The organism is Streptomyces sp. NPDC126499 (assembly GCF_040302485.1).
Classification (GTDB): Bacteria; Actinomycetota; Actinomycetes; order Streptomycetales; family Streptomycetaceae; genus Streptomyces.
Genome location: NZ_JBEOUO010000005.1, coordinates 336,617 through 389,502 on the forward strand (window position 1 = coordinate 336,617; position 52,886 = coordinate 389,502).

At 72.6% G+C, this 52,886-nt stretch carries 43 protein-coding genes and 1 pseudogene (1 of these 44 cut by a window edge); 17 read left to right on the plus strand and 27 right to left on the minus strand.

The features are described 5' to 3' along the window. A protein-coding gene (locus ABTZ91_RS10050; protein ID WP_352076654.1) for a lipoyl protein ligase domain-containing protein crosses the window boundary here: on the plus strand, positions 1-576 show its 3' portion. It extends 480 nt beyond the left edge of the window; the window shows 576 of its 1,056 coding nt (coding positions 481-1,056); its start codon lies beyond the left edge, outside the window; its stop codon occupies positions 574-576. 57 nt (positions 577-633) lie between these two features. Next, positions 634-1,524: a hypothetical protein gene (locus ABTZ91_RS10055; RefSeq protein ID WP_352076655.1), complete on the plus strand. Its 891-nt coding sequence runs from the start codon at positions 634-636 to the stop codon at positions 1,522-1,524. Positions 1,525-1,527: 3 nt separating this feature from the next. On the opposite strand, the gene ABTZ91_RS10060 is transcribed toward ABTZ91_RS10055, so the two are convergent. Next, complete coding sequence (locus ABTZ91_RS10060; RefSeq protein ID WP_352076656.1) at positions 1,528-2,124, minus strand: class I SAM-dependent methyltransferase; 597 nt, start codon at positions 2,122-2,124, stop codon at positions 1,528-1,530. Positions 2,125-2,310: 186 nt separating this feature from the next. Next, positions 2,311-2,571: a hypothetical protein gene (locus tag ABTZ91_RS10065; protein ID WP_352076657.1), complete on the minus strand. Its 261-nt coding sequence runs from the start codon at positions 2,569-2,571 to the stop codon at positions 2,311-2,313. 29 nt (positions 2,572-2,600) lie between these two features. On the opposite strand from ABTZ91_RS10065, the gene ABTZ91_RS10070 reads away from it, so the two are divergent. The 4 genes from ABTZ91_RS10070 to ABTZ91_RS10085 all read left to right on the plus strand — a co-directional run bounded on the left by ABTZ91_RS10070 (position 2,601) and on the right by ABTZ91_RS10085 (position 6,126). Continuing rightward, positions 2,601-3,245: a dihydrofolate reductase family protein gene (locus ABTZ91_RS10070; protein WP_352076707.1), complete on the plus strand. Its 645-nt coding sequence runs from the start codon at positions 2,601-2,603 to the stop codon at positions 3,243-3,245. A gap of 212 nt (positions 3,246-3,457) precedes the next feature. Continuing rightward, a complete protein-coding gene (locus ABTZ91_RS10075; RefSeq protein ID WP_352076658.1) occupies positions 3,458-3,871 on the plus strand; it encodes a hypothetical protein in 414 nt (137 codons plus the stop codon). Positions 3,872-3,940: 69 nt separating this feature from the next. Then, the gene (locus ABTZ91_RS10080; RefSeq protein ID WP_352076659.1) at positions 3,941-4,522 is read left to right on the plus strand and encodes a carbonic anhydrase; all 582 of its coding nucleotides are present in this window, start codon (positions 3,941-3,943) and stop codon (positions 4,520-4,522) included. A gap of 14 nt (positions 4,523-4,536) precedes the next feature. Continuing rightward, positions 4,537-6,126, plus strand: a complete 1,590-nt coding sequence (locus ABTZ91_RS10085; RefSeq protein WP_352076660.1) for a SulP family inorganic anion transporter — start codon at positions 4,537-4,539, stop codon at positions 6,124-6,126. Between the two features lie 207 nt (positions 6,127-6,333). On the opposite strand, the gene ABTZ91_RS10090 is transcribed toward ABTZ91_RS10085, so the two are convergent. Genes ABTZ91_RS10090 through ABTZ91_RS10100 form a run of 3 tightly spaced genes read right to left on the minus strand, consistent with a single transcriptional unit; the run spans position 6,334 to position 8,196 of the window. Beyond that, complete coding sequence (locus tag ABTZ91_RS10090) at positions 6,334-7,365, minus strand: NAD(P)/FAD-dependent oxidoreductase (protein ID WP_352076661.1); 1,032 nt, start codon at positions 7,363-7,365, stop codon at positions 6,334-6,336. Further along, positions 7,362-7,898: an isoprenylcysteine carboxyl methyltransferase family protein gene (locus tag ABTZ91_RS10095; RefSeq protein ID WP_352076708.1), complete on the minus strand. Its 537-nt coding sequence runs from the start codon at positions 7,896-7,898 to the stop codon at positions 7,362-7,364. Before ABTZ91_RS10095 ends, ABTZ91_RS10090 begins: the two co-directional genes overlap by 4 nt. A 25-nt stretch (positions 7,899-7,923) precedes the next feature. Beyond that, complete coding sequence (locus ABTZ91_RS10100) at positions 7,924-8,196, minus strand: hypothetical protein (RefSeq protein WP_352076662.1); 273 nt, start codon at positions 8,194-8,196, stop codon at positions 7,924-7,926. Positions 8,197-8,410: 214 nt separating this feature from the next. On the opposite strand from ABTZ91_RS10100, the gene ABTZ91_RS10105 reads away from it, so the two are divergent. Next, positions 8,411-9,322, plus strand: coding sequence for a UbiA family prenyltransferase (locus ABTZ91_RS10105; protein WP_352076663.1), 912 nt, complete (start codon positions 8,411-8,413; stop codon positions 9,320-9,322). A 282-nt stretch (positions 9,323-9,604) separates the two neighbouring features. Here the strand turns inward: ABTZ91_RS10105 and ABTZ91_RS10110 are convergent, their stop codons facing one another. Continuing rightward, positions 9,605-10,477 (minus strand): glycosyltransferase, encoded by an 873-nt coding sequence (locus ABTZ91_RS10110; RefSeq protein WP_352076664.1) that lies wholly within the window; start codon positions 10,475-10,477, stop codon positions 9,605-9,607. Positions 10,478-10,664: 187 nt separating this feature from the next. Between ABTZ91_RS10110 and ABTZ91_RS10115 the strand changes: the two genes are divergently transcribed. Further along, positions 10,665-11,156 carry an ATP-binding protein gene (locus ABTZ91_RS10115; RefSeq protein ID WP_352076665.1) on the plus strand — a complete coding sequence of 164 codons (492 nt, stop codon included), beginning with the start codon at positions 10,665-10,667 and terminating at the stop codon, positions 11,154-11,156. Between the two features lie 162 nt (positions 11,157-11,318). Here ABTZ91_RS10115 and ABTZ91_RS10120 read toward each other — a convergent pair whose 3' ends face one another. Then, complete coding sequence (locus ABTZ91_RS10120; RefSeq protein ID WP_407077927.1) at positions 11,319-11,879, minus strand: DM13 domain-containing protein; 561 nt, start codon at positions 11,877-11,879, stop codon at positions 11,319-11,321. A gap of 37 nt (positions 11,880-11,916) precedes the next feature. Next, the gene (locus ABTZ91_RS10125) at positions 11,917-12,060 is read right to left on the minus strand and encodes a hypothetical protein (RefSeq protein WP_352076666.1); all 144 of its coding nucleotides are present in this window, start codon (positions 12,058-12,060) and stop codon (positions 11,917-11,919) included. 165 nt (positions 12,061-12,225) lie between these two features. Here ABTZ91_RS10125 and ABTZ91_RS10130 point away from each other — a divergent pair, with 165 nt between their 5' ends. Together ABTZ91_RS10130 and ABTZ91_RS10135 are read left to right on the plus strand one after the other, a co-directional pair. Continuing rightward, positions 12,226-14,064, plus strand: coding sequence for an NAD-binding protein (locus ABTZ91_RS10130; RefSeq protein WP_352076710.1), 1,839 nt, complete (start codon positions 12,226-12,228; stop codon positions 14,062-14,064). A gap of 142 nt (positions 14,065-14,206) precedes the next feature. Beyond that, the gene (locus ABTZ91_RS10135) at positions 14,207-15,259 is read left to right on the plus strand and encodes a methyltransferase (RefSeq protein WP_352076667.1); all 1,053 of its coding nucleotides are present in this window, start codon (positions 14,207-14,209) and stop codon (positions 15,257-15,259) included. A 3-nt stretch (positions 15,260-15,262) separates the two neighbouring features. Here ABTZ91_RS10135 and ABTZ91_RS10140 read toward each other — a convergent pair whose 3' ends face one another. The 5 genes from ABTZ91_RS10140 to ABTZ91_RS10160 are packed head-to-tail and all read right to left on the minus strand — an operon-like array spanning position 15,263 to position 30,512. Continuing rightward, positions 15,263-16,318 carry an NADP-dependent oxidoreductase gene (locus ABTZ91_RS10140; protein ID WP_352076668.1) on the minus strand — a complete coding sequence of 352 codons (1,056 nt, stop codon included), beginning with the start codon at positions 16,316-16,318 and terminating at the stop codon, positions 15,263-15,265. Beyond that, entirely contained in the window at positions 16,315-18,066 is a 1,752-nt protein-coding gene (locus ABTZ91_RS10145; protein ID WP_352076669.1) for an NAD(P)/FAD-dependent oxidoreductase, read from the minus strand. The genes ABTZ91_RS10140 and ABTZ91_RS10145 overlap by 4 nt, the downstream gene beginning before the upstream one ends. Before the next feature lie 14 nt (positions 18,067-18,080). After that, positions 18,081-19,769, minus strand: a complete 1,689-nt coding sequence (locus ABTZ91_RS10150; protein ID WP_352076670.1) for an NAD(P)/FAD-dependent oxidoreductase — start codon at positions 19,767-19,769, stop codon at positions 18,081-18,083. Continuing rightward, on the minus strand, positions 19,766-21,049 hold the full coding sequence (locus tag ABTZ91_RS10155) for a cytochrome P450 (protein ID WP_352076671.1): 1,284 nt from the start codon (positions 21,047-21,049) through the stop codon (positions 19,766-19,768). The genes ABTZ91_RS10150 and ABTZ91_RS10155 overlap by 4 nt, the downstream gene beginning before the upstream one ends. Further along, a complete protein-coding gene (locus tag ABTZ91_RS10160) occupies positions 21,039-30,512 on the minus strand; it encodes a non-ribosomal peptide synthetase/type I polyketide synthase (protein ID WP_352076672.1) in 9,474 nt (3,157 codons plus the stop codon). Before ABTZ91_RS10160 ends, ABTZ91_RS10155 begins: the two co-directional genes overlap by 11 nt. Positions 30,513-31,117: 605 nt before the next feature. Between ABTZ91_RS10160 and ABTZ91_RS10165 the strand changes: the two genes are divergently transcribed. Together ABTZ91_RS10165 and ABTZ91_RS10170 are read left to right on the plus strand one after the other, a co-directional pair. Then, on the plus strand, positions 31,118-31,759 hold the full coding sequence (locus tag ABTZ91_RS10165; protein ID WP_352076673.1) for a MerR family transcriptional regulator: 642 nt from the start codon (positions 31,118-31,120) through the stop codon (positions 31,757-31,759). Positions 31,760-31,788: 29 nt separating this feature from the next. Next, on the plus strand, positions 31,789-32,892 hold the full coding sequence (locus ABTZ91_RS10170) for a Rieske 2Fe-2S domain-containing protein (RefSeq protein WP_352076674.1): 1,104 nt from the start codon (positions 31,789-31,791) through the stop codon (positions 32,890-32,892). Here the strand turns inward: ABTZ91_RS10170 and ABTZ91_RS10175 are convergent. The 7 genes from ABTZ91_RS10175 to ABTZ91_RS10205 form a co-directional block, all read right to left on the minus strand. After that, the gene (locus tag ABTZ91_RS10175) at positions 32,873-33,886 is read right to left on the minus strand and encodes a TIGR03842 family LLM class F420-dependent oxidoreductase (protein WP_352076675.1); all 1,014 of its coding nucleotides are present in this window, start codon (positions 33,884-33,886) and stop codon (positions 32,873-32,875) included. The two genes, ABTZ91_RS10170 and ABTZ91_RS10175, sit on opposite strands and share 20 nt — an antisense overlap. Before the next feature lie 11 nt (positions 33,887-33,897). Beyond that, positions 33,898-35,301: a dihydropyrimidinase gene (gene hydA / locus ABTZ91_RS10180; protein ID WP_352076676.1), complete on the minus strand. Its 1,404-nt coding sequence runs from the start codon at positions 35,299-35,301 to the stop codon at positions 33,898-33,900. Positions 35,302-35,305: 4 nt separating this feature from the next. Then, complete coding sequence (locus tag ABTZ91_RS10185; RefSeq protein WP_352076677.1) at positions 35,306-36,601, minus strand: aspartate aminotransferase family protein; 1,296 nt, start codon at positions 36,599-36,601, stop codon at positions 35,306-35,308. After that, positions 36,598-37,440 (minus strand): nitrilase-related carbon-nitrogen hydrolase, encoded by an 843-nt coding sequence (locus ABTZ91_RS10190; protein ID WP_352076678.1) that lies wholly within the window; start codon positions 37,438-37,440, stop codon positions 36,598-36,600. The genes ABTZ91_RS10185 and ABTZ91_RS10190 overlap by 4 nt, the downstream gene beginning before the upstream one ends. Before the next feature lie 267 nt (positions 37,441-37,707). Then, the gene (locus ABTZ91_RS10195; RefSeq protein ID WP_352076679.1) at positions 37,708-39,042 is read right to left on the minus strand and encodes a UL36 very large tegument protein; all 1,335 of its coding nucleotides are present in this window, start codon (positions 39,040-39,042) and stop codon (positions 37,708-37,710) included. 71 nt (positions 39,043-39,113) lie between these two features. Beyond that, positions 39,114-39,500, minus strand: coding sequence for a PPOX class F420-dependent oxidoreductase (locus ABTZ91_RS10200; RefSeq protein WP_352076711.1), 387 nt, complete (start codon positions 39,498-39,500; stop codon positions 39,114-39,116). Positions 39,501-39,748: 248 nt separating this feature from the next. Continuing rightward, positions 39,749-40,000 (minus strand): helix-turn-helix transcriptional regulator, encoded by a 252-nt coding sequence (locus ABTZ91_RS10205; RefSeq protein WP_352076680.1) that lies wholly within the window; start codon positions 39,998-40,000, stop codon positions 39,749-39,751. Between the two features lie 33 nt (positions 40,001-40,033). Between ABTZ91_RS10205 and map the strand changes: the two genes are divergently transcribed. Beyond that, entirely contained in the window at positions 40,034-40,801 is a 768-nt protein-coding gene (gene map, locus ABTZ91_RS10210; RefSeq protein WP_352076681.1) for a type I methionyl aminopeptidase, read from the plus strand. 13 nt (positions 40,802-40,814) lie between these two features. On the opposite strand, the gene ggt is transcribed toward map, so the two are convergent. After that, complete coding sequence (gene ggt / locus ABTZ91_RS10215; protein ID WP_352076682.1) at positions 40,815-42,662, minus strand: gamma-glutamyltransferase; 1,848 nt, start codon at positions 42,660-42,662, stop codon at positions 40,815-40,817. Positions 42,663-42,767: 105 nt separating this feature from the next. On the opposite strand from ggt, the gene ABTZ91_RS10220 reads away from it, so the two are divergent. Continuing rightward, positions 42,768-43,499 carry a hypothetical protein gene (locus ABTZ91_RS10220; RefSeq protein ID WP_352076683.1) on the plus strand — a complete coding sequence of 244 codons (732 nt, stop codon included), beginning with the start codon at positions 42,768-42,770 and terminating at the stop codon, positions 43,497-43,499. On the opposite strand, the gene ABTZ91_RS10225 is transcribed toward ABTZ91_RS10220, so the two are convergent. After that, entirely contained in the window at positions 43,453-44,736 is a 1,284-nt protein-coding gene (locus tag ABTZ91_RS10225) for a cytochrome P450 (RefSeq protein ID WP_352076684.1), read from the minus strand. The genes ABTZ91_RS10220 and ABTZ91_RS10225 overlap by 47 nt on opposite strands. A 123-nt stretch (positions 44,737-44,859) precedes the next feature. Here ABTZ91_RS10225 and ABTZ91_RS10230 point away from each other — a divergent pair, with 123 nt between their 5' ends. The 3 genes from ABTZ91_RS10230 (at position 44,860) to ABTZ91_RS10240 (ending at position 49,065) form a co-directional block, all read left to right on the plus strand. Beyond that, positions 44,860-46,080 (plus strand): hypothetical protein, encoded by a 1,221-nt coding sequence (locus tag ABTZ91_RS10230; RefSeq protein ID WP_352076685.1) that lies wholly within the window; start codon positions 44,860-44,862, stop codon positions 46,078-46,080. A 123-nt stretch (positions 46,081-46,203) separates the two neighbouring features. Next, positions 46,204-47,376 (plus strand): Ig-like domain-containing protein, encoded by a 1,173-nt coding sequence (locus tag ABTZ91_RS10235; protein WP_407077928.1) that lies wholly within the window; start codon positions 46,204-46,206, stop codon positions 47,374-47,376. A gap of 135 nt (positions 47,377-47,511) precedes the next feature. After that, complete coding sequence (locus tag ABTZ91_RS10240) at positions 47,512-49,065, plus strand: alpha/beta fold hydrolase (RefSeq protein WP_352076686.1); 1,554 nt, start codon at positions 47,512-47,514, stop codon at positions 49,063-49,065. 52 nt (positions 49,066-49,117) lie between these two features. On the opposite strand, the gene ABTZ91_RS10245 is transcribed toward ABTZ91_RS10240, so the two are convergent. From ABTZ91_RS10245 to ABTZ91_RS10265, 5 genes and pseudogenes are all read right to left on the minus strand, one after another. Then, the gene (locus tag ABTZ91_RS10245; RefSeq protein ID WP_352076687.1) at positions 49,118-49,978 is read right to left on the minus strand and encodes an amino acid ABC transporter permease; all 861 of its coding nucleotides are present in this window, start codon (positions 49,976-49,978) and stop codon (positions 49,118-49,120) included. Continuing rightward, on the minus strand, positions 49,975-50,619 hold the full coding sequence (locus ABTZ91_RS10250; protein WP_352076688.1) for an amino acid ABC transporter permease: 645 nt from the start codon (positions 50,617-50,619) through the stop codon (positions 49,975-49,977). The genes ABTZ91_RS10245 and ABTZ91_RS10250 overlap by 4 nt, the downstream gene beginning before the upstream one ends. 20 nt (positions 50,620-50,639) lie before the next feature. Further along, positions 50,640-51,557, minus strand: coding sequence for a glutamate ABC transporter substrate-binding protein (locus tag ABTZ91_RS10255; protein WP_352076689.1), 918 nt, complete (start codon positions 51,555-51,557; stop codon positions 50,640-50,642). 13 nt (positions 51,558-51,570) lie between these two features. Beyond that, positions 51,571-52,323 carry an amino acid ABC transporter ATP-binding protein gene (locus ABTZ91_RS10260; protein ID WP_352076690.1) on the minus strand — a complete coding sequence of 251 codons (753 nt, stop codon included), beginning with the start codon at positions 52,321-52,323 and terminating at the stop codon, positions 51,571-51,573. Between the two features lie 155 nt (positions 52,324-52,478). After that, positions 52,479-52,787, minus strand: a pseudogene (locus ABTZ91_RS10265) (DUF6278 family protein); the annotation flags it as partial. Between the last annotated feature and the right edge of the window lie 99 nt (positions 52,788-52,886).

A 52,886-nucleotide genomic window follows, 5' to 3' on the forward strand; every position in this document is an offset into this window, starting at 1 on the left:
GCCGGGCGGCACGGCATCGAGGTGGTCCGCCGGATCAGCGGGGGCGGCGCCATGTTCATCGAGCCGGGCAACACCATCACGTACTCCCTGTCGGTCCCCGACGCCCTGGTGCAGGGTCTCTCCTTCACCGACAGCTACGCGTACCTCGACGACTGGGTGCTCGGCGCGCTCGGCGACCTGGGGATCAGAGCCTGGTACCAGCCGCTGAACGACATCGCCACCGAGGCAGGCAAGATCGCGGGCGCCGCACAGAAGCGCATGGTCGCGGGCGAGGGCGCGGTGCTGCACCACGTGACCATGGCGTACGACATCGACGCCGACAAGATGACGGACGTGCTGCGGATCGGCCGCGAGAAGCTGTCCGACAAGGGCACCAGGAGCGCCAAGAAGCGCGTGGACCCGCTGCGCCGCCAGACCGGTCTGCCGCGCGAGGCCGTCATCGACCGCATGATCGCCTCCTTCCGGGGCCGGTACGGCCTGACGGAGGGCCGGGTCACGGAGGAGGAGCTGGCACTGGCGAAGGGGCTGGCGGAGAGCAAGTTCGCGACCAGGGAGTGGACGGCGCGGGTGCCGTAGCGCTCGCGGGCGGATGCCCCCTGGCCGCCTGCGACGGGCACCCCCTACGCTCCGCGTATGCGGATCGATCACCCGGTGCGGCCGGGGCTGCGGGTGGAGTGTGCCGACGGCGGGCGGCTGGTGCTGGTGCAGGGTGGCCGGCCCGTGCTGTTCGCGCGCCAGCGCGCCGGCCATCGCGGGGTGCACTACGCGCGCACCGGCGCGTACCGCTCGCCGCTGGCGCCGGGGCGCGCGGACACGGCCCGAGCGGTCGCAGCGTCCGCCCCGGCCGGTTCGGACGCCTGGACCGAGCGCTGGGCGGCCCACGCGGCGGCGCGGCTGCGCCGGGCGGACGAGGGGCCGCTGCACGAGGGCGAGTGGAATCTGGGCCCGATGACGCCGGGCTGGTTCGTGGACCGCAACTGGGCCAAGCTGCTCGCGCACGATCCCGACCGGGGGCACCTCACCTGGTTCGGGTACGGCGACCCGGACGAGGACGCCCGCGATCTGCTGCCGCTGCGGGCGCTGTCCGCCCCGGACAGCGCCCGGGTGAAGGCGTACCGCCGCCAGTACCGGGAGGGCGTGCTGCCGCCGGTCCTGCTGTGGTGGGTCAGCGGGCTGAATTCACCGGTCGTCCTCGACGGACACGACCGGCTGGTCGCGGCCCTCGCGGAGGACGGCCGGCCGGAGATCCTCATGCTGTCGCGACGGGTCGACGCCGCCTGTGTGGCGATGTGCTCGGCCCGGCCGGTCGAGGAGTACGAGTCCCGGACGGCGGCGCTCGACGCCGGCGATCCGCTGGCCGGTGTGAAGGCCGCCGCGGCGAGCCGTCGGCTCGCGGACGCCCTGCGGACGATCGAGCGGGCCCCGGAGATCACGCGGGCGTGGCCGGTCGCCGGGGGCGTGGGCGCCTGGGAGCGTTCCGTGGCGGCCCATGTGCCCGGCTGGGGCCCGCTGCCCCTCCCCTGAGGCTCAGGCGGCGGGGGTCCGGGCGACGAGGATGAACTCGTTGTACGGGAAGGCCTTGCCGACCGACCGGGCGAACGGGAACGAGTAGGTGCGCTCCACCGTCAGGCCGGCCTTCTCGGCGTGGGCGCGAAGGCCGTCGAAGTCGACGAACCGCACATGCGTGGCATCCGTCTTGTATCCGGCCTCCTGCGGACAGATCAGGACGACCGAACCGCCCGGTTTCACCAGCGGCAGGTACTGCTCCAGGATCGAGTTCCCGAGCTCCTCGTCCATGTGCTCCAGGACGTGCGCGCACAGCAGGCTGTCGAAGGACCCGGGGCCGCAGTCGGCGGCCTGGGCGAGCTCGTCGGGCGTGTAGGCGGTGAGGCCGCGCTCACGGCAGGTGGCGACGGAGGTGGCGTTGTGGTCGACGCCGACGCTGTTGGGGCCGCAGTTCAGCAGATTGCGGCCGATGCCGCAGCCCACGTCCAGCACCCGGCCGAGGGCGAGCCGCTTCAGGTTCCAGCGGTACGGCGCCTGGGTCGGCAGCAGCCTCTTGATCCCCGAGCTCTCCAGCCGCGCCAGCCGCTGGGTGTAGTCGGAGGATTCCGTGCCGGACATCGACGACCGCCTTCTGTTGTGCTCTGAGCCGTGCTGCTGTGAACGTGGTGATCCGAACATGGCGCTGCGCTCCGGCCGGCCGTGATCGCGTGAGCCATGATCGCGTGACCTGCCGTGAGTTGATCCGCGTCGTGGAAGGCTATGCCATCGCGTCGAGCCGGTAAAGATCGGCCGCGTTCTCTCACCCTACGACGCGGCCGAGAACCCTCCTCGGCGGCCGCTCAGGAGCGGGGTGACGCATGTGTACGGGGCCAGGGCACCGCCCGCGATCAGCACGGCGGCCGCCAGGGCGGCACCGCCCATGATCAGCACGGCGGCCGCCGGGGCGAGCCACAGCCGGCCCTGCCGCGGCGCGCGGGCCTCGGCCGTACCGAGATCCCGGGCCGTACCGCCGGCCGGGAGGCGGCGGCCGAGGAGCGATGAGTTCTGCCCTGCCGGACGGTCCACCCCTCGTCGTCGACACCCTGGAGGAACACATGGGTCAGCTGCTGAGGGTCCAGAACTTCTGCGTCTCGAGTGACGGGATCGCCGCCGGAGAGGACCAGAGCCTGGAGCGGCCGTTCGGTCACGTCGCTCCCGAGCGGCTGTTCTCGTGGGCGGGGGCCACGGCGAGCTGGCCCATGCGCGCGGACGGCGGGGGAAGCAGGGGGCTGGACGACTACTTCACCCGGGACTTCGCGCGGAACATCGGTGCCGAGATCATGGGCCGCAACAAGTTCGGGCCGCAGCGCGGCCCCTGGCAGGACCACGCGTGGCGCGGCTGGTGGGGTGACGAGCCCCCGTTCCGTACGCCGGTGTTCGTCATGACCCATCACCCGCGCCCTTCGTTCACGCTCTCCGACACGACCTTCCACTTCGTGGACGGCGCCCCGGCCACGGTCCTGGAGCGGGCGCGGGAGGCGGCCGGGGGCAAGGACGTCCGGCTCGGCGGCGGGGTGACGACCATCCGGCAGTTCCTCGACGCCGACCTCGTCGACACCCTGCACGTGGCGGTCTCGCCGGTGAAGCTCGGGTCGGGGCTGCGGTTGTGGGAGTCCCCCGAGGAACTGCTCGACCGGTTCCGTCTGGAGGTCGTGCCGAGCCCGAGCGGGGTGACGCACCACCTCTTCTGGCGGAAGTGAGGCGGAGCGGTTCCCGGGGGGACGCTCCACGCGAACGGGTGCGCGGGCTCCGGTCCGGGCACCCGTTCGCGTCAATTTGCGGCTGATTCCATTCGAAAAGCCCTCGCACTGACGGGTGTTGTGGGCTGTCGTTCACATGACCCCATTACTCTCCATTGACCTGCCCTTGAACGTGTCTTGGGGCATCGGTGACGGTGACGGAGGGAGGGCCCATGCCGGCGACAGCCCTCGTCCGCGTGTCCTCGGCCCTGCGCGCGACCGCGGCCCTCCTCCTCGCGCTCACTCTCGCCCTGCTCTGCGGCGCCTGCGCCGTCTCGGCGCCGGCCGACACCGGCAGGGGTGGCTCGCCCCCGCCGCCGCGCGTCCAGCAGCTCGGGGGCGGGCCGGGCACCGCGTACGAGATCCGACTCCACGCGGACGGCGAGCTCGACGTCCCGAGCGGCACCGCCCACCGTGACCGACGCCGTACCGCGCTCGCACCGGCCGGTCCGCCGGGGCCGCCCGCGGACGCCGCCCACGTGGCGGTCCGCACCGATCCCCCGGCCGGGCGCCGGGGCGTCCCGGACAGCCGGCCGAGACCCACCACCGCGGCCGGGCCCGCCGTGCTCCAGGTGTTCCTGTGCTGACAGGAGAAACGTCCATGCGCCGACCTGTCAGCCCGACGCGCCCCCACGGCGCGCCAGGAGGAAACATCCATGCAGCCCCTCATCGACAACGCCCGCCGATTCGGACAGCGCCCTGAGGAGTTCGCCCCGCTGGCCGCGGGTCAGTCCCCGGCCGTCCTGTTCATCACCTGCTCCGACTCCCGGGTCGTCCCCGCCCTCATCACCGGAGCCCGGCCCGGGCAGCTCTTCGAGCTGCGCACGGCGGGCAACATCGTGCCCCCGTACGACAACGGCAGCCCCACCGGGGAAGCCGCCACCATCGAGTACGCGGTCGAGGTCCTCGGCGTCCAGGACGTCGTCGTCTGCGGCCACTCCCACTGCGGCGCCGTCGGCGCCCTCGTCCGGGGCGACGACCTCGACGCCGTACCCGCCGTACGGGACTGGCTCGCCCACGCCGCGCCGGAGGGCGCCGACGGGCGCCCCGACGACCCGGCCGTCGCCGACGCCGTACGCGGCCACGTCCTCACCCAGCTGCTCCGCCTGCGCTCCTACCCCTGCGTCGAGCGGCGCCTGGCGGACGACCGGCTGCGGCTGCGCGGCTGGTACTACGAGGTGCACACCGGGGCCGTGCACGAGTACCGCCCCGAGACCGACTCCTTCGAGACCCTGTGAGGGGGCGGATCCGTATGTCGCTTCCCGCCTCCGTCCGCCGCTTCCCGCACCTGCGGCAGGACTTCGCCGCCTCGCTCGTCGTCTTCCTCGTCGCCCTTCCGCTGTGCATCGGCGTGGCCGTCGCCTCCGGCGTGCCCGCCGAGCTCGGCCTGATCACCGGCATCGTCGGCGGTGTGGTCACCGGCATGATGCGCGGCAGCAGCCTGCAGGTCTCGGGTCCCGCCGCCGGCCTCACGGTCCTCGTCCTGGAAGCGGTCCGCGCCTTCGGGCTGCCCGCCCTGGGCGTGATCGTGCTGCTCTCCGGTCTCCTCCAGATCGCCGTGGGCCTCCTGCGCTGGGGACGCTGGTTCCGGGCCATCTCCCTCTCCGTCGTCGAGGGAATGCTCGCCGGCATCGGTCTCGTCATCATCGCCGGACAGCTCTACGCGGCGGCCGGCGTCCCGGCTCCCGCCTCCGGAGTCGACAAGCTGGTCGGCCTGCCGGCCGCTCTGGTGGAGGCCGTCGGCAACACGACGGCCCTCGCCTCCCTCGCCGTCGCCGCCGGCACCATCCTCGTCGTGGTGCTCTGGCGCCGGCTGCCCCGCCGGGCGCGGGCGGTTCCCGGGGCGCTGGCGGCGGTCGTCCTGGCCGCCCTGGTCACCGCGCTGGCGGACCTGCCGGTGGCGACCATCCGGGTGAGCGGGGTCTTCGACGCCGTGCAGCTGCCGGGCGCGGACGCCTTCTCCTCGCTCGCGAACCCGGCCGTGCTCGGCACGGTCCTCGCGTTCGCGCTGATCGCCTCCGCCGAGTCGCTGTTCTGCGCGGCGGCCGTCGACCAGATGCACCCCGGGCCGCGTACCGACTACGACAAGGAGCTCGTCTCCCAGGGGGCGGGCAACGCCCTGAGCGGACTGCTCGGCGCCCTGCCGCTGACCGCGGTGATCGTGCGCAGCTCCGCGAACGTCGAGGCGGGCGCCCGCACCAAGGCGTCCCGCGTGCTCCACGGGCTGTGGCTGCTGCTCTTCGCCGCCCTGCTGCCCGCCGTCCTCGCGTACATCCCGCTCGCGGCCCTCGCCGGGATCCTCGTCCACGCCGGCTGGAAGCTGATCCCGTTCAAGAGGGTGGCGACCCTGTGGCGCGCCCACCGCGGCGAGGCACTGGTCCTCGTCTCGACGGCGGTCGCGATCGTCGCGATCGGCATGTTCGAAGGAGTGCTGGTCGGTCTCGTCCTTTCGGTGGCGAAGGCCGCCTGGGAGGCCTCCCACCTCCGGGTGGAGCACAGCGACGACGGTGCGGGGACGGTGCGGGTGAGGATCCTCGGGACCGTCACCTTCCTGAAGCTGCCGCAGATACTCGACACCCTGGAGGCCCTGCCCCAGGACCGCCGGATCGTGCTCGACCTCTCCGGGGCGCACCACCTGGACCACGCCTGCCGTTCGGCCCTGGAGGCCTGGGCGGAACGGCACGGCGGGAACGGGCCGGGACTTCGGGACGGCGGCCCTGACGACGACTCCGTTCAGGACCGTGACCCGGTTCGGGACCGTGACCCGGTTCGGGACCGTGATCCTCTTCAGGACCGTGACCCGGATCCGGATCCGGCAGGGCCGGTGAGCGCACCGCGCTGACCGGCGGGACTCCGCTCAGGGGGCATCGTGGCCGCGGCCGCGGTGCCCCCTCCGCGCGGGTGCCCCGCCGGTGCGGAGGACGGTGACCCCTGATCGCCGTCGCCGGCCGGAGTCCGGTGCGCTCCTCGCCGCGGCCACGACGATGACCGACCTGGTGATCAGCCCTCCCCCACCCGGAAGGAGACGGGCCGGGGCAGGACGCGACGCTCAGGCGAGCAGGTTCACGGCGCTCCGGAACAGGCCGGGGAAGCGGGCCGCGGCCGGTGTGATCAGCGGGGCCAGTGGGGGCTGGTTGCGGACCCACAGGAGGGACCTCGTCAGGAGGCGGTAGCTGCGGGACATGCGGCACCAGGCCGGTTCGTATGCCTGCGGGCGGCCCTCGCCGAGGCAGCGGACGAGGGTGTCCGCCGCCGTCAGGGCGAGGGTGAGGCCCTCACCGGTCAGCGCGTCGACGTACCCGGCGGCGTCGCCGACGAACAGGACCCGGCCGGCCACCCGGGTGCGGGCCTGCTGGCGCAGCGGCCCGGCGCCCCTGACCGGTGTCCTGTCGGAGTCGCGCAGACGGGCGGCCAGGACGGGGAAGCGGGTCAGCTGCTCGTCGAAGGGCAGGTGGTGCGAGGTGAGGATGGCGACACCGAGCTGCCGGGGTCCGAGCGGGGTGACGTACGCCTCGCAGTCGGCGGACCAGTGCACCTCGACCAGGTCGGTCCACGGCTCGACGGTGTAGTGGCGCCGCAGACCGTAGCGGAGCGCGGGGCGCCGGCCGGCGGCCGGGCGTACGGTCAGGCCGAGCGCGCGCCGGATGGGCGAGTGCAGTCCGTCGGCCGCCACGAGATAGCGGGCGGTGATCCCGTCGGCGGTCACGTACGTGTCGGACTGGGTCACCCGGCGGACGCGGTGCGGGACGACCGGGATCCCGAGCTGGGCGGCCCGGGCGGCGAGCGCCTGGTGCAGCACGGTCCGGCGCACCCCGAGACCGGGCCCGGCGCGGAAGCGGGCTTCGGCGCGCCGGTCGCCGGCGGCGTCGACATAGCGGATGCCCCGGAGCTGGGGGCCCGGCACCCGCACGTCGAGGGCGCCCAGGGCGCGTACCGCCGCGGGCATCAGGCCCTCGCCGCACGCCTTGTCGATGGGCGCGGGCCGGGGCTCGGCGACCAGGACGTCGAAGCCGCGCCGCGCTCCGTGGATCGCGGTGGCCAGGCCCGCCGGGCCGCCGCCGACGACGAGGAGGTCGATCACGGGGCGGCACCGGTGGTGGACAGCGCGCGTGAGGGCGCGAGGGCGGTGTTCTCGCAGCGGATGCGGACGGTGATGAGGGCCGCGTTCAGGAGCGAGAAGGCCAGGGCGGTCAGCCAGGCGCTGTGAACCAAGGGCAGCGCGGCGCCCTCGACGACCACCGCGACGTAGTTGGGGTGCCGGAGGTAGCGGTACGGGCCGGAGGCGACGAGCGGAAGGTCGGGCACGATCAGCACCCGCGTGTGCCAACGGGGCCCGAGCGTGCCGACGCACCACCAGCGCAGGGCCTGCGCGGCCAGCGTGAGGGCGAGCGCGGGCCAGCCGAGCAGCGGCAGGAAGGGCCGGTCGGCCGCCCAGGGCTCGACGAGGCAGCCCAGGAGGAGCGCGGCGTGCAGCACGACCATGACCGGGTAGTGCCCCGCACCGTACTCGCGGGCGCCCCGGGCCCGGCTCCAGGCACCGTTGCGGCGCGCCACGGCGAGTTCGGCGAAGCGCTCGGCGACGACCAGCAGGACGAGGACGGTGTACGCCGTCAGGGTCAGGGTCAGGGTCATGGCAGCCTCACCGGGCCAGGAGGACGAGTTCGGACGAGAAACCGGGCCCGAAGGCGAGCATCAGGCCGATGGTGCCCGGCGGCGGCCGGTCGGTCTGGGCGCCCTTCAGGATCTTCGGCACCGACGCGGACGACAGGTCGCCGTGGGCGCCCAAGGTGCGGCGGCTCGCCGCGAGGGCCGCGTCCGGCGGGCCGAGCTCGCCGGCGGAGGCTGGCCTCGCCGAAGGTGCCGAGGTCGCGGTAACGGTCGAGGGGCAGGGCGAGCCGGCGGCGCTCCCCACCGGTCGCCGCCTGCGGCCGGCGCGCGAGATCCCTGCCCGGTCCGGGCGGCAGACCGAAGACGAGGTCTTCGGTGATCTCGTGTTGCATGGAGCGGTGCGGCGGGAAGGCCGTGCTCACCGCGAGGACGCGGGTCATTGCTCCAACATAGGGACGGTAGGGCGCCGACGCCCTCAACCCGGCGGTCGTGGGCGCGCCGTCGCCTAGCGTGGAGCGGTGCGCCCCATCACGGACGAAGGACCTCGCCCCCTCGCCGCCCCCGCGGCCGCCCGGTCGGCGCAGCGCCGGGCGGCCGTCGGCCTCCTGAAGGCGTGTCATCCGCTGCCGTCGGCGACGGTGACCGGCCTCGCGACGCTGCTGGCCGCGGCCTTCGGCCTCGGCCTCGGCTCCGCGGCCGGGACGGTGGCTGCGGTCGCCGCGGGTCAGCTGTCGATCGGCTGGTGCAACGACCGGCTCGACCTGCGGCGCGACCGGGCCGCCGGACGCCGTGACAAGCCGCTGGCCACGGGCGCCGCCCGGCCGGGCACGGTCGGCACGGCGGCCTGTCTGGCGCTGCTGGCCTGCGTCCCGCTGTCGCTGGCCTGCGGGCTCCTGGCCGGCGTGGTGCACCTCGGCTGCGTCGCCGCCGGCTGGGCGTACAACCTGTGGCTCAAGCGGACGGTCCTGTCCTGGCTGCCGTACGCCCTCGCCTTCGGGCTGCTGCCCGCCTTCCTGACCCTGACGCTCCCGGGCCGGCCGTGGCCGCCCCTGTGGCTGACCGTCGCGGCGGCGCTCCTCGGCACCGGTGCGCACTTCGCCAACGTCCTGCCGGACCTCGACGACGACCTCGCGGGCGGGGTGCGGGGGCTCCCGCACAGGATGGGCCGGCGCGGGTCCGTGGCGTCGGCCGCCGTCCTGGCCCTCGCCGCCTGCGTGCTCCTGACGGCCGGTCCGACGGGCCGGGTGTCACCGGCCGGAGCCGGTCTGATCGGCGTGACGCTCGCGCTCTGCCTCGTGGCGGCGGCCGGCCCGCCCGCGCTCGTGCGGGGCCGCGTGCCCTTCGTCGCCGTCCTGGTCATGTCCGGGCTCGACGCCGCGCTCCTGGTGCTGGCCGGGGGTGCGCCGGCGACGGGGCAGAGCTGGCCGTGAGCCGAGGCCGCGCCGCACCGGAGGGAGCGGTCACCTGGCGGGTGGGCTCCGGTCGACGGGGCGCGGGGTGCGGCCGGTACGGGGGCGGGGAGGGGGCGCCACGGGGGCGGGCAGCGGCAGCCGGTCACGCAGCACGGCCGCGACTTGGGGGCAGCGGCAGCCGTTCACGCGGCGCGGTCGACGCGGCGGCAGCGGCAGCCGTTCACGCGGCGCGGCCCACGCGAGCGGGCAGCGGCAGCCGGTCACGCAGCCCGGTCCACACGAACGGGCAGCGGGCGCCGGTCACGCAGCACGGTCCACGCGGCGCGCCGCGGCCTCCACGCGGGCGGGCAGCGGTCGCCGTTCACGCAGCGCGGCCGGCAGCCGGGCCAGCACCCCGCGCAGCGCCTGTCGTGCCTCCGGGTCGTTCCAGGCGTCGACGGCGAGCTCTCCGGTGCGGCGCAGGGCGACGGGGAGCGGGCGGCGGAGCCAGGCGGTGACGACGCCGTTGCGGCGCTGGGCCGCGGGGCGGCCGGGGCGGACGCCGCCGACGGGGTGGTGCACGGCCACCACGTCGGGGCAGTGGCACACGTCCCAGCCCCGGGCGGTGATGTCGTACGCGAGGAGGGTCTCCTCGCCGCCGATGAACAGCAGCGGGTGGTAGCCCCCGGCCGCGAGGTAGGCGTCCCTGCGGGCGACCGCGGCGCAGGCCAGGTAGCCGAGCACGCGCGGCCCGGGCAGCCCGTCGTCGCGGCCCAGCGGCGAGCCGGCCAGGACGTCGTTGAGCGGGTCGCCCGCGCCGTCGGGCCCGGTCCGTACGCCGGCGGCGATCAGGCCGACCCGTTCGTGCCGGTCCAGCAGGTCGGCGGCCCGCGCCAGGGAACCCGGCTCCCACCAGGAGTCGTCGTCGCTGAACGCCACGTACGGGGTGCGGGCCCGGCGCACGCCGAGGGTGCGGCCGGGCGCGCCGAGGTTGCGGCCCGGGGTGAGCAGGACGACGTCGGGGTGGCGCCGGGCGACGGCCTCGGGCGTGCCGTCCGCCGACGCGTTGTCGACGACGATCACCTGCGGCCGCTCGGGCAGCCGGCTCAGCCGGTCCAGGGTCCCGAGCAGCTGGTCGCGGCGGTTGTGGGTGATCACGACGACGGTGAGGCGGCTGTCGGCCTGGTCGAGCACGGGGTCCTCCGGTACTCGCAGGGCGCCTTCGGAGCGGGGCGGGCGCCGCGCGCGGGGCCGGGATGCGTACGGGGTGCTCCTGAGCGGCACCTTACGGGCGCGGGTCGCGGCCCGCACCCGGCGGACCGGCGGTCGCCCAGGCCCGCGGTCGCCCTCCGGACAGCGGGGTCGTGCCATGGTGGACCGCATGGAGTCCGCGGTGGATGTGGCCGTACTGGTGGGGATCCAGGCGTCCGGCAAGTCGACCTTCTACCGCCGGCGTCTCGCCGGGCGGTACGAGCTGGTCAGCAAGGACCTGTTCCCGCGAGGCGCCCGGGACAAGCAGGGCCGTCAGCTGCGGCTCGTGACGGAGGCGCTGGAGGCGGGCGCGTCGGTGGCGGTCGACAACACCAATCCGTCGCCGGAGGAGTGGCGTCCGCTGGTGGAACTCGCCCACGCCCACGGGGCGACGGTGACGGCGTACTGGTTCCCTCCGGACGTCGCCGGCTCCCTGCGCCGCAACGCCGCCCGCGAGGGCCGCGAACGCGTCCCGGACGTGGGCGTCCTGGCCACGGCGCGGCGCCTTCGCATGCCCTCGACGTCGGACGGCTTCGACGCGGTGCGAGAGGTGCGGTTCGACGGCCACGGCGGGTTCGTGGTGCGCGTACGGGAGGGAGAGGCGGGGCCGCGCCTCGGCTGACCGGGAGCGCCGTCCACGCCGGGCGGCCGGCCACCGGCCGCAGGCCGCGGGGCGCGGGTTCGCCGTCCGTACCGGAGCGCGGCCCGCGGGGCACCGGGTGCCGTCCGTGCCGGACTGCCGCCGCCGGCCACGTGCGGGGCCTCGCCCCCTGTCTTCTCGGGGTCAGGCGCGGGCGAGCGCCGCCGCGCCGAAGGAGACGTCGAAGCGGTCGCACCAGATGCTGACGCTCGGGTACGCCGACCAGTCGACGTCAGCGGGGAGGGCGTAGTTCTGGTCGCCCTTGTTGCCCTTCAGCTTGGCGAGGTCGACGTACTTCCCGTCGTCGAAGACGCCCCAGCCGGCCTTGCCCTCCTTCACCGGCGCGTCGCTCAACCAGACGCGCAGGTCGGGGCCGTTGCTCGTGTCCAGGCCCTCGAGGCGGAGCGTGTGGGTGCCGTCCGCGAGCCGGACGACCTTCACCACGCCCTTCGTGGTGTGCTCGTGGCTGATGAAGCTGCCCTGGGCGACGGTGACCGGGCCGGACGGTGAGGGCGTGGCCGGCGCGGAGGGCGGCGCGTCCGTCGTCGGCTTCGGCGACGTGGTGGGCGCGGAGGGCAGCGCCTCGTTCACCGTCTCGTCCACCCACAGCGCCCAGGGCTTGAACCACAGCAGTCCCGCCACCGCCACCACCACGCCCGCGACGACCACCGCGGCCCACCGCTGCTTCCTCGTGACGCGCCCCACGACGCCCCCCTGTCTCCCGTTGGACTTCGTCCCCCATTCAACGGGATCGGGCTCCGTGCGGACAACCTTCGCGCGGGACGAAAGGCGAGGCGGTCGTGAGCAGGATGTGCCGGTCGCCGAACCTCCCGATCAGGGCCCGCTCCACCTGCTGCGGGACGAGGCCGGCCTGGCCGTAGGACATGCGCGCCCTTCCGTGGAACCATGACCGTGACGACGGCCCCCTGCGCGCGGGGCGGGGTCGTACGGACGGACGGCGCGCGGGGTCGTCATACGGTCCGAGGCAATACGTACGGGGGGAAACGTGACGGCACTGCCGCGCCAGGAAGGCCCACGGGACGGTGGGCACATGGTGGTCTGCGGCGACGACGGGCTGGCGCGCCGGCTCGCGGCCGAGTTGCGCGAGGTCTACCGCCAGCGCGTCGTCCTCCTGGTGCCCGCCGTCGAGGCCGACGACCAGGTGGCGGAGCCGGGCGACGTACAGCCCGCGCGCGAGACGGTGGCGCCGGCGCCCACCCGGGAGGCGCTGCTCCGTGCGGGCGCCGACCGGGCGGCGGCGCTGGCGCTGCTCTACGAGGACGACGAGACGAACCTGCGGGCCGCGCTCGCCGCGCGCCGGCTCAACCCGCGGCTGCGGCTGGTCGTCCGCATGTACAACCGCAAGCTCGGCCACCACCTGGAGGAACTCCTCGACCAGGCGGCCCTCGTGGCGATGCCGGGCGCGGACCGGGCGGCCCTGGAGGCGTCCACGACCGTGCTCTCCGACGCGGACACCGCCGCCCCGGCGCTGGTGGCCACCGCACTCACCGACACCAACAAGGTCGTCCAGGCCGACGGGCTGCTCCTGCGCGCCGCCGAACGTCCTGCGTCCGGCCGGGGCGAAGTGCCGGATCCCGGCCTGTGCACCCTGGCGCTGCTGTCCTCGACGACCGCCGACCCGGCCGGCAGCGAGGGTTCCGACGCGAGCGGCGCCCAGGGCCCGGAGCTCCTGCCCGACGACCGGGCGGTACGGGGCTCCGCGGGCCGCGGTACCGTCGTCCTCGAAGCGCTCCGCCGGGCCGGCCCCGTGTTGCCGCCCCGTCGGCTCGCCCGGCGCGGCGTGCCGCTCGGGGAGGTGTTCTCCGCCCGTCTGCGCTGGTCGCTCGCCGGCATCGTCGCCGCGGTGCTGGCGCTCACCGCCACCACGGCCGCGCTGACCGACGCGGACCCCGTCCACGCGGCCTATCTGACGCTGCTCGACCTGTTCTCGATCAACGACCCGGCCCTGGAGGAGTCGCCCGCCCGGCAGGTCCTCCAGCTCCTCTCCGGCCTGGTCGGTCTCGCCCTGCTGCCGTTGCTGGTCGCGGGCGCCCTGGAGGCACTGGGCACCTTCCGCACGACCGGTGCGCTGCGGCGCCCGCCGCGCGGCCTCTCCGGGCACATCGTGCTGCTCGGCCTCGGCAAGATCGGCGCACGGGTCCTCGCCCGGCTCCGGGAACTCGACATCCCCGTGGTCTGCGTCGAACAGGACCCGGACGCCCGCGGGATTCCCCTCGCCCGCGACCTCGGCGTCCCGGTCGTCCTCGGCGACGTCACCGAGGACGGCGTCCTCGCCGCGGCCCGCGTGCACCGGGCCGACGCCCTGCTCGCCCTCACCAGCTCCGACACCACCAACCTGGAGGCCACCCTCGCCGCCCGGACCCTCAAGAACGACCTGCGCGTCGCGCTGCGGCTCTACGACGACGACTTCGCGACCGCCGTCTACCGCACCCTGCGTTCCGCGCACCCGGACGCCGTCACCCGCAGCCGCAGCGTCACCCACCTCGCCGCCCCCGCCTTCGCGGGCGCCATGATGGGCCGCCAGATCCTCGGCGCCATCTCCGTCGAACGCAAGGTCCTCCTCTTCGCCGCCCTCCTCGTGGCCGGACACCCCCAGCTCGAAGGCCGCACCGTCGCCGAATCCTTCCGCCCCGGCGCCTGGCGCGTCCTCGCCCTCGACACCGCCGGCCCCGATTCCCGCTCCCCCGACCTCGCCAACACGGCCCACGACGGCGATCACCAGTCCCTCCTCTGGGACCTCCACCCCGGCCATGTCCTGCACCCGCAGGACCGCGTCGTGATCGCGGCCACCCGCCGGGGCCTGGCGGAACTCCTCGCACCCCCGTCGACCTCGTCGTCCTCCCCGTCGCGGACGCCTGCTCGATCCTGACCGCCGGCGCGGCACCGGATCCATCCCCTCCCGTTTCTCCTGGTGACGCCGCTCGTTGGGTGGAGTGCGTCCGGTGGTAATGGGGCCGACCGGCCTGTCACCGGTCGCGTTCGGTTCTCGACGAAAGGCGAAACGGCGACCCATGGAAGCTCTGCCGGACCAGATGCAGATCGCGCGGCTCGCCGCGGGCGGTTGCTTCGCGAGGGCGCTCGGGGCGGCCGCGAGGCTGGGTCTCGCGGACGTCCTGGAGGAGGGCCGGCTGGGTCATCACGACCTCGCCAAGCGCACCGGCTCGGATCCGGACGTCATGCTGCGGCTGCTCCAGGTGCTCGCCATCGGCGGTGTCGTCGAGCGGGACGACGTCGGCGGTTATGGGATGACCGAGCCGTTCGCGGCGCTGCGCAGCGATCATCCCGGGTCGCTGCGGAACTTCTGCGTCCTGATGGCCGAGACGTACGACGACGCCTTCGGCGCGCTGGCGCACACCCTCCGGACCGGGGAGTCCGGGTTCCAGAAGGTCTTCGGTGTGCCGCTCTACGAGCACCTGGAGCGCGATCCGGAGACCGGGCGGATCTTCGACGGCGCGATGTCCGAGCTGGCCCGGCCGGTGGTGGCGGCGCTCGCGCGGCGCCATGACTTCTCGTCGGTGGAGCGGGTGGTGGACGTCGGTGGCGGCGACGGCACGACGCTCGCCGGCGTCCTCGCCGGCCACCCGCACCTGACCGGGGTGTGCATCGACCGCCCGAGCGTGTGCGCACGGGCGGAGAACGCGCGGGGCCCCGCCGGTGACCGGACCGGCGAGCGCATCACCTTCCACCCCGCCGACATCTTCGAGGAGGTGCCGGAGGGCGGCGACCGGTACCTGCTGAAGAACGTCCTGCACGACTGGCCGGCGGAGGAGTGCGAGCGTCTCCTGACCGCGATCGGCCGGGCGATGCGCCGCACCGCCGAAGCGCGTGATCCCGGCATCGCCCCGCCCCGGCTGCTCGTGGTGGAGCCGCTGCTGGACCAGGAGTCCGACGCCCCCCATGTGCTCTTCCAGATGGTGATGTGCGGGAAGGACCTCGGGGGTTTCTCGGAGAGTGACGTACGCGGGCTCCTTCGGCGGTCGGGCTTCGAGCCCGTCCTCGTGGAGCGGCTGGCCGGTGGGCACCACCTCTTCGAATGCGTGGTGTCCACCGGCCGGAGCGGGTGAGGGTCACACCTCGACGAGCAGCTTTCCGCGGTTCGCCGTCCGGTTCGTGTAGAGGCCCTCGTAGGCCTTCGGGATGCTGTCGAAACCGTGACGGACGGTCTGGTCGTACCGGACCTCGCCGCGCCGGACCATGCCGCCTAGTTCCTCGTGAAGGGCGGCGAAGTCCTCGTCGTTGTACCAGTCCTGCGCGTAGATGCCGCGGATCGTGGTGCGCGGGCGCATGATGTGCTCCAGCAGGCGCGGGCCCGTGCGGTCTCCCCCGACCGTGGTCTCCCACTGCCAGGACACCGCGACCTGGCTGTACCGGTTGAGCATGGTGAACACCGCGTCGGTGAAGGTGCCGCCCATGTTGTCGAAGTACTTGTCGACGCCGTCCGGCGCGGCCTTGCGCAGGGCCGGGTACACCGTGTCGGCGTCGTCGCCCTGCCGGTAGACGATCACCTCGTCGAAGCCGAGCCCGGTGAGGTACGCGGCCTTCTCCGGGGTGCCGGTGGTGCCGACCACCCGGGCGCCGGCGCGCTTGGCCAGCTGGCCGACGAGGCTTCCGATGGCGCCCGTCGCACCGCTGACCACGACCGTGTCGCCGGGCTCGACCGTGAAGAACTTCGTCATCGTCCCCCAGGCGGTGAGCCCGGGAATGCCCATGACGCCGAGCGCCGTCGTGAGCGGCAGCTCGTGGTCGTAGCGCTCCGGATGGAGCTTGCGGAAGGGCGAGACGTCGAAGTCGAAGGAGCCCGTGTCCCACACGTAGGGGCGGCCGTCGCTGACGAGGTGGGTGCGCCAGCCGCCGAACCCCTCCACCAGGTCGCCGGGCCGGAAGGCGGCGTCAGGTCCGGCTTCGAGCACCTCCATGATCGACATGCCGGGCGCGTGGTGGCCCAGGGGGGTGACCTGGGTGAGGCCGTTCAGGAAGGGGTCGACCGAGACGTACCGGGTCTTGAGCAGCATCTCGTCGTCCTTGAGCGTGACGTCGAGATCCTCGACCACCTTCTCGTAGACCTTGTCGACGTCGGGTACGCCCGCGGCGTGCTCCCGTACCACCCATTTCTCAAGCTTCATGTGCGTGCCTTGTCTGTGTGCGAGGGATCGAGGTGCGTGAGGGCTGAGAGTTCCGCGGGGGCGGTCACGGCCGGTGGCCGCTCACCCACGGGGATGACGACGTGCGTCGGCGGGGGTGCGCTGGTGTCGATGGCGGCGGTGAATTCCTTGCCGTCGTCGCGGCAGATGAACTGCGTGACGTGGCGGCCCGCGGCGGCGGCGCGGATGAGGCCGCCGGTGGTGGCCCACACACCGGAGAGGTAGAAGTTCTCCAGGCCGGGGAGGGCGGGACCGTTCTTCTTGATCTGTTCCTCCAGGGTCTCGCCGCTCTCCACGAAGGGCTGCCAGCCGAGCACCGTCCCGTCGTAGTTGCCGGTGTAACGGACCTGGGTGAGCGGGGTCGACAGGTCGCGCACGGCGATCGCGTCCCGCAGGCCGGGGAACCGCTCGTCCAGGAACGTCACCAGCGCGTCGCGCACCTGGTGCTTGGCCGCGTAGTACCCGCGTCCGTGCCGCAGCGGACCGGTGTGCACGGTCTTGCCCTGGTGCCGGCGCGTGCGCTGCTCGGGCTCTCCGGCGTTCAGGGCACGCCAGGGGGCGGCGTCCGCGAAGTAGGTGGCGTAGACGACCGTCGTCCCCTCCGGGGACAGCTCGGGGTAGTGCGTGCTGCGGAACTGCACGTTGACGCTGGGGTGGCGGATGCCCGTCAGCTTCGACGCCACGGACTCGTCCAGCAGGTAGGTGGTGCACGGCTCCCCCTGCGGGAAGGGCCGGCTGAGGCCGAGGAACAGCATGACGTAGCCGGGGAACACCATCCCCGGCTCGTCGATGGTGTGCGTGTACAGCTTCCGGTACGTCTCGTCGAGGTAGCGGCCCCCGAGGAGCTTCATCACCGTCGTATGGCCGTCACAGGCCGAGACCACGATGTCCGAGCGGAACTCGCGTCCGTCGGCGAGCCGTACTCCCACCGCGCGGTCGTCCTCGACGAGCACCTCCTCGACCTTGGCGTCGTACGTCACCTCACCGCCGAGCCGCCGGTAGCGCTGCTCGATCGAGCGCGCCAGGCCGAGGGAGCCGCCCTCGGGCACTCCGGCGGACATGTTCGCGTGCGAGGCCAGCTGGAAGTAGAACGGCAGGACGGGGAAGGCGGGGTGCTTCTCGTAGAGGATGAAGTTGAACGCCTCGCGCAGCAGCGGGTCCTTGAACCTCGCCGAGTACTCCGTCATCAACACCGTGATCGACTTGCGGATGACGTTGAAGTACGGGATGAACGACGCCAGCATGCGCCAGCGCTCGAGGCGCCCCATCAGACCGACCGGCTTGAGGAAGGGGTAGACGGCCAGGCACTTGCGGAAGCTGCGCAGACCGGCGCAGAAGTCCCGGATCAGTCTGGCGTCGGCCGGGGAGAGGGAGAGCAGGTGCTCTTCGAGCCGGTCGGGGTCGGAGTAGAAGTACACGGCTCTGCCGTCCCGGCCGCGGACGATGTTGAAGACGTCGAAGTGCCGCATCTCCTTGCCCTGCAGCGCGCCGAGTTCGAGCCAGATCTGGTGCATCTCGTTGCCGGGCCCGTTGCCGAGCAGCCAGCTGACGCAGCCGTCCAGGGTGAACTCGCCCCGGTCCCAGGCGGTGCAGCAGCCGCCGGGGATCTCGTGCATCTCGAAGATCCGGGTCCGGTACCCGTTCATCTGCGCGTAGCAGCCGGTGGACAGGCCACCGAGACCGCCACCGATGATGATCATCGACTCTCTGTCCTGCGGCGACCGTGGCATCGCCGGCGCCCTCCTCACGTCCGTCCGCGGGCCGGCCGGCCCCGGTGCCTGGTGTCCAGTTGGGGCAGCCGGCCCAGCTTCCCGCGGTGCCAGGGCTCCGCGCCGGGGCTCTCCCAGGCCGTGAAGTCCAGCCCGAGCTCCTCGCACAGGTACTGGACGGCGAAGCGGCCCGCTGACGCGGTACGGATCAGACCGCCGCCGCCGACCCACTGGCCGGTCATGGAGAAGCCGCGCAGGCCCGGCAGCCGCATGCGGTCCTTGTTGACCAGTTTGTTGGCCAGGTCCTCGGCCTTGGTGAAGGACTTCCAGGCGAGGATGCTGCCGTTGTGGTTGCCGGTGTAGCGCAGCATCGTGGCGGGCGAGGCCACGTCGATCGTCTCGATGCGCTCCGTGATGCCGGGATGGTGCCGTTCCAGGAAGCCCTGGACGAAGTCGGCGACCTCGCGCTTGCGTGCCCGGTACGCCACGCGGTCGGTGCCGCGCAGCGTCTTCCAGTAGGCGAAGTCGCTGAAGTACGTGCAGTGGACGACCGCCTTGCCGGGCGGTGCGAAGGAGTCGCAGTAGCGCGAACGCACCTGCACCACCAGGCTGTTCTGCCGTACGGCCGGGAGGTCGGCGCTGTCCTGCGGTGACAGCAGATAGGTGGTGCTGTGCGGGGTGGCGGGGTCCACGTCGCCCGTCAGGCCGACGAACGCCGAGACCACACCCGGGTACACCAGTTCCGGCTCGTGCAGCAGCTCGGTGTAGAGCGTGTCGATGGTGGGGTTGGTGTACTTCCCGTCGAGCAGGCCGTAGATCGTGGTGTGGCCGTCGCACGCCGAGACGACGTGGTCGGCGTAGAACCGCCGCCCGTTCTTGAGCTCCACGCCCACCGCGCGACCGTCCTCGACGAGGATCCGCCGCACCCGCGCGCGGTAGTCGATCCGGCCGCCGAGCGAGGTGTACCGCTCCTCGACGGAGCGGGACAGGCCCAGCGACCCGCCCTGGGGAAAACCGGCGTTGCCGAGGTACGCGCCCGCCATGTTGAACAGGTACGGCAGCAGCGGGAACACCTCGTGGTCCTGGAAGAAGATGTACGGGAACGCCCGGCGCAGCAGCGGGTCCTGGAACTTGCCGCAGAAGGTCTCCATCGGGGTGGCGGCGGTGCGCCAGAACAGCCGGAAGGCCGGCAGGACGGTACGGAGCAGTCGCAGCCTCTCCCGTACCGTCCGCAGCGGCGGCGCGGTCAGGAACGGGTACAGGTTGATGTCGACGAAGCGCCTCAGGTCCCGGCAGAAGGAGCGGATCAGCCGTGCGTCTGCCGGAGAGATCTCCAGCAGGTGACGCTCCAGACGGTCGGGATCGTTGTAGAAGGTGACCGACCGGCCGTCCTCGTCGACCACGGTGTTGAACGTGTCGAAGTTGGTGATCGTCTTGCCGTCGAGCGCGCCGAGTTCACGCCAGATCGTGGCGGCCTCGTTGTCCGCGCCCGTACCGATCAGCCACTCGATGCAGTAGTCGAAGACGTAGTCGTCCCGCGCCCAGGCCGTGCAGCAGCCTCCGGGCAGGACGTGCTTCTCGAGGATACGGGTCCGCGCCCCGCTCATCTGCGCGTAGCAGCCGGTCGACAGTCCCGCGATGCCCGCGCCGATGATGAGGACCCGGGGCTTGGCGCCGGGAGCGCGCTCGCGGGTGTCCCAGTCCTGCTCGGTGTCCGGTGTCACGCGTCACCCGTCACGCCGGTCGGCCGGTCGAAGGTGACGGGCAGGTCGGCGAGGCTGCCGACGATGCCCCCCGTCTTCCAGCGGAGTTCGTTCTCGGGGACGGCGAGTCTCAGTCCGGGCAGGCGTCGCAGTGCCGTCTCCAGGGCCACCTGGAGTTCGAGCCGGGCCAGGTGGGCCCCGAGGCAGAAGTGGGCGCCGTGCCCGAAGCCGAGGTGGGGGGCGCCGGTTCGGCCGAGGACCAGGTCTTCGGCGTCGGGGAAGACCGCCGGGTCCCTGTTGGCGGCGGCCGGCGAGACCAGTACGGGGTCACCGGCGCGGACGAGGACCCCGCCCAGCTCGACGTCCTCGGTGGCGTAGCGCGGGGCGATGAAGTCGTCGAGGTGCACGTACCGCAGCAGTTCCTCGGCCGCCTGCGGGATCAGCTCCGGCCGCTCACGCAGCCGGGACAGTTCCGCGGGGCGGATCATCAGGTGGTAGAAGGAAGCCGCGATCTGTCCGGCGATGGTGGCGAAGCCCGCGAGGAGGAGGTCGGCGACCAGCACGCGCAGTTCGTCCTCCGTGATCCGGCCGTCCTCGTCACGGGCCCGCACGAGCGAGCTCAGCACGTCGTCGCCCGGTTGCCCACGGCGCAGTTCGACCAGCGCGGCCACCTGGGAGAAGAACTCCGCCGCCAGCTCGCCGGGGTCCGCGTCCGCTGCGATCCCGGACGCCTCGCCCTCCGCCCAGGCCCAGAAACGGCTGTACTCGATGGGTACCCCGAGCAGTTCGCAGTTGAGTGTCGTCGGCAGGGGTGTGGCGAACCGCTCGAACAGGTCGACGGTCGGGCCCGAGGCGACGATGCCGTCGAGGAGTTCGCCTGCGACCTCGTGCGCGCGGACCCGCAGCCGCTCGATCCGGCGCGCGCTGAACTCCCTGGCCATCAGGCCGCGCAGCCGCGTGTGCTCCGGCGGGTCGTGGGAGATCAGCCCGCCGTAGTCCCGGACCATCGGCTCCATCCGCGGCTGGTCGCGCCCCACGGCCCCGGCGCGGGTGAAGCGGGCGTCCGACAGCACCGTCTTGACGTCGGCGTACCGGGTGGCCAGCCAGGCGTCCTCGCCGTAGGCCATCCGGACCCGGGCCATCGGCTGGTCGCGCAGCTTGGCGTAGACGGGGGGAACGTCGAGTCCGGCGCCCCGCTCGAAGGGGTACGCGAGCGGCTCGCCGCGCGTGTGCATGGTCGGTGTCAGCCCTTCCTGTCGGCCGGTGTCCGGCGGCGGGAGCGTGGAGGCGTCATGAGCCATGGGGACCGGTCCCTCGCAGGATGTCCCGCACGAGGCGGGTGTTGACCTCCAGATGGCCCGGGTCGAGCATGTCGGCGTGCGCGCCGGAGCCCTGGACGACCGCCGTGCGCGTGGTGGAGCCGGCGTGCCAGGAGCCCTCGTGGCCGGCGGTGTAGAACTCCGCCTTCTGATCGTCGGAGATCACGCTGACCGGAGCCGTGACCGTTCCGAGGTTCGGGTTGCGGCCGCAGAAGTCGATGTACTCCCTGGCCTGGTCGAGCGTCTCCTTCGTGACGATCTCCGACCCGGTGTGCTTGCGCAGGTGCTCACCGAGCTCCCGCTCGAAGGCTTCGAGGTGCTCGTCGGCGAGCGCGAAGGTCTCCGAGATGCGGTACGAGTCCACGATGACCACGTGCGCCACCTCGCGCCCGCGCCGTTCCAGCTCCCGGGCCACCTCGAAGGCGACGTTGCCGCCGAGCGAGTAGCCGAGCAGGGTGCAGGGACCCTCGGGCTGGAGCGACTCGACCAGGTCGGCGTACCGCTCGGTCTTGTCGTCGCCCGGCAGGTAGTTGAACGCGGTGATCCGGTACTCGGGCAGGTGTGCGGCGAACCGGCGGTAGACCAGGCCGTGGCCTCCGGCGGGCGGGAAGCAGAAGAGCTGGGGCCCGTCGCCGCCGTTGAACCGCAGCCAGGGCTGTGTGCCGGTGATCCGGCCCTTGGTGATCTGCTCCACCGTCCAGGCCATGCCCTGCAGAGTGGTGATCTTGAAGAGATGGCTGACGGGGATGGGCACGCCGAATTCGGCCTGGAGGCGGTGGATCAGCTCGATCAGCTTGATGGAACTGCCGCCGACCTCGAAGAAGTCGTCCAGGAGGCCGACTCGCTCCAGTCCGAGGACGGCCTTCCACTGCTCGGCCATCCGCACCTCGTGGTCGGTCACCGGAGGTTCGTGGACCTCGTCGCCGCCGGCGCGCGGCGCCGGCAGGGCGGCCTGGTCGATCTTGCCGTTCGCGGACAGCGGCAGGGCGGGCAGCTCGACGAAGTAGGACGGGATCATGAAGGTCGGCAGATGGGCGGCGAGCCGCCGGCGCAGCTCGCGCTGGTCGAGGCGCACACCGGCCGCCGGTACGCAGTAGGCGCACAGGACGGCCTCGCCCTGCGTGTCGGCGCGTACCGTCACCACCGACTGCGCCACTTCGGGACAGAGCGCCAGCCGCGACTCGATCTCGCCGAGCTCGACGCGGTGGCCGCGGACCTTGACCTGCGAGTCGACGCGGCTGAGGAGCTGGACGCCACCGTCGGCGTCCCAGCGCGCCAGGTCGCCGGTGCGGTACGCCCGGACCGGCGCGGTGCCGGACTCGCCGCCCAGCGCCAAGGTGGTGAAGCGCTCGGCGGTCTGGTCCGGGTCGCCCGCGTAGCCGAGGGCGACGCCCTCCCCGCCGATCCACAGTTCGCCCGGCACACCCGGCGGCACGGGCTCGCCGTACGCGTCGAGGATGTAGAGGTCGCTGTGGGGGAAGGGCCGCCCGATGGGCACCATCCGGCTCGGCTCGAGACCGTCCGCGGGACCTTCGAAGAAGCTGCTGTCGATGGTCGCCTCGGTGACGCCGTAGGAGTTGACCACGCGGGTCCGCGGGCCGCACAGGGCGCGCAGGCGCTCGTACTCCTCGACCTTCCAGGCGTCGGACCCGACGATCAGCAGCCGCATGAAGTCCAGCCGCACCCCGTCTCGTTCGCAGTGGTTCATCAGGCCGCGCACCACCGCCGGCACGAACTCGCCGCAGTCGACCCGTTCCGTCCGCATCGTCGCGTACAGACGGGCCGTGTCGAACAGCAGCTCACGGCCGATCAGGACGAGCGTGCCGCCGGAGCAGAGCGCACGGACCAGGTCGCCGGTGAAGACGTCGAAGGAGGGGTTGGCGAGCTGGAGGTGGACGCGCACGTCGTGGTCGAGGCGGTACTCCTCGCGCCATCCGCCGTAGGCGGCGGCGAGGTTGCGGTGGCTGACCCGGACGGCCTTGGGCCGGCCGGTGGAGCCGGAGGTGTGGATGACGTAGGCGGGAGCGTCCGGGGCGACCGTGACGTCGAGCGGTGCGTCGCCGCAGGGCCCGGTCCGGTGCAGCTCGTCCAGGGTCAGCACCTGGGCGGCTGCCGTGGCCAGCCGCTCGCGTCCGTCCTCGTCGGCGACGACGGCCAGGGAGGCCTCGGCGTTGCGCACCATGTAGGCGAGGCGGTCCGCGGGGTACGCGGGGTCCAGCGGAAGGTACGCGCCGCCGGCCCGGAGCACCGCCAGCAGGGTGACGATCAGTTCGGGCGACTTGTCCAGGCACAGGGCGACCACGGTGCCCTCGCGGACCCCCAGTCCGCGCAGCCGGTGGGCCAGGGCGCGGGAGCGGTGTTCGACCTCCTCGTACGTCAGCCGGCGGGTGGCACCCGACTCGGAGGGGGCCGACACGGCGACCGTCTCGGGGTGTGCGGTGGCGGCCCGGCGGAACAGCTCGTGCACGGGAACGTCGTGGGCCACGCGGCGACCGGCGCCGCTCCACTCGCGGAGGATCCGCTCACGCTCCCGAGGGGCGAGCATGGGCAGCCCGGTCACCGGGCGGGTGGACGGTGCGCGGGTGAGCCCGTCGAGCAGGTTGACGTAGTGGGAGGCGAGCCGCCGCATCGTCCCGGGTTCGAAGAGGTCGGTGTTGTACTTGAAGACGCAGTGGAAGCGCCGCTCGGCCTCGTCCTCGTACGCGGACAGCGTGAGGTCGAACTGGCCTTCCTCCTCGGGAAGTTCGATGTACTCCAGGCGGTAGCCGTACTGCTCGGTGGCGACCTTGTGGGTGAGCAGGATGAACATCGCCTGGAACACCGCGGAACGGCTCGGGTCGTGCTGCAGGCCCAGCTCGTCGACCAGCAGGACGAACGGGTACTCCTGGTTGTCCAGGCCGCCGAGGACGGTGTCGCGTACCCGGAACAGCAGCTCGGCGGTCGTCGGTTCGCCGGCCAGGTTCACGTAGAGCGGCAGCGGGTTGACGAAGTATCCGTAGACGGAGGCGAACTCCTCGTGCGTACGGCCCGTGACCGGGCTGCCCACGATGATGTCGTCCTGGCCGCTGTAGCGGTGCAGCAGCAGGTAGTAGGCGCTCAGCAGGACCGTGAACACGGTCACGTTGTGCTCGCGCGCCAGGGCGTGCACCCGCGCGCTCAGCTCTTCGTCCAGTACGAAGAACTCGGAGGCGCCGTTGTGGGTCTGGACGGCCGGTCGCGGCTTGTCCGTGGGCAGGTTGAGGACGGGCACCTCGTCGGGCAGGTGCCCGCGCCAGTAGTCGAGCATCTTCCGCGCTTCGGGGCCGGCCAGGAAGGTGTTCTGCCGGTTGAGGAAGTCGAGGTAGCGCGCCGGGACCGGCGGCAGTTCGACAGGGCGGCCGTGCCGCAGCCCCTCGTAGACCGCGAGCAGTTCCTCGATGAACGTGAAGGTCGAGACGGCGTCGGAGATGACGTGGTGGACGGCCTTCATGATCACCCAGCGGTCCGGGTCCCGCTGGAACAGCCGGAAGCGGACCAGCGGATCGCGTTCGAGGTCGTACGGCTTGCGGTACTCGCGGATGATCAGCTGCCGGATGTCGTCCCAGTCCCGGCCCCGTACGTCGAAGACGCCGAAGTCCGGCTCGACCTCGGTGGAGATCCGCTGCACCGGCCGCCCGTCGTCCAGGACGAGGTTGGCGCGCAGGCTGGGGTGGCGCTCGACCATGGCGGTGAAGGCGGCGCGCATGAGCTCGGGATCGAGCGCGACGCGCACCTCCACCGCGCCGCCGATGTTGTAGGCGTGGCCGTCCGGGTTGAGCTGCTTGAGGAACCACAGCGCTTTCTGGTTCTGGGTCAGCGGATACCGCAGCTCGTCGTCGAACAGCTCGACCGCCGTGGCGCCGGTGCCCCCGCCCGGGTCCGCGGCGAGCAGCTCGACCAGGGCGGCGTGCACCTGCTCGACCAGTTCGGCGACCGGCGCGTTGCCGAGCAGCGCCACCACCGGCAGGGCGACCCCCAGTTCGGCGTGGATGCGGGCGCGCAGCTCCATCGCGAGCAGCGAGTCCAGTCCCCTCGCGCCGAGGGTGTCCGCCGGGCCGACGTCCTGGGCGTTCACCCGCAGGACGCCCGCCACCAGCGTGGCGAACCGCTCGGTCAGCAGCCGTCGGCGCTCCTCGTCGTCGGCCTCGCGGAAGGTGTCGACGAAGCCGCCGAGCTCGCCGTCGGCGCGGTGACCGTCCGCGGCGCCCGCCGCGGCCAGTTCGGAGACCAGACGCGGTGGTGTGGGGTACCAGGCGAGGAACACCGGCCAGTCGACGACCGTGGCCACGAGCAACTGGGCGCGGTCCTGGGCGATGACCCGCTCCAGCACGGCCATGCCGGTCTCCGGCGAGAGCGAGTTCATCCCCCGGCTCGCCCGGTAGTGCTCCACGAGCCCGAGTTCCTCGATCATCCCGGTCGCCCAGGGGCCCCAGTCGATGCTCAGCGCGGGCAGCCCCTGGGCGCGTCGGTGGTGGGCGAGCGCGTCGAGGAAGGCGTTTCCGGCCGCGTAGTTGGTCTGGCCGGCGGTGGTCAGCAGCGAGGCGACCGACGCGAACAGCACGAAGTGTTCGAGCGGTTCGTCGCGCAGCAGGCGGTGCAGCAGCCAGCCGCCGACGACCTTGGGGCCGTACACGGAGTCGAAGACCTGCCGGTCCATCTCCGGCACCAGCGTGTCGCGTACCTGTCCGGCGAGGTGGAAGACGCCGCGGATCGGCGGCGACCCGGCTGCCCGGTGACCGGCCAGCCACGCGGCAAGGGCCGTCTCGTCGGTGATGTCCAGCGGCGCGAGGACGGGGTGGGCTCCGAGGGCTTCCAGTTCCCGGACGAAGCGCACCTGGCGTCCGGCCGGGGTGTCCGGGTCGATGCCGTGCCACCGGTCACGTTCGGGCAGGGCGGTGCGGCTCATCAGGATCAGCCGGCGCGCGCCGCGCCGGACGAGGGTGCGGCACAGCAGCCGGCCGAGGGCGCCGAACGCGCCGGTCACCAGATAGCTGCCGTCGGCGCGCAGCCGCAGCGGCAGGGGGCGGGTGAGGCCGGCGGCCGGGGTCAGCCGGCTGGTGCGGCGGCCGTCGGCGCGCAGGGCGATCTCGTCCTCGTCGTCGGTCGTCAGCTCACGCAGCAGCGCCTCGGCCTCGGACCGGCGGGCAGCGGTGTCGTCCGGCCGGTTCGGGTCGAGGTCGACCAGCTTGCCCCGGTGGTCGGTGAGTTCCTGGTGGCGCAGTACGCGGCCGATGCCCCAGGCGGGCGCGCCCAGCGGCTCCACCGCGTCCCCGGCGGCCACCGCCTGCGCGCCGCGGGTGACGATGTGCAGCCTGGCCGTGGGCACTTCGCGCAGCAGGGTCTGGGCGAGCGCGATCAGCGAGTAGACGCCGGTGCCGGTGTGCCCGTCGAGGGCGGGCCGGTCGGCGGCGTCGAGCGGCGGCCGGTCCAGGCTCCACAGGTGCACGACGCTGCCGGGCGGCGCGCCGATGTCGTCGCGCAGGTCCGTGAACAGGCGGGCCAGGTCTTCGGCGGAGTCCGGTGCGACGGTCCACGGGCGGCCCTCGGCCGCCCTGCGGTATCCGCTGCCGGGGCGGACCAGATGGCAGCGCCCGCCGGTGACGCCGACCGCCGCCGCGAACGCGTCGGCGACTCCCTGTGCGTCGGCGAACACCAGCCAGTCGTGTGCGCCGCCGTCCGCGGTGCCGGCCGTGGTCCGGGGCGCGGCACCGTCCTCGGTCACGGTCGTGCCCCGGGTCGCGGCACCGTCCTGGATCCCGGTCGTGGCCGGGTCGAGCGGGCGGTCGACCCACGTCACGTCGGCCAGCCAGCCGTCGATCGTGCCCAGGCCGACCGTGGTCGCCGCCTTCTCGACGTCGGCCGCGCGGAAGCCGCTGATCCGGCCGAGCGGCTCGCCGCTGTCGGAGTAGAGGGCGATGTCGCCGACCAGCTCGTCGGCGCCGCGCCGTGAGACGGTCGCGTGCGCCCACAGGGGCCGGTCGCCGACCGGCGCGACGCGCACCTCCTCGATGGACAGCGGCAGCAGGACACCGGTGCGCCGGGGGTCCGCGGGGCCGGCCGGCAGCCCCGGGGTCAGCAGGGTCTGGAAGCAGGCGTCGAGCAGGACCGGATGGATGTGGTGGTGCGCGGCGTCGTCGCCGAGGGGCGCGGTGGGACGGATCCGGGCCAGCGCCTCGTCGGGGCCGATCCACACCTCGTCGATGCCCTGGAACGCGGGCCCGTAGTGGTAGCCCCTGTCGGCCAGCGCCGCGTAGCAGCCGTCGCCGTCGAGGTGGCGGGTGCCGCGCGCGCGGATCGCGTCGGCGTCGAGCGTCCCGCCGTCGCGGCGGCGCTGACCGGCGCGTACCACCCCGGTCGCGTGGACGGCCGGGTCCCGGCCGTCGCCGGTCACGCTCGCGATGGTGAATCCGGCGTCCTCGGAGGAGAAGGACAGCTGCACGGTGGCGGCCTCGTCGTCGGCCAGGAAGAGGGCCTTGCGCAGTTCGATGTCGCCCAGGACCGCCTCGGTGCCGCCGGTCATCGCCCGTACCGCTTGCGCGGCCATCTCCACGTAGCCGGCCGCGGGGAAGACCACACTGCCCTGGATGCGGTGGTCGCTCAGGTACGGCGTCGTCTCGACGTCGAGCATCGCTTCCCATGTGGGTTCGGCGTGGGCGAGGCGGCGGCCGAGGAGCGGGTGGTCCCGCCGGCCGAGCCGGATGTCACGCACCGGGCCGGGCTCCGCCCAGTAGCGGTCCCTCTTCCAGGGGTAGGGCGGCAGCGTCACCGGTCGTCCGGTGGGTTGCAGCACGTCCCAGGCGATGTCGGCGCCCATGGTGTGGAGTGCGGCGAGCGACCTCATGAAACGCTCCGGCTCGTCCTCCCGGCGGCGGATCGAGGGCAGCGTACGGCCCTCGACGTTCCGGGCGGAGAGGCACTCCTGGATCGCGTGGCCGAGCACGGGGTGCGGGCCGATCTCCAGGAACACGCTGTAGCCGTCGTCGGCCAGGCGGTCGACGGCCGGGCGGAAGCGGACGCTGCCGCGGACGTTCTCCCACCAGTAGGCGGCGTCCAGTTCGGTGCCGTGGGCGGTGCCTTCCCTGCCGGTCAGGTAGAGCGGCAGCTGGGCCGCGCGCGGCTTCAGGTCGGCCAGCGAGGTCAGCAGGTCGTCCTTGATCGGATCCATCCGCGCGCTGTGGTACGGCACGTCCACGGTGAGGAACTTGGCGAACACCTGCTCGGCGCGGAGTTCGTCGGCGAGTTCCCGGAGCGCGTCCCGGTCGCCGGAGAGGGTGACCGAGGAAGGGCTGTTGGCCGCGGCGAGCGAGACCCGGTCGCCGTAGGGCCGCACGCGGCGCTCCGCCTGCGCGGCGGACAGGTTCACGGCGAGCATGGTGCCGGTGCCGGTCAGCCGCTGCTGGAGGCGGCTGCGGTGGACGATGACCGCGACCGCGTCCTCCAGGCTGTAGACGCCCGCTTCGTGGAAGGCCGCGACCTCGCCGGTGCTGTGCCCGACGACGGCGTCGGGGCGTACACCGTAACTGCGCCAAAGGGCCGAAAGGCCGACCTGGACGGCGAAGTTGGCCGGCTGCGCGAGCCAGGTCTCGGCCATCCTCGACCGTGTCTCGTCGGCGGCGAGTTCCTCGACCAGGGACCAGCCGGTGAGCTTGGCGATCTCGTGGTCGCAGCGCTCGACCGCCTCCCGGTAGACCGGCTCGCGCTCGAACAGCTCACGCCCCATCGCCCACCACTGCGGGCCCATGCCGGTGAACACCCAGACCAGGCGGCGCCGCTGGGCGTCACGCTCGTGGTCCACGAGTACGCGGGGATGGTCCTCCCCTCGCCCGTACGCTTCCAGGGCTTCCACCAGCGACGCGCGCGAGGAGTACACGACGGACAGCCGGGACTCCAGGTGCTGGCGGCGGTGCGCCAGGGTGTGGCCGAGGTCGGACAGCGAGACGGGCGTCCCCTCGGCGCCGGTGCCCGTGAGCTGCTGCCGGATGCCCTCCGCCAGCCGGGGCAGGACGGCCGGGTCGCGCGCGGTCAGCGGCAGGATGGTCAGGGCCGGGGCCGTGGAAGCCTCGGACGGGTCGGCGCCGGACGGGTCCGACCCGTGGCGTACCGCCGTCTTCGGCGCCTCCTCCAGCACCACGTGCGCGTTGGTGCCGCCGAAGCCGAACGCGTTCACTCCGGCCCGCGCGGGCCCGTCGTGCTCGGGCCAGTCGGCGGGCCCGGACGGGATCTCGTACGGCAGGGACGCCGGGTCGATGGCGGGGTTGAGCCGCGTGAGGTTGATGTGCGGGGGGACGGTGCGGTGCTGGAGGGACAGAACGGTTTTGATCAGTCCGGCGATGCCCGCGGCCGATTCGGTGTGCCCGATGTTCGCTTTGACGGAGCCGACGTAGCACCTGGCGCCCGGCTTCCGCCCGATCGACAGGGCGCGGGCGAGCGCGCCCGCCTCGATCGGGTCGCCGACCGGGGTCGAGGTGCCGTGGGCCTCGACGTACTGCAGGTCGCCGGGTGTGATGCCGGCCTCGGCGCAGACCTGCTCGATGAGCGCCACCTGCGCGTCCGGGTTGGGCACGGTGATGCCGTTGGTACGGCCGTCCTGGTTGACGCCGCTGCCGATGATCACCGCGTGGACGGGGTCGCCGTCGCGCTCGGCGTCGGCCAGCCGTTTGAGCGCGATCATGCCGACGCCCTCGGCGCGCACATAGCCGTCGGCCGACGCGTCGAAGGTGCACGACCGGCCGTCCGGTGACAGGAAGCCGCCCTTGGTCTCGGCGATGGTGTACTGCGGCGCCAGGTGCAGCAGCGTGCCTCCGGCGAGGGCGAGGCTGCTCTCGCCGCGCAGCAGGCTCCGGCACGCCAGGTCCACGGCGACCAGGGACGAGCTGCACGCGGTGTCGACCGAGAGGCTGGGGCCACGGAAGTCGAAGCAGTGCGAGATGCGGTTCGACACCATCGTCATCATGGTGCCGGTGGCGGTGTGCGCGGCGATCGTGTCGAAGCGGAGGTCGGCGAACTGCAGGATCTTGTAGTCGAGGGTGAACGCGCCGACGAACACGCCGACGTCCCGTCCGGCCAGTTCCGCGGGCTTCTGTCCGCCGTCCTCCAGGGCCTCCCAGGCCACCTCCAGCAGCTTGCGCTGCTGCGGGTCCATGAGCTCCGCCTCGCGCGGGCTGATGCCGAAGAACGCCGGATCGAACTCGTCGAAGCCGTCGATGTAGCCGCCGCGACCGCCGACCAGCCGCCCGGCCTTGGCCTTGTCCCGGCTGCCGAGCGTGGTGATGTCGTACCGGTCGGCCGGCGTCGGGGTGATGCAGTCCCTGCCCTCGATCAGGTTCTGCCAGAACGCCCGGTAGCTGGACGCGCTGCCCGGAAAGCGGCAGCCCATCCCGATGACTGCGATCTTGTCGCGGCTGATGGCGTTCCCCGTGTCTGTCATGTCGAATCCGTGAGGTCGTGGTCTGGTGCGGCGTGACGGACAAGCGGGACCGCCCGCTGATGGCGGCGGGCGGCCGAGTGTCCCGGACGAGATCAGAGACTGCCGAGGCGCTCGTGCGCCTCGTCCCCAGGGGCGTTCGGATCGGTGCTGACGTGGACCTCACGCTGCATGGCCGTCTACTCCTGGCGCTGGATGGGACTCGCCGTCGTGGGTGAACCTTCCTCGTCACGGGCCGTTCCGATCCCGAGCAAGGCACCACTGATTGCTTTCGGTAATGTATTGCACACGGGATGTAGCCGGAGCACGCTCGCGGCGGGCACGCGCCGAAAGGGTCAGCGCCCCCTACGACGTTGACCGGCCGCCCGCACCCCGCCGAAACGCCGCCACACGGCCCGACAGCGGGCGAGGGAAGCCCTGCGACCCCTCCTCCGGTGGCACCGGAAAGGCCGTCCGCGCCGACGCCGGATCCACACGATCGGGGGGTCCTCACCGAAAGATCACCTGATGGCTCGTCAGTCAAATAGACTCCGCATCACGCCTGCCGTCCAGTGTGAACAGCACGATCCCGCCGGAGCACTGGAGCGCAGCCCGGCATCAGGAGATCCATGCGCCTCTCGGAACTCAGCCGCGTCAGCGGCGTCCCCACGCCCACCATCAAGTTCTACCTCCGGGAAGGCCTGTTGAGCCCCGGACTGCGCACCCACACCAACCAGGCCCAGTACGATCAGGGGCACCTTCACCGGCTTCGGCTCATCCGCGCTCTCCTCGACATCGGCGGCCTCTCCCTGGCGGCGATCGGCGACGTCCTCGCGGCCCTGGCGGCGAGCGGCACCGGCCCCGGCCGGCTGCTGCGGACGGCCCGGCAACCCGCCCTCGGCACCACCCCGGGGCAGGCGGACGGCCCCGCCACGAGCGAGGTCCTCGCGCTGGTCCAGCGGCAGGGCTGGCGCGTCTCCCCCGACGATCCCGCGATCGAGGCCGCCGCCGAGGTCCTGGACGCCCTGCGCCGGCTCGGCCGGCACGACTTCGCCGAGCGGCTGGACGCCTACGCGCGCGCCGCCGACACGGCGGCGGCGAGCGACGTGGAGGCCCTCGACCGCTGCGCCGACATCGCCGGGATGGAGGAGGCCCTGATCATCGGGAACGTCCTCGGCGAGCGTCTCCTCGCCGCCCTGCGTCGCCTCGCGCAGACCCACCACCTGCGCGAACGCGTTCCGCTCGGCCGGGGCACGACGCTCAGGAACTGAAGGCAGTCGTACGGATTCAGGAGAACCCCATGAAATTGACACGCCGCTACGGACGCACGATCAGCGAGGGTCCCACTCCGGCCGACGTCGCGGGAGTCCCGGGACTGCCCTACCCGAGCGGCTGGTCCGCGCTGGCCTTCTCCGACGAAGTGAGACGCGGAAGCGTTCTCACCCGGCCCCTCATGGGCGAGGACGTGGTGCTCTACCGCCTGCGCACCGGTGGGCTCCGGGCCGTCCGGCCCTACTGCCCGCACCTCGGTGCCCACCTCGGCCTGGCGAAGGTCGACGGAGACGACCTCGTGTGCCCCTTCCACCTGTTCGCGTTCGGCCCCGACGGCTCCTGCGTACGTACGGGATACGACACCCCGCCCCCGAAGACGCCCCTGGCCCTGCTGCCGGTGCGCGAGGCCAACGGAGCCGTCTTCGTCTGGCGGCACCACGACGGCCGGGAGCCGGACTGGGAGATCCCCGACTGGCATGCGGTCGGCCACCGGCCCGCGCGGCACGCGGCCTGGGAAATGGCCGGCCATGCCCAGGAGGTCATCGAGAACTCGGTGGACATGGGGCATTTCGCCACGCTGCACGGCTGGCTCGAGGCCACTCTGGGCGCCCCCGTCTCCTATGGCGAGACGGCGTTCCACGTGTCGATGCGGGTACGGGAGAGCGCCCCGGTGTTCGGCGAGTTCGCCGTCGAGGTCGAGGTCGACGGGTACGGGCTCAGCTGCCTGCACGCCGACATCCGCGTGCCGCGGTTCGGGCTCCTGATGTGCACGGCGGTCATGCCCACCGCGATCGCCCCGAACCGGATGCAGCTCCGGCAGTCGAACCGCATCGTGTTCGCGGAGCCCTCCCGGCTGCCGCGGCCCCTCGCACGGGCGGTCAGCCGCACGGCCGCGCGCCTGCTGGAACGCCCGCTGTTCTGGTCCAGCTGCGCGTTCACGGCCGCCGATTTCCCGATCTGGAACCACAAGAGGTACGAGCAGCCTCCCCGGCTGGCCCACGGCGACGGGCCGATCGGACCGTTCCGCCGCTGGGCCCGGCGGTTCTACCCGTCGGACGTCGCCGACCGGGGGTTCTCGAGGGCCGTGCTGCGGCAGCCCCCTCCGGCACCGCTCAGCGGAACGACGGGATGATGTCGGAGCCGTAGGCGTCGATGGTGCCCTCGCGGTTGTCGTGCATGTCGTAGACGGCGAACTGGTCGACGCCCAACTCCTTGAGGTGGCGGAGCTTGGCGATGTGGGACTCGGCGGGCCCGAGGAGGCAGAAGCGGTCGACGATCTCGTCGGGGACGAAGGCCGTGTCGGGGTTTCCGGCGCGGCCGTGGTGGCTGTAGTCGTAGCCCTGGCGGTTCTTGATGTACGCGGTGAGCGCGTCGGGGACCATGGCGGAGTGCTCGCCGTAGCGGGCGACCAGGTCGGCGACGTGGTTGCCGACCATGCCGCCGAACCAGCGGCACTGGTCGCGGGCGTGGGCCAGGGCCTCGGGCGAGTCGTCCGCCGTCACGTACGCGGGAGCGGCGACGCAGATCGTGAGGGAGGCCGGGTCGCGGCCGGCTTCCTCGGCGGCGGTACGAACCGCCTTGACCATCCACTCGGTGAGGAACGGGTCGGCGAGCTGGAGGATGAAGCCGTCCGCCTTCTGTCCGGCGAGGGCCAGGGCCTTGGGCCCGTAGGCGGCCATCCACACCGGCAGCCTGCCGTCCTTCACCCACGGGATGCGGATCGGGTTGCCGTCCACGACCGCCTCGCGGCCCTCGGCGAGGTCGCGGATGACGTCGATGGCCTCGCCGAGCCGGGCCAGGGTGTTCGGCTTGCGGCCGGCGACGCGCATCGCGGAGTCGCCGCGGCCGATGCCGCACACGGTCCGGTTGCCGAACATGTCGTTGAGGGTGGCGAAGGTGGAGGCGGTGACCTCCCACGTACGGGTGCCCGGGTTGGTCACCATCGGGCCGACGTGGAGCTTGGTGGTGTGCTCCAGGATCTGGCTGTAGATGACGAAGGGTTCCTGCCACAGCACGGCGGAGTCGAAGGTCCAGCCGTAGCGGAAGCCGTTGCGTTCCGCCCGGCGCATCAGGCCGACGACCTGGGAGGCGGGCGGGTCGGTCTGCAGGACGAGTCCGAAGTCCAAGGCGCGGCCTCCTAGTTCAGGTACTGGCAGGTGGAGCGGGGGATGAAGCTGCCGTGCCCCGCGCGCCCCACGTACGTCCGCCGGTCGAGGACGAGTTCGCCGCGCGAGAGGACGGTCTCGACCTGGCCGGTGACCGTCTTCCCCTCGTACGCGGAGTAGTCGACGTTCATGTGGTGGGTGGCCGCGGACAGGGTCTGGGTGGTGTGCGGGTCGTAGATGACGACGTCCGCGTCGGCGCCCGGGGCGATCGTGCCCTTCTGCGGGTAGAGGCCGAACATCCGGGCGGGGGTCGCGCAGGCGATCTCGATCCAGCGGCGCCGGGAGATGTGGCCGTCGACGACGGCCTGGTGGAGCAGGTCCATGCGGTTCTCGACGCCGGGCAGGCCGTTGGGGATCTTCGAGAAGTCGCCGACCCCGAGCTCCTTCTGCCCCTTGAAGCAGAACGGGCAGTGGTCGGTCGACACCACCTGGAGGTCGTTCGTCCGCAGGCCCCGCCACAGCGCGGCCTGGTGCTCGCGCGGCCGCAGCGGTGTCGAGCACACGTACTTGGCGCCCTCGAAGCCCGGCTCGGCCAGGTTGTCCGTCGACAGGAACAGATACTGCGGGCAGGTCTCGCCGAAGACCGGCAGGCCCTTGTCTCGGGCGGCCGCGAGTTCGGCCACGGCCTCCTCGGCCGACACGTGGACGACGTACAGCGGGGAGCCGGCCACCCGGGCCAGCTGGATCGCGCGGTGGGTCGCCTCGGCCTCCAGGAGGGCCTTGCGGACCTCTCCGTGGTAGCGGGGGTCGGTCTCGCCTCGGGCCAGGGCCTGTTCGACGAGGACGTCGATCGCGATGCCGTTCTCCGCGTGCATCATGATCAGCCCGCCGTTGTCGGCACCGCGCTGCATGGCCCGCAGGATCTGCCCGTCGTCGCTGTAGAAGACGCCGGGGTAGGCCATGAAGAGCTTGAACGAGGAGATGCCCTCCTCGACCAGCTTGTCCATCTCCTTGAGCGTGTGCTCGTTGACGTCGGAGAGGATCATGTGGAAGGCGTAGTCGACGGCGCACCTGCCGTCGGCCTTCTCGTACCAGGTGTCGAGCCCCTCGCGCAGGCTGCGGCCGACGGTCTGGACGGCGAAGTCGACGATGGTGGTGGTGCCGCCCCAGGCGGCGGCGAGGGTGCCGGTCTCGAAGGTGTCGGAGGCGAAGGTGCCGCCGAAGGGGAGCTCCATGTGGGTGTGGGCGTCGACTCCGCCCGGGATGACGTAGCGGTCGGTGGCGTCGATGACGCGCTCGGCGGTCCAGCCGGCGGCGGCCGCCGAGCCGTGGGCGGCGAGGGCGGCGATCCGCCCGTCCTCGACGAGGACGTCGGCGTGCAGCTCGTCGGCGGCGGTGAGGACGAGCCCGCCCCTGATGAGTGTGCGGGTGCTCACGGGACTACTCCCCTGCGGACGGGAGGGAACGGAGGGCCTGTTCGAGGATCGCCGCGCCTTCCTCGGCCTCGGCGACGGTCAGCGAGAGCGGGGGCGCGATGCGCAGGGCGCTGGTGTCGTGGCCGCCGCCCTTGCCGATGAGCAGGCCGTTCGCGCGGGTGGCCTCCAGGACGGCGGCCGCGGCGTCGGGGTCGGCCCGGTCGGTGCCGGGCCGGGTGAGTTCCAGGCCGATCATCAGGCCGCGTCCGCGTACCTCGCGTACGGCGTCGATGCCGGCCGCGGCGGCCCGCAGCCGTTCGATGAGGAGGCCGCCGACGCGGCGGGCGTTGCCCTGGAGGTCGTGTTCGAGGAGATAGGCGAGGTTGGCGAGTCCCGCGGCCATGGTGACGGGTGAACCGCCGAAGGTGGAGATGGAGTTGGCGTCGAGGCAGTTCATGATCTCGGCGCGGGCGACGACCCCGCCGATGGACATGCCGTTGCCGATGCCCTTGGCGAAGGTGAGGATGTCGGGCGGCCCGGCCTGGCCGTGCGCCTGCCAGCCCCAGAAGTGCTCACCGGTGCGGCCCCAGCCGGTCTGCACCTCGTCGGCGATCCACAGGATGCCGTGCCGGTCGAGGACCCTGCGGAAGGCGGCGTAGAGGCCGTCGGGCGGGGAGGTGAAGCCGCCGACGCCCTGGATGGGTTCGGCGATGAGGGCGGCGACGTCCCGGGTGTGGCCGAGCAGGTCCTCCAGGTCGGCGACGCAGGCGTCGATGAACCGCTCGTCGGTGTACTGGGCGTACGGGCCGCGGGTGCGGACGCCGCCGTGCACGTACAGGGTCTGGAGCGGGGACAGGCCGGTGGGCGACCAGGAGCGGTTTCCGGTGATGCCGACGGTGGAGAAGGAGCGGCCGTGGTAGCTGTTGCGCATCGCCAGGATCTGGTTCGAGCGGCGGTACGCGGTGGCGAGGAGGAGGGCGGTGTCGTTGGCCTCGGTGCCGGAGGTGGTGAAGAAGACACGGGCGTCGGGGATGCCGGAGAGGGCGGCGACGCGTTCGGCGAGCTCCACCATCGGGCGGTTGAGGTAGAGGGTGGAGGAGTGGATGATCCGCCCGGCCTGCTCGGCGACCGCCTTGGTGACCTCCGGCAGGGCGTGGGCGGTCATGGTGGTGAGGATGCCGCCGAAGAAGTCGAGGTAGCGGTTGCCGTCGGCGTCCCAGACGTGGCGGCCCTCGCCGTGGGTGAGCTCGATGGGGTTCTTGTAGTAGAGGGCGAGCCAGTCGGGGGCGACGGCGCGGTGGCGTTCGTAGAGGCTGCTCACGGCCGCACCAGCCCGTCGTACGCGTCGGGGCGGCGGTCGCGGTAGAAGGCCCATTGCTGCCGGACCTGGTCGATGAGGCCGAAGTCGAGGTCGCGGACGAGGAGTTCCTCCTCCTTGTCGGAGGCGACGTCGCCGACGAACTGGCCGCGCGGGTCGACGAAGTAGCTGGTGCCGTAGAAGTCGTTGTCGCCGTACTCCTCGATGCCGACGCGGTTGATGGCGGCGACGAAGTACTCGTTGGCGACGGCGGCGGCGGGCTGCTCCAGCTGCCAGAGGTAGGAGGACAGGCCGCGGTGGGTGGCCGAGGGGTTGTAGACCAACTGCGCTCCGTTGAGGCCGAGTTGGCGCCAGCCCTCGGGGAAGTGGCGGTCGTAGCAGATGTAGACGCCGACCTTGCCGACGGCGGTGTCGAAGACGGGCCAGCCGGCGTTGCCGGGGCGGAAGTAGTACTTCTCCCAGAAGCCCTTGACCTGCGGGATGTGGTGCTTGCGGTACTTGCCGAGGTACGTGCCGTCGGCGTCGATGACGGCGGCGGTGTTGTAGTAGAAGCCGGCGCCCTCGACCTCGAAGACGGGCACGACGACGACCATCCCGGTCTCCCGGGCGAGGTCCCGCATCCGGCGTACGGTGGGCCCGTCGGGCACCGGCTCGGCCCACCGGTAGTGCTCGGGCTCCTGCACCTGGCAGAAGTACGGGGCGTTGAACACCTCCTGGAACCCGATGACCTTCGCCCCCTGCCGGGCCGCCTCGCGGGCGTGCTCCTCATGCTTGGCGATCATGGATTCGGTGTCGCCGGTCCAGGTCGCCTGGACGAGCGCGGCGCGTACGACGTCGGTCATGAGCTGCTCCTTCGGCACGGCGTCAGAGAGCCTCTACGCACGTAGACGCGATGCGTAGGAGGAGAACGTAAGCCCCGTCACAGCCCGGAGCAAGACCACTGCCGTGAAGCGGCGGAGTCGATCATGTTTCATACCCGAGTGGTCCACGTCGGACACGCACCGACACGTACGGACACGTCCTGGGTCATGGCGATCGCCTCCGCCCGTCGTCCGCGGCGGGGCGGCCGGCCGGTCGGCCGCCGTCGCCCCGCTCGGGCCCCCCACCCGTCACACCAGTCCGGCGACGCGCAGCGCGTGCAGCACGTCACGCTCGCGTGCCGGGGAGACGGAGCGGGCGGCGGCCAGCAGCCGCGCGGTGAGGGCGGCGGGACCGGCGTCGGGGTCCGCGACGGCGAGCCGGGCCGCGTCCTCGGGCGTACGGCAACGCACGAAGGCGGTGAGCAGCGCCTGGGCCTCCGCGTGACGGGACTCGGCATAGAGGGCGGCGCAGGCTCCGGCCAGCTCCTCCACCGGCCGGGCCACGCCCTGCCGGAGCAGCCGCTCGCAGTCCTCCGGGCGGCCCGCGTCGGCGAGCGCCCCCGCCACGGCGGCCAGCCGGCCGGGCGGCAGGGTGGCGGCCTCCCACAACAGTGTGGCCCAGTCCGCCGCCAGCCCGGCGGCGTGCAGCTCGGCGGCGAGCACCGGCAGCCACGCGGGCGGCCTGGCGAGCGCCTCGCACAACAGCGCGTGCGCCTCACCGCTGCGCCCCTGGGCGCGCAGCCGCCGCAAGGCGTGGACGGCGTTGCCCGCGGCCCGGACGGCCTGCCCCGGGTCCTCGGTCGCCTGCGGCGCGGCCGCCCGTACGGGCTCGGCGGACACCGCACCGAACCGGGCCCCACGCGGCGCGACGGCCGGAGCGGTGGGCGGCTCCGTCACCGGAACCCCGACCGGGGGCAGCGGATCCGCCCCGTCCAGCCAGGCGTAACGGGCTCCCCGGGGGCGGCGGCGGGCGGGCGTGGGGGTGGAGGCGAGGGGGGCCGCCGGTGGTGGTGGCGGTGGCGCGCTCGGGCGCGGTGGCGGGTGCGGGTGCGGGTGCGGGTGGCCGGGATTGCCCGGCCCGCCCCGCCGAGCCCGCGTGTCGAACCCACCCGCCCGGCCGAGCCGGTCGATCCGCTCGGCGAGTTCGGCGATCCTGGCGCGGGCGCGGGTCAGGTCGTCGTGCGCCCAGGCGAGCGACGCGCCGTCGGGGTCGCGGTCCGGGTGCTCGGTCAGGTCTCCGATGCGGGTCCGGGCGTCGTGGGCCGCCTGCCGCATCAGGTGCCGGCGTTCGGCGAGCGCCGCCGCACCGCCGGGCAGGCGGTCGTGGGCGGTCGCGGCGGCGGCGTGCAGGGCGCGGCCCCGAAGGGCGAGGGGGCCGTCGGGCGGTTCGCCGAGGTCCTGGAGCAGGGACGCGACGACGTCCCAGGGCAGGATGTCCGTACCGTCGAAGCAGGCGCGCATGCCGTCCGGGTCACGGGCGCGAAACACGCCGTACCAGCCCTCGCCAGGGGTGAGCCGGCCGGCCAGCTCGCCCAGCCATCCTGTGAACGCCGCGACTTCCACCGGGAGTTGATGCACCGCCATACCCCACTGCCTTTCGGTCCACCGGCATGGGACCTCAGCCGTGTTACGGGACGGCTACGCAGGGTTTTCGGTCAGGCACCCGTGAACCTCACGACGATCCCGGTGTGCGGGCGCTTGCCCAGGCGGGCGATCGTGGCGGGCCAGTCCACCGCCCAGAACTGCCAGGTGTACTTGCGGGAGAGGAGCCGGCGCACCCGCCGCAGCTCCTCCCCGGTGACCAGCCGGGCCGTGCCCTCCACCCGCGCGGCGCCCTTCGCCACGTTCCCGCGCACGTCGCAGACGGCGGCCACGACCCGAGGGTCGCGGCGCAGCCGCTTCACCTTCCAGGAGTCGGTGCGGGTCCAGGCGTACAGCTCGTCGCCCTCGACCGCGTACCAGACGGGGGTGGCGACGCCGGTGCCGTCCTTCCGGAAGGTGGTGAGGCTGACGTAGCGGCCGCGGCGCAGTTCTTCCGGCATCGCGCCCGGTGTGACCTGGGGCGTCACGTCCGGCTTCGCATCGGGCATCGCGTCGGGGTTCATCTCGGGCTCCATGCCCGGGAGCCTACGCAGCGGCGGGCGGCCCTCAGACGTCGGCGTCGTAGCCGGCCCGCGCCTCGGCGATCACCGAGCCGTGAGCGCGGGCCCGGGGAACCGAACCCCTGGACACCCGCCCTTGGACACCGAACCCCTGGACACCGACCCCCTGGACACCGGTCCGGCCCCGGCTAGAGGGGGACGAGGGCGCAGCGCGTCACCAGTTCGTCCATGGACAGGCCGAGGACGCCGGCGAGCGCGGCGACGGTGAAGAAGGCGGGGGTCGGGGCCCGGCCGGTCTCGATCTTGCGGAGGGTCTCCGCGGAGAGGCCGGCGGCCGCGGCGATCTCCGCCATGGACCGGTCGCCGCGCGCCTCGCGCAGCAGCAGGCCGAGGCGTTCGCCGCGCTCGCGCTCTTCGGGGGTCAGGGGTGTGCGCACCATGGCGCCCATTCTAATACCGGTATAGTAATTGGCATGGTGGAGATCAAGACGAATGCGAACCTGCTGCTCATGCGCGAGGCCGGCAGGGTGGTGGCACAGGCCCTGGAGGCCGTACGGGAGAAGGCGGCGCCCGGGGTGACGCTCGCCGAGCTGGACGAGGTCGCGCGCGGGGTCCTGGCGGCGGCGGGAGCCGGCTCGCCGTTCCTGGGCTACCGGCCCGACTGGGCGCCGGTGCCCTTCCCGGCGGTGGTCTGCCTCTCGGTCAACGACGCCATCGTGCACGGCGTCCCGGACGACACCCGGCTCGCGGACGGCGACCTGCTGAGCGCCGACTGCGGGGCGGTGCTCGACGGCTGGGTCGGGGACGCGGCGGTCAGTTTCACGGTCGGCCGGGCCCGCCCGGAGGACGCCCGGCTCGTCGACACCGCGTACGAGGCCCTGGAGGCGGGCATCGCGGCGGCACGGGTCGGCAACCGCGTCGGCGACATCGCGCACGCGATCGGCCGCGTCTGCCGCCGCGCCGGTTACGGCATCGCGGACGGCTTCGGCGGCCACGGGGTGGGCCGCACGATGCACGAGGGCCCGGACATCCCCAACGAGGGACGCCCGGGCCGGGGCATGCCGTTGCGGCACGGGATGGTGATCGCGATCGAGCCGATGCTGATCGGCAGCGGTGCCGACCACCACTACACGGACAGGGACGGCTGGACGATCCGTACGATCGACGGCTCGCGCGCGGCCCACACCGAGCACACCGTCGCCGTCACGGACGACGGTCCGCGCATCCTGACCGCGCTCTAGTTCCGGGTGCCTGTCATGGCGCCGGCCTGACCACCATCGCCGAGCCGCCGCCCCTGCGGACCGTCTCCGCGGCGGCCAGCCAGCGCCCGTCGGGCAGCCGCTGGACGCCGGTCGCCGCGCCGATCTCGGGGTTCTGCCGGAAGGCGTGGCCGAGCGCTTCGAGTTCCGCCCGGAGCGGGCTGTTCCACAGGGCCGGTTCGAGTTCGGTGGTGGTCTGGTTGCGCTGGCTGGCGCGGGGCGCGGCGATGGCGTCGACGAGCGGCAGGCCCCGGTCCACGACTCCGGTGAGGGTCTGCAGCACGGTGGTGATGATGGTGGCGCCGCCCGGGGAGCCGAGCGCGAGCACCGGCCGGCCCGCCTTGTCGAGCACGATCGTCGGCGACATCGAGGAGCGCGGCCGTTTGCCCGGGCCGGGCAGGTTGGGGTCGTGCACGGCCGGGTTCGCCGGGGCGAAGGAGAAGTCGGTCAGCTCGTTGTTGAGCAGGAAGCCGCGGCCGGGGACGGTGATGCCGCTGCCGCCGGTCGACTCGATGGTGAGGGTGTAGGCGACGACGTTGCCCCACTTGTCGGCGACGGTCAGGTGGGTGGTGTTCTCGCCCTCGTACGTCGTGGGGGCGGCCGTGCCGCCGCTCTCGCACGGCACCGGGTCGCGCGGGTCGCCGGGCGCGAGGGGGCTGGTCAGGACGGCGTCGTCGCGGATCAGGCAGGCCCGGGAGTCGGCGTACCGCTGGGAGAGCAGTCCGCGCACGGGCACGTCCTCGAAGGCGGGGTCGCCCACCCAGCGCCCCCGGTCGGCGAAGGCGATCCGGCTCGCCTCGATGAAGCGGTGGAGGTAGCGGGCCTCGGGGGCGCGGGAGAGGTCGGTGCCCTCCAGGATGTTGAGGGCCTCGCCGACGCTGGTGCCGCCGGAGGAGGACGGCGCCATCGAGTAGACGTCGAGGCCGCGGTAGGACACCTTCGTGGGGCGGCGCTCGATGGTCTTGTACGCGGCGAGGTCGGCTTCCGTCAGGTCGCCGGAGCGGACGACCCGGGTGGCGCCCGGGCGGACCGGCGGGTGCTGGACGGTGTTCACGATGTCGCGGGCGAGCGGCCCTTCGTAGAGCGCGCCGACGCCTTCCCGGCCCAGCTTCGCGTACGTACGGGCGAGGTCGGGGTTCTTGAAGGTCGAGCCGACCACGGGCAGCCGGCCGCCGGGCAGGAAGAGCGCGGAGCTGGCCGGGAAGTCGCGGAAGCGGGCCTCGTTGGCGGCCGTCTGGGCGCGGAAGGTGGCGTCCACGGTGAAGCCGTCGCGGGCGAGCCGCTCGGCGGGGCGCAGCAGCGAGCGGAGCGGTTTGCTGCCCCAGGCGTCGAGGGCGGCCTCCCAGGTGGCGGGGGTGCCGGGGGTGCCGACGCCGCGGCCGCTGGTCATGCCCTCCTCGAAGGGGATGGGCCTGCCGTTCTCGACGAAGAGGTTCGCGTCGGCGGAGGCGGGCGCGGTCTCGCGGCCGTCGATGGTGTGGACGGTACGGGTCTTGGCGTCGTAGTGGACGAAGTAGCCGCCTCCGCCGATGCCGGCCGAGTACGGCTCCGTGACGCCGAGGGCGGCGGCCACGGCGACGGCGGCGTCGACGGCGTTGCCGCCCTGGCGCAGCACCTCGACGCCGACGGCGGAGGCGTCGGCGTCGACGCTGGCGACGGCTCCGCCCCAGCCGGTGGCGACGGGTACCTTGACCGGCGTCTCCTGGGGCGGAGTCGTCGGGGGTGCGGTCGTCGGTGGCGCGGCGGCCCCGACCGAGAGCACGGTGGCCGCGACGGCCACGATCGACGCGCTGCGCAGGGCGGAACGGCGCGGGGCCGAACCGCGTACGACGGAACGACGCATCCTTACCTCCAGTCGATGACCGTCCGCGCAGCGTAACTTCGGCCGCCGCCTTCCGTCAGGACCGCCTCTCGAACGGTCACCCGATCGCCGCTAGCATGCGCGCCCATGAACGAAGACCTGTGGAACGTCGTCCTCGGTGTCCTCGCCACCGGGGTCAGCGGTTCCCTCGGCTGGCTGGCCCGCACCTTCGCCCTGCGGCGCCGACTCCGCAGGAAGCAGGCCTTCTTCGGGCTTCCGACCGGCTCGGAGTGCCTGCTCGTGGTGAACCGGCAGGCGGGCAACGAGCGTGCCGTGCACGCCACCGACGTGTCGGCGCTGCTCGAACTCTCCGCCCTGATCAAGGACTGTGGTGCGCGGCTGCGGATCGTCCAGCACGACACGGCCCGCCGGGGACTGGGCGAGACGACGGAGTTCTGCATCGGCGGGCCCTACTCGAATCACCGTATGGCCGCCCACCTCGTGAATCTGCTGCCGGGGCTGACGATGAACGTGGAGCCGGAGCCACGGGAGGACCGGGGTATGTTCACCGTGGGCGGCCAGAGCTACCGCGCCCAGTGGGGCACCGTCGAGTACGTCGTCCTCGCCCGGCTGACGGGCGGTGAGGGCGAGCGGCCGCTGTTCCTGCTCTGCGGCCAGGCCGCGGTCGCCAATCAGGCGGCGGCCCGGCATCTGTCCCGGCACCACGAGCAGCTGGCCCGCACCCACGGACGCGACGGCACGTTCGCGCTGCTGCTGAAGGTCGTCAACTCCGACGCGTACGGCCCCGATGTGGTGGAGGTGGTCGCCGACATCACCCGCGAGGCGCGTACGGCTCCACCCGCACCGGCAGCGACTTGATGCCGTTGATGAAGTTGGAGACCAGACGCCGGGGCGGCCCGGCGAGCTCCAGGCCGGCGCAGGCCGCCCGTACCTCCTCGTAGAGGACGCGGAGCTGGAGCCGGGCGAAGTGGGCGCCGAGGCAGACGTGGGGGCCGTCGCCGAAGGAGACGTGCGGGTTGGGGGTGCGGGCGAGGTCGAGCCGGTGGGGGGCGGCGAAGACCCGTTCGTCGTGGTTGGCGGAGGCGTGGAAGACGACGACCTTGTCCCCGGCGGCGATCGGCACGCCGGCCAGCCGGGTGTCCCGGGTGGCGGTGCGCCGGAAGGAGAGCACCGGCGGGTGGACACGCAGGAGTTCGTCGACCGCCGTGTCCATTCCGACCTCGCCGGACCACAAGGCGCGCCGCTGGTCCGGGTGTTCGGCGAGGGCGAGCAGTCCGCCGGGGGCTGCGGAGCGGACGGTGTCGTTGCCCGCGACGGTCAGCAGGAAGAAGAACATCTCCAGTTCGGCGTCCCGGAGTTCGCCGGTGGCGAGGGTCGTCATGATGTCGTCGGCGGGATGGGCGCGCTTGTGGGCGGCGAGTTCCCGCGCGTAGGCGAACATCTCGGCGAGCTGGGCGGGTGAGCGGGGGTTGACCGGGCGGCCCGCCGCGTCGAGGACGGGCGGTTCGTCGGGGTCCTGATAGGCGATGACCCGCTCGGTCCACTTGTGCAGCAGCCCTCGGTCGCTCGCGGGCACGCCGAGCAGGTCGGTGAGGTTGAGCAGGGCGTAGTCGTCGGTGACGGCCCGCACGAGGTCCACTTCCGGGCCGGACTCCTTTGCCGTTTCCAGGAGTTGGCGGGCCCGGAGGCGCGCGGTGCCGGTGAAGCGCTCGATCCGGCCCGGTGTGAAGGCCCGGCTGACGAGCCGCCGCAGCCGGCCGTGGTGGGGAGGGTCCTGGTTGAGCATCATCCGCCGGATGAAGGGGAGGTCGGCGGGGTCGGGGTCGCGGATCTGGGTGGCGCCGAGGTACGAGGAGAATCCGGCGGCGTCCTTGAGCACCCGTACGACATCGGCGTGCCGCGTCACGGCCCAGAACCCGGGCCCGGCGGGCCAGCCGAGGAGCTCGTACTCGTCCTGGCGCGCGACGGGGTGGTGGTCGCGCAGGGTGCGGAAGCGGTCGTGCGGGATGCCGGCCGCGTAGATCCGCGGGTCGAAGACATCGGGGACGGCCTTGGCGTCACCGACCGCCTCGGGTGCCTCGCTCGTGTTCTCCACCGGCACTCCCCCTCGGAGTGAAGACGTCACCATCATGACAGGTCAGAGCCGTTTTTCGTAGGACGGAACGCACAGTTCGAGAGCCTTGTCCGGCCTGTGCCCCGACTCCCAGAATCTCCCTTCGTGAAGCACGCGGAGAACGCGGAGAGCTGGGGGAACGTGGCGGACACAGGGAAGATCGATCAGGACGCGGTACTGCGGGCGCGGGTGCTGCTGCTGGGGTCGGGGCGGCTCGGCACGTGGGAGTACGTCGGTGCGTACCGGGTGCTGGCGCGGGTGAGCCCGCGGGCCTATCTGCCGAAGCTGGTGGACGCGTTGCTGCAGCGGGGCTATGAGCTCGACGATCCGGAGGTGCGGGTGCGGCTGTTCGCCGAGGCGGCGGACGAGGCCCGGCGGATCGAGGGCGACGCGCGGCCGGAACGGCTGGGCCGTGCGCTGAGCTCGTACGAGCGGGCGCTGTTCGCCGCCGGCCGGCGGGCGGAGGGGCGCGCGCTGTGCGAGGAGGCGGCCGAGGCCGGCGCGTACGGGAGGCTCGCGAAGGTCCTGGCGGAGGAGGGGCGGCACGCGGAGGCGGCCGCACTGTACGGCCGGCACCTCGGGCGGGAGGGGGCGGACGCGTCCGACTGGAGTCTGGTCGAGTGGGCGGCCGAGCTCGACGCCGCGGGGCTGCGCGAGGAGGCGCTGGCGGTGTTCGGGCGGCTCGTGGACGGCAAACGGCGCCGGGCGGAGGAGGACCGGACGCCGCTGGCCTCGCTGGTGTGGCTGGTCGTCCACCAGGCCCGGATGCTCGCGGCGGCCGGGCGTGAGGCGGAGGCCGCGGCCGCCCGGCGGGAGGCGCTGGCGGTGCTGACGCGGCTCGCGCGGGACGGTGAGCCGGTGAGCTGGAGCAACATCCAGGCGTGGTGGGTGACGCTCTTCGTCCTGTCGGGGCGGCCGGACGAGCCGGCGGCCACTCCGGACGCCCCGATGCCGCCGTTCGGGGCCTATGTGGTCCACGGCTGGTCGCCGGACACCAGGGAGGCGTACCTCGCCTCGATCCCCGCCTTCGAACGGGAGGCCGCCGCCCTGCGCGCGGCCGGTGACCTGGCGGGGCTGATGGGCGTCCACCGTCGGCTGGTGCTCCGTCAGGCGCTGCGGTGGGAGACCTCCGGGCGTCGGGCGGAGGAAACCCTCCGGCCGGTCTTCGACGAGGGCGTGGCCCTCGCCCGCCGCCTCCCGGACGACGGTCCGGCACTCTTCCGGGCCCTGACCGACCGTGCCCTGTTCCTGCTCGCCGTGAAGCGGTACGCCGACGCCCGGCAGGACTTCGCGGAGGCCGTCGCGCTCCAGGGCGGCTCCGCCTGACCCGTATCGCCCGTATCGCCCATGTCACATCCGACATCACAGAAATAGGGCACATGTGCGGAACCATCTCCGGTCGGCGGGACTCTCACCTCGCGTAAGAGATCACCACCGGAGGTCGTTCCCGTGAACCGCATACCCGTGCCCGCCGTGCCCGCCCTGCTCGCCACCACCGCCCTGGTCCTCACGCTCGGGGCGTGTTCCGGCGGGCCGGGCGGCTCGGGGGGCGGGGGTGCCGAGGACGCGCCGAGCACCCGGATCTCGGTGAACCTGACCGGCCCGCGGGCGCAGGCGGGAGTACCGGTGGTGGTCACGCTCACCGAGGGGCCGCGGCTTCGGCAGGTGACGGTGACGGACTCCAAGGGCGCGAACCTGGCCGGGCGGGTGTCCGCCGACGGGAAGACCTGGACCTCCGATCGGCCGGCCGCGCCGGGCACCGCCTACGCGGTGGAGGCGCGGGACGCCGACGGCGGCAGCGCGAAGGCGGAGTTCGCCACGGTCGCGCCGGACAAGGTGAACAAGCTGACGCTGGCGCCCGGCAAGAACACCACGGTGGGCATCGCCCAGCCGCTGTCGATCGTGTTCGACCACCCGGTGAAGGACAAGGCGGCGGTGGAGCGGCGGCTGAAGGTCACCACCTCCAACGGCACGGAGGGGTCCTGGGGCTGGATGCGGGACTGGTCGGGCAAGGACCGGGTGGACTGGCGGCCGAAGGAGTACTGGAAGCCGGGCACGAAGGTGACCCTGGACGCGGAGCTGAACGGCGTCGACTCCGGGACCGGCGGCTGGTTCGTGCGCGACTACTCCACCACCTTCACGATCGGCCGGAACCAGGTCGTCAAGGTCGACCTCGACGGGCACCGGCTGAAGCTGCTGCGGGACGGGCGGGTGGTGAAGGACGTGCCCATGTCGGCGGGCACGCCCGGCGGCGAGAAGGCGTCCTGGCGCGGCACGACCGTCCTGATGTCCAAGGAGGGCACGATCAACATGCGCTCCGAGACCGTCGGTCTGGGCGACGCCTACGACAAGATGGTCGACTCCTCGATGCGGCTGACCTGGTCGGGGATGTACGCGCACGCGGCGCCGTGGAACGCCGCCTATTTCGGCAACGCCAACAGGAGCTCCGGCTGCATCGGCATGAGCGACGCGAACGCCGCGGCCGTGTACGAGGCGGTGCAGGTCGGGGATCCGTTCGAGATCACCGGTTCGGACGCCAAGGGCACGCAGGCGCTGAACAACGGTTACGGCGAGTGGAACCTGTCCTGGTCCGAGTGGCGGGCGAAGAGCGCGCTCCGCTGACGTCATCCTGAGGACGGGATTCCGCCAATCGTTACCCATGCGTAACTTACCGACCAGTTACCCCGGGTAAGCCTCCGCGGTTACCGTCGGGTCACTTCACTGCCCCCCATTCAGTGAACCAGTGAGGAGTGACCCGTGCGCACAGCCCTGCCCTTCGCCGTATCGGCCGCCCTCGTCGCCGGTACGGCGCTCGGGCTCGCCCCCGCCGCCCAGGCCGCCGACTCGGGCAGCTCCCTCCGCTTCGTCGACATCGCCGGCGACGGCGGCACGATCCTCAAGGCCAACGTCGCCACCCCGGCCGGCGCCGACGGCTCCGCCCGCTACCCCGTGGTCGTCCTGCCCACCAGCTGGGCCATGCCCCAGGTCGAGTACCTGGCGCAGGCGAAGAAGCTCGCCGACTCCGGTTACGTCGTGGTGAGTTACAACTCGCGCGGCTTCTGGCAGTCCGGCGGCGAGATCGAGACCGCGGGACCCAAGGACGTCGCCGACGCCTCCCACGTCATCGACTGGGCCCTCGCGAACACCCCGGCCGACCCGGCGAAGGTCGGCATGGCCGGCGTCTCCTACGGCGCCGGGATCAGCCTGCTCGCCGCCGCGCACGACAAGCGGATCAGGGCGGTCGCCGCGCTCAGCGGCTGGGCCGACCTCATCGACTCCATCTACAGCGGCCGCACCCAGCACCTCCAGGCCGCCGCCCTGCTCGGCGGCGCCGGCTACCTCACCGGACGGCCCGGCCCCGAACTCCGCGAGATCCTGGGCGACTTCCTCTCCTCCAACCTGGAGAAGGAGGACGAGATGATCGCCTGGGGCCGCAAGCGCTCCGCGGCGACCTATGTCGACGCCCTCAACACCAACCGCCCGGCGATCATGCTTGGCAACGCCTGGGGCGACACCGTCTTCCCGCCCAACCAGTTCGCGAGCTTCTACGAGAAGCTCAACCTTCCCAAGCGCCTGGAGTTCCGGCCGGGCGACCACGCCACCGCCGAGGCCACCGGCCTGCTCGGACTGCCCAACGACACCTGGACCAGCACCCGGCGCTGGTTCGACCACCACCTCAAGGGCGAGGACAACGGCGTCGACCGCGAGCAGCCGGTCCGCCTCAAGCCGCGCTCCGACGCCGGCTACGAGGGCTACCCCGACTGGAAGTCGGTGGGCGCCGACCAGCGCAGGATCATGCTCGGCGACTCCGAGCACCTGTGGGCGAACGTCGACTCGGGCGCCAACGGAGGCGTCGTGATGCTCTCCAACCTCCTGGACCAGTTCTTCCAGGCCCCGCCCGTCGCCTCCATCCCGCTGCTCCCCCGCGCCTTCGCCGCCGTCTGGCAGTCCGAGCGCTACGACACCCCGCAGCGGGTGCGCGGCACGGCGCGGCTGCACACCACGGTCACACCCACCGCGTCCAGCGGCACCTTCGTCGCCTACCTGTACGACGTGGGCCCCCTCGGCACCGGCAAGCTGATCAGCAACGCCCCGTACACCTTCCATGGCAAGGCGCCCGGCAAGCCGTTCGCCGTCGACCTGGAGCTGTTCTCGACGGCGTACGACGTGCCGGCCGGGCACCGGCTCGCCCTGGTCGTGGACACGGTCGACCCGCTGTACATCGAGCACAACCCGACCGGCGCGCAGCTGACCTTCTCCTCCCCCGCGGGCGACCCGAGTCATCTGTCGGTACCGCTGCGGGAGGAGTGATCACCGGCTGCTGCCGGGCGGGCAGGGCCCGTGCGGGGGTCCCGTGCGGGGGTTACTCGCGGCCCGGCAGCAGCGTGGCCGGTTCGGCGGGAGCGATGTCCGCGGCTCTCGTCTTCGGGCTGCGCCGCTCCCGCTTCGCCACCCAGGTGGCGAACCAGGAGAGCAGGACGCACATCCCGATGTAGATCGGCGAGATCACCATCACGACCGGGATGAAGGGCAGGTCGTAGTCCAGGTTGGAGGCGATCAGCTTGCCCGCGTGCAGGAACTCCTCGTAGGTGATGAGGAATCCGAGCGAGGTGTCCTTCAGCGCCACCACCAGCTGGCTGATGATGGCGGGCAGCATCGCCCGCACCGCCTGCGGCACCAGGACGTAGGTCATCACCTGCGTCTTGCGCATGCCGAGCGCGTACGCCGCCTCGCGCTGGCCGCGCGCCACGGCGTTGACGCCCGTACGGAAGACCTCGGCGAGCACCGAGCCGTTGTACAGGGTCAGTCCGGCGACCAGAGCGGGCAGCGGCTGGACCTTGAGCGCCACGAAGATGAAGAAGATCATCACCAGGACGGGCATGGCCCGGAAGAACTCCACGAACAGGGTGGCGCTCCAGCGGAAGACCCGGTGCTCGGAGAGCCGGCCGGTCGCGAGGACCGCGCCGAGCGCGAGGGAGAGCACCGAGGCGTACGCGAAGGCCTTGAGGGTGTTGCCGAGGCCGCGCAGCAGGAGTTCCTGGATGCCCTCGTACGCGAAGGGCGACCACTTGGTGGCGGTGAACTGGCCGGTGTCGAAGAGGAGATAGAGGATCCAGGCGGCGATGCCCAGGATCACGAGGGTCGAGACGAGGCCGTACAGCAGGTGCCGGCGGCGGGTGCGGGGTCCCGGGATGTCGTAGAGCGCGGTGGAGGCGGTGGTCATCGGGCGACTCCCCAGCGGCTCTCCAGGAAGTGGAAGAGCGCGCTGATCGCGAGGGTGATGATGAGGTAGCCGACGGCGATCCAGACGAAGGTCCAGATGATGTTGTAGCCGAGCTCGCTCAACGTCTTGTAGGTGCCGAGGAGTTCGGTGACGCTGAACGCCCCGGCGATGGCCGAGTTCTTGGCGAGGGCGATGAGGGTGGAACCGACCGGCGGGATGACCGAGCGGAAGGCCTGCGGCAGGATGACGTTGCCGAGGGTCTGGCCGAAGGTCATGCCGAGGCTGCGGGCGGCCTCGCCCTGCCCGAGCGGGACGGTGTTGATGCCCGAGCGCAGCGCCTCGCAGATGAAGGCGGACGTGTAGCAGCCGAGCGCGAGGACCGCGAACAGCTTGAAGGGCAGCACGATGCCGAAGCGGGGCAGGCCCAGCATCACCGCGAAGAAGAGCAGGGTGAGCGGGGTGTTGCGCAGCACCGTGACCCACACGGTGCCCAGCACCCGCAGCGAGCCCACCGGCGCCACGCGGAACGAGGCCATGAGGAAGCCGAGCGCGAGGGCCAGGAGCGAGGCGTAGACGGTGAGTTCGAGGGTGCCGAGGAAGCCCTCGCCGTAGGTGGAGAAGTTCCGTGTCAGGACGTCCATGGGGTGGCGGTGCTCCTTCCTCAGCCGGCCGGGTAGCGGTCGATGGCGGGCGGCTTCGGGGCGGGAACCCCGGAGAGGCCGAGGGTCGCGTCATAGGCCTTCTTCCAGTCGCCGTTCTTCTGGTGGGCGGCGAGCGCGTCGTCGAGGGCGAAGCGCAGCGCGGTGTCCTCGCGCGGGACGCCGATGCCGTACGGCTCCTTGGAGAACGGCTTCCCGGCGATCTTGAGTTCGTCGGGGACCTTGGCCGCGTAGCCCATGAGGATGGTGTCGTCGGTGGTGACGGCGTCGACCTGGTAGGTGAGCAGATTGTCGACGCACACGGAGTAGGTGTCGTACGCGACGAGGTCGGCCTTCGGGTACTCCTTCTGGATGCGCTGGAACGGGGTGGAGCCGGCGGCCGAGCAGACGCGCCGGCCGTCGAGGTCCTCGGGGCCGTGGATGTCGTCCTCGTCGGTGCGGACGAGGAGGGACTGGCCGGCCATGTAGTAGGGGCCGGCGAAGCCGACGAGCTTCTTGCGGTTGTCGTTGATGGTGTAGGTGCCGACGTAGTAGTCGATCTGGCCGTTCTGCAGGGCGGTCTCGCGGTTGGCGGAGGCGATGGTGCGGAATGCGATGCCGGCCGGGTCGAAGCCGAGGGAGGCGGCCATCATCCGGGCGATCTCGATGTCGAAGCCGGAGTAGGTGCCGGTCGCGGGGTCCTTCTCGCCCATGTAGGGCTGGTCCTCCTTGGCGCCGACGACGAGGTGTCCGCGCTTCTTCGCCCGGTTCCAGGTGGGCGAGTCGGGCAGGGTGAAGCCGGACCGCACCTGGTAGACGGGGAGTTCGCCGGGCTCGGGGCCCTTGACGGGCGGGCTGCCCTCCTTGCCGCAGCCGGCGCCGGCGAAAACGGCGGCGAGCAGGAGGGCCAGCGCGGCGAGGGTTCGTTGCGTACGCTGCATGCTTCCGGTCCCGTCAGTGCGTGAGGATCTTGGACAGGAAGTCCCTGGCCCGCTCGCTGCGCGGTGCGGTGAAGAAGTCCTCGGGGGTGCGGTCCTCGACGATCCGGCCGTCGGCCATGAACACCACGCGGTGGGCGGCGGAGCGGGCGAAGCCCATCTCGTGGGTGACGACCACCATCGTCATGCCCTCCTGGGCGAGCTGCCGCATCACCTCCAGGACCTCGTTGATCATCTCGGGGTCGAGCGCCGAGGTCGGCTCGTCGAAGAGCAGGGCCTTGGGGTCCATGGCGAGGGCGCGGGCGATGGCCACGCGCTGCTGCTGGCCGCCGGAGAGCTGGGCGGGGAACTTGTCGGCGTGCGCGGCGAGGCCGACCCGGTCGAGGAGCTCGCGCGAACGCCGGTCCGCCTCCTCCTTCCCGCGCTTGCGGACCTTGATCTGGGCGAGGGAGACATTGGCGAGGACGGTCTTGTGCGCGAAGAGGTTGAAGGACTGGAAGACCATGCCGACCTCGGCGCGCAGCCGGGCGAGCGCCTTGCCCTCGGCGGGCAGCGGCTGCCCGTCGATCAGGATGTCGCCGGACTCGACCGGCTCCAGGCGGTTCATGGCCCGGCAGAGCGTCGACTTCCCGGAGCCGGACGGGCCGATGACGACGACGACCTCCCCGCGGCCGACGGTGAGGTGGATGTCCTGGAGGACGTGCAACGTGCCGTAGTGCTTGTTGACGCCCCGCAGTTCGATCAACGGATCGCGATCGACGACGGCCATGTGCTGCCCTGCCCCCTGTGTTCTCCGCTGGTGTCGAGGTCAGCGCAAACTATCCAGCAGAAAAGGGGACTTCACGCCCGACACGCATAAAGAGGGGATAAGCCGTATTTACTGCAAAAGGGGTGTCCCGGGGGCGGGGCGGGGAGGTGAGGCGGTCAGAACTCGGCGGCCTCGGCGTAGACCTGGGAGAGCTGGGGCGCGCCGGTGGTGGCCCAGTCGAGCCCGGCGTCCACCACGTTGATCTCCCGCCCGGAGGCGAGCAGCACCACCGGCTGGCCGTCCGGCCGCAGTCGCCAGCCGGCGCCGGGAACGGTGCGCACGAGGACCGTGCCGAGATAGAGCCCGGCGTCGTTGCCGACCCAGGGCAGCTCCTCGGGGTCGTCCCGCCAGCGGGGCGGGAGCTGGTCGAGGTCCGCGAGGGAGCGGGGCGTGTCGTCGAGCGCCACTCCGGCCTCCTGGGCGCGGGCATACGACCCGACAGAGGGCCGGGTGCTGCTCGACGGGGTCGACCTGCGTGATCTGTCGACGCCCGAACTGCGGCGGGGTGTGGTGATGGTGACGCA

Coding starts and splice junctions, on each gene's coding strand:
- ABTZ91_RS10145 (WP_352076669.1), bottom strand. CDS start 18,066: ATGCCACGGTCGCCGCAGGACAGAGAGTCGATGATCATCATCGGTGGC.
- ABTZ91_RS10115 (WP_352076665.1), top strand. CDS start 10,665: ATGGAGTCCGCGGTGGATGTGGCCGTACTGGTGGGGATCCAGGCGTCC.
- ABTZ91_RS10220 (WP_352076683.1), top strand. CDS start 42,768: ATGAACGAAGACCTGTGGAACGTCGTCCTCGGTGTCCTCGCCACCGGG.
- ABTZ91_RS10135 (WP_352076667.1), top strand. CDS start 14,207: ATGGAAGCTCTGCCGGACCAGATGCAGATCGCGCGGCTCGCCGCGGGC.
- ABTZ91_RS10250 (WP_352076688.1), bottom strand. CDS start 50,619: ATGGACGTCCTGACACGGAACTTCTCCACCTACGGCGAGGGCTTCCTC.
- ABTZ91_RS10070 (WP_352076707.1), top strand. CDS start 2,601: ATGGGTCAGCTGCTGAGGGTCCAGAACTTCTGCGTCTCGAGTGACGGG.
- ABTZ91_RS10170 (WP_352076674.1), top strand. CDS start 31,789: ATGAAATTGACACGCCGCTACGGACGCACGATCAGCGAGGGTCCCACT.
- ggt (WP_352076682.1), bottom strand. CDS start 42,662: ATGCGTCGTTCCGTCGTACGCGGTTCGGCCCCGCGCCGTTCCGCCCTG.
- ABTZ91_RS10130 (WP_352076710.1), top strand. CDS start 12,226: ATGGTGGTCTGCGGCGACGACGGGCTGGCGCGCCGGCTCGCGGCCGAG.
- ABTZ91_RS10125 (WP_352076666.1), bottom strand. CDS start 12,060: ATGTCCTACGGCCAGGCCGGCCTCGTCCCGCAGCAGGTGGAGCGGGCC.
- ABTZ91_RS10255 (WP_352076689.1), bottom strand. CDS start 51,557: ATGCAGCGTACGCAACGAACCCTCGCCGCGCTGGCCCTCCTGCTCGCC.
- ABTZ91_RS10160 (WP_352076672.1), bottom strand. CDS start 30,512: ATGACAGACACGGGGAACGCCATCAGCCGCGACAAGATCGCAGTCATC.
- ABTZ91_RS10195 (WP_352076679.1), bottom strand. CDS start 39,042: ATGGCGGTGCATCAACTCCCGGTGGAAGTCGCGGCGTTCACAGGATGG.
- ABTZ91_RS10085 (WP_352076660.1), top strand. CDS start 4,537: ATGTCGCTTCCCGCCTCCGTCCGCCGCTTCCCGCACCTGCGGCAGGAC.
- ABTZ91_RS10055 (WP_352076655.1), top strand. CDS start 634: ATGCGGATCGATCACCCGGTGCGGCCGGGGCTGCGGGTGGAGTGTGCC.
- ABTZ91_RS10140 (WP_352076668.1), bottom strand. CDS start 16,318: ATGAAGCTTGAGAAATGGGTGGTACGGGAGCACGCCGCGGGCGTACCC.
- ABTZ91_RS10205 (WP_352076680.1), bottom strand. CDS start 40,000: ATGGTGCGCACACCCCTGACCCCCGAAGAGCGCGAGCGCGGCGAACGC.
- ABTZ91_RS10080 (WP_352076659.1), top strand. CDS start 3,941: ATGCAGCCCCTCATCGACAACGCCCGCCGATTCGGACAGCGCCCTGAG.
- ABTZ91_RS10060 (WP_352076656.1), bottom strand. CDS start 2,124: ATGTCCGGCACGGAATCCTCCGACTACACCCAGCGGCTGGCGCGGCTG.
- ABTZ91_RS10165 (WP_352076673.1), top strand. CDS start 31,118: ATGCGCCTCTCGGAACTCAGCCGCGTCAGCGGCGTCCCCACGCCCACC.
- ABTZ91_RS10260 (WP_352076690.1), bottom strand. CDS start 52,323: ATGGCCGTCGTCGATCGCGATCCGTTGATCGAACTGCGGGGCGTCAAC.
- ABTZ91_RS10190 (WP_352076678.1), bottom strand. CDS start 37,440: ATGACCGACGTCGTACGCGCCGCGCTCGTCCAGGCGACCTGGACCGGC.
- ABTZ91_RS10200 (WP_352076711.1), bottom strand. CDS start 39,500: ATGCCGGAAGAACTGCGCCGCGGCCGCTACGTCAGCCTCACCACCTTC.
- ABTZ91_RS10155 (WP_352076671.1), bottom strand. CDS start 21,049: ATGGCTCATGACGCCTCCACGCTCCCGCCGCCGGACACCGGCCGACAG.
- ABTZ91_RS10245 (WP_352076687.1), bottom strand. CDS start 49,978: ATGACCACCGCCTCCACCGCGCTCTACGACATCCCGGGACCCCGCACC.
- ABTZ91_RS10075 (WP_352076658.1), top strand. CDS start 3,458: ATGCCGGCGACAGCCCTCGTCCGCGTGTCCTCGGCCCTGCGCGCGACC.
- map (WP_352076681.1), top strand. CDS start 40,034: ATGGTGGAGATCAAGACGAATGCGAACCTGCTGCTCATGCGCGAGGCC.